Here is a 57167-nt window from a genome sequence, read left to right as displayed (position 1 = left end):
GCCTGATCGTGGTGATTTTCGCGTCGGTTCAGGCCTTGGGGCAGGGCGACAACCTGGCCGGCTATCGATATACCCTGGCGGCGATTGTGTTATCGGGCGTGCTGCAATTTGTATTGGGATACTTCAAGGCTGGACGCTTGGCGGCGTTTTTTCCCGCTTCCGTGGTGCACGGCATGCTGGCGGCAATCGGTATCATAATCATCGTCAAGCAACTGCCGGCGATGTTGGGCATACAGCTTGAAACGCCGGACAATATGTTGCTGGCGATTTGGCAACTTTTGCGGGCACAGGCGTTTTTCGTGCCCAGAATCGGCCTGATTGCTTTATTCGGCCTGTGTATCCTGATGGGCTGGCCGCAACTCAAAAATCCGCTGCCGAAGATCATTCCGGCTCCGCTGTTGGTGATCGTCGTGGGCATGGGGCTGGGTTACCTGTTCAATCTGGCGGAATTCAGCCCGGATGCGCTGTTCAATTTGCCGCCGGACATCGATATCGGCGGCCCGTATCTTGTATCGATTCCAGATAGCCTCGCCGCCGCCATCGTGTTGCCGGACTTTGCAAAACTTACCAGCCCGGTATTTTGGCAAAGCGTGATTTCCATCTGTCTGGTGGGAAGTCTGGAAACGCTGTTGAGTACCGCGGCGGTGGATAAATTGGATCCGCAAAAACGCTATTCCGATCTGAACAAGGATTTGCAAGCCATGGGCATCGGCAACACCCTGTCGGGCATGATAGGCGGTTTGCCGATGATCGCGGAGATCGTGCGTAGTTCCGCCAACATTGACTACGGCGCCAGAAGCGGCTGGTCGAATTTCTACCATGGCGGGTTTTTGTTGCTGTTCGTGATTTTGTTTCCTTGGCTCATTGCCCGCATACCCTTGGCATCCCTGGCGGCCTTGCTGGTTTATATCGGCTATAAACTGGCTTCGCCACGCGCATTTGCCAGGACGCTGGATTTGGGCAAGGAGCAACTTTACATATTTGCCGTTACCATCGTCGGCATATTGATCAGCAATCTGTTGGTCGGAGTAATGTTGGGGATTGTCGCCAAATTGCTGGTACATCTGGTCAGAGGGGTGCCTTTTAGAAACCTGTTGTCCATCTCGTACCGCATGGAACAAGTCGCCACCGATAACTATCGGCTGAAAATCGACGGTTCCGCCATCTTTTCCAATTTCATTGCGTTGAAAAGCCAACTGGCGACCCTGCCGCAAGGCAAAACCATCGTGTTTGATCTGGCGGACGTTTATTTGATCGATCATACCGTGATGGAATTTATCAACGCTTTTCGCCGCGACTACATCCTGCAGGGTGGCGACTGTGAGATTCTGGGCTTGGACGACCACGCGGTCGCCGGTAATCACGATTTGGCCGCCCGTATCAAGCAATAGATCGAGATGGCGGAGGTGTTGGGTTGGGACGCGACCGGATGCCGTTAAAACGGGAAGCGGGCCGTTACGCCCGCTTCCCTTGCGACCGTCAAGCGTTCGTGCCTTTGAGTATGTCCAGCACGGCCTGGGCATGGCCTTCGTGATTGACGCCATAGAGGGCTTCAATCAATTTGCCGTCCTTACCGATAATGAAGGTGGAGCGGACGATTTTCCATTTTTTGACGCCGTCTTTTTCCACTTCTTGCCAGACGCCGTAAGCATCGCAAACATCGCCGGAGGTGTCGGCCAAAAGCTGTACATTCAAGCCGTATTTGCCGATAAAAGCCCTGTGGCTTGCGCAATCGTCCTTGCTGACGCCAATCACCACCGCATCCAGCGCCGCAAACTCATCGGCCATGGCGGTGAAATCGTTGGCCTCTATGGTGCAGCCCGGGGTGTCGTCCTTGGGATAAAAATACAGCACCACGATTTTTTCGTCCCGGTAATCGGACAAATATATTCTTTGATTGTCTTGGTTTGTAGCGCGAAAAAAGGGTGCTTCCTGGTTTTTTTCTAATAATTGCGACATTAATATCTCCTCTTGAATGGGATATAAAACGGTCGGTCGCGACGGTTGAGTCATGAGCCGACAACGGTTGGTGGTCCCGTCGCTTGCCAGCATAATCCGGCTTGCGGCTCAATGCCAGTAATCGATGATGACCGCGCTAAAAAACCGCCGTAAACCCGCAACGGGATAACCCTGAAGAAATCGCAACCTGAAGTGTAGGGTGGATAAGTCCGGCGCATCCACCATGATTGCCGGATGTGCCGCGATTAATACGACCAGCTTTCAAACGCCAACGGCAGCTTATTTAAAATATCCCGCCTTTCCCGCCAATTTGGCATGAATTTGTCCATGTGGGCACGAAAACGTTCGTTATGCTTACGTTCCAGCAAATGCACCAGCTCATGAACCAGGATATATTCCAGGCATTCGGCTGGTTTTTTGGCTAATTCCAAATTTAACCAAATACGTTTGGCGTCGATGTTGCAACTGCCCCATTTGGTTTTCATCTTTTTCACGCTCCAGCCGGCAAGCTCAACTGCCATGCGTTGCCGCCAATAGGGCATGAGCTTTTCGATTTGGGTTTTAAGCTGAGTGCGATAAAACTCGCTCAAGACCAAGGCACGATTTTCAACGGATGTACCTGGATTGACGAATAGATGAATTTTGCCGCCGGATACCTTAACTTCATGCCGACCCACTCGTTCGACAAGATTCAAACGGTGACGTTTTCCCCAAAAATAGTGACATTCGCCGCTGACCATTTCTCGATCCGATTGCCGAGGTTGCGCGGCAAAGTCGCGCTGCTGTTTTTTGATCCAAGGAATACGGCTGACCACCGCCATGCGAATGGCGGTGTCAGTCATCTTTTCCGGGGCGGACACACGAATGCGACCATCGGGCGGCAGTACGCTGATATGCAGGTTTTTAATCGCCTTGCGATTCAATTGCAGCGACAACGAGCCAATCTTAACCTGCGGCATTAGTGATAATCCTTTTGCGCTTTAGCCAACTCCATCACGCGCGGAATATCGATGTCATAGCCTGTTGTTTCTTCCCGAATGGCATTGGCAATTTCTCGCTCTTTAAATCGATCACCCACCCAATCGGCTTTTTTGGTGTAGCGGATCGCGTTATCGATTTTGGTGGCCAGCACCTCGTCGTTGCCAAAGTTGTCGAAGAACGCCCGTTTAGCTTGAGTATCCATGGAAACCGGATAACTTGAATTGGTGTGTTCAGGGTGGATGACCTTGCGGGATAACTCTCGAATGCGTTCCAAGTATTCTTGATAGTCAATGGCTTTTTGCCGACGCTGCTTAATCAACTCATCTAGTAATACCGACATGTGTTCGTAATATTTGGGGTTGACCGGGTTTTCATCGACGATGGTGCGACGGACATTGTTTTCGATGGTTTCCGCCATGGAATCCTGATTTTTGCGGATGCTCTCCGGTAATGATTCCGTGGTTTCTATGCCTTTTTCAACGATAAGTTCAATCAGGCCCAGCTCTTCAAAATCCATCAGTTGTTCACTAGCATCGGCGCGAATATACATATCCAGCAAATGCCGCATAGCCGGTTCAAACCGCTTCATATCGACCAAATCGCCACTAGCCAGCTTGACCTCATCACGGACTTTTTCGTAATGTGCCACTTCCGCCCGAATCTGCTCCGTTTCAAGGACAGAAAATCCCGCCCGCGGCAGTTCATTGGCGATATTGGCATAAGCTCGAATCAGCTTGGCGACGTTTTGATACAACGTTAGACGCAACGCTTCTTTCTCGCTGAGCGTCTGCTGATTAACGCCGGATTCGCCGCAAAAGTAATGGATGTAGTCTTGCGTTACCCGAGGTGCTTTCACGGGTTCGCAGAGTGTACGGACCATTTCCAAGGCATTGTCCAAGTCCAGCCGCGCCTGTTCCAGACGGTCTTTCAGCAGTCCAGCCACATCATCCTTGTCGTAACCTTCGAATGCGCCTTGGGTGTAATCGGTAATCGCCTTGTCCAGCGAACGGAACAAATCCTTGTAATCGACGATGTAACCGTATTCCTTGTCATCACCGTCCAGACGATTGACCCGGCAAATCGCCTGAAACAAATTGTGATCGGCCATTTGCTTGTCGATGTACAAATAGGTGGCGGAAGGCGCATCGAATCCGGTCAGCAACTTATCCACCACAATCAGCAAGCGCATTTGCCCAGGCTCTTCGACAAAGCGCTTTTTAACGGCTTTCTCAAACTCTTCCACCCGGTTGGCCGCAAGATCGGCGGGCTGTTCAAAGTAATCGGCCAGCATCTTGCGATAAATGTCGTATTTGAACAGCTTTTCGGTCAGGCCTTCGCCGGTTTCCTCGCCACGGATACTGGTCGCGGTGGGCTGAAAGCTGGTAACGATCGCCACTTTACCCGCCAAATCCGATTGACTGAACATTTCATAGGCCTTGCAAGCCTGATAAACACTGGCACACACCAGCATCGCATTGCCGTAGCCGTCCATCAGCCGGGGCTTGGTGTCCATATCCAGCAAGATGTCGTTGACTATCTGCTGCAAGCGGGACTTACTGGACAGTACCTTTTGCAAGGTCCCCCATTTTTGCTTGAGTTGGGTTTTGGCAATGTTGGATAAACCGCGGGTTTTGGCCTCGAACCACTCGTCGATTTTCTTTTGCGAGGTGATATGCTGATCGATGTCGCGCGCCTCATAGCGCAAATCCAGCACCACGCCATCGGCCACGGCTTCATCGAATTTGTAGGTGTGGATATACGGCCCAAACACCTCCACCGACTTTTTCTTGTCTTTTTTCAGCAGCGGCGTGCCGGTAAAGCCGATAAACAGGGCAGCGGGCAAAATCGACTTCATCGCCTCGTGCAATTTGCCTGATTGGGTGCGGTGGCACTCGTCGACAAACACGAACAAATCGCCCTTGACCTTGAAATCCTTGGGTAGGGATTTTTTCAGTTCTTCAATAAAGGCATCGGTGGCGCCTTCATCTTCGCCTTCGGATTGCCGGCCAAATTTATGCACCAAAGAACACACTAGCCATGGATTGGGCTGGTTCAAGGTAGCCACCAAATCGGCGCCGCTCTTGGTTCGGTAGATGGTTTCTTCGACGCCGGTGAAGACTTTTTCGATCTGCTCGTCCAACTCGGTACGGTCGGTGACGATGAGAACCCGACTATCCTTGACGTTCTCCCGTATCCACTTGGCCAGCCACACCATGGTCAAACTTTTACCCGAACCTTGCGTGTGCCAGATGATGCCGCCTTCGCGCCGCGCGATATGTTGTTTGGCGGCTTCAATGCCAAAAAACTGGTTATGCCGGCAGGTTTTTTTCACACCGGCATCGAACACCATAAAATCGTGGATGATTTGCAAAAATCGTTGTTTATTGCAGATTCGGCTTAGATGAAAATCCAATTTGTGTGCAAAGTCATGGGCGACATCCTCTTTCCATTCCAGATAATACTTTTCCGGCGTTTCGATGGCGCCGTAACGCAAGCCCTGGGTATCGTTACCGGCCATCACCAGTTGCTGGGTGGTGAAGAAGTTACGGATGAAGTCTTTCTTTTGGTTATCCAGATTCTGCCGAATACCTTCGGCAACCGACACAGATGAGCGCTTCAGCTCCAGGATGCCTAAGGCAATGCCGTTGACGTACAGCACCAGATCGGGACGCTTAAGGTTCTCGCCTTTGATGGAAACCTCTTCGGCAATAGCAAAATCGTTGGCTTGCGGATTGTTCCAGTCGATCAACCAGACGGTTTGATTCTGCTCGCCAGCGCCTTCCTTGTCTTTCACACCATAGCGCAGCAGGCGATACACATCTTTGTTGGCGTAATAGAGTTTTTTACCTTCGCCCAGTGCAGCCGCCGTATCCAGTTGGCGTATGGCTCGGGTGATCAGCGCATCACTGATACCGCGCTTTTGCAGCCAGGCGGTCAGTAGGCCGGTTTCGATGTTTTTGTTGCCTTCGCGATCCTGCCAATCGCCCAGATAGCGATAACCCAGCTCGTTTTGAAAAAAGTCGACAATACGATGTTGTGTGGCGCGTTCCTTTTGACCCACCTTGCTCATTTTATGTACTCCGTTAAACCCAAACTTATTAGCCAACAAACCTAAACTGCTATAATGCCCTAGAACAAAAAAGAGGTTACGCCATGACTGGTCGAAAAGTCGTAAAGAAAGTGAATAAAGACCGTATTTACCGAGCGGTTGCCAGTTCCAGTGCTATCGAGACAGGCGAATCCGTTAAGGTGGTCGAGCAGAAACTCAAATCCAGTGAAAACAAATTTCGCTATTTGGCATTAGCAGATTAACCGCTAATTCTTGAGTATATCGCTGACCAAACGGCCTATGTGCTGGTAATCACCCGCATGCCCTGCTTGTATAGACTTGTAATAAAAATCTTTATGTTCATCCCATAGCGAATAATCCAGGGGCTCATACCCCGCTTGAGTCGCCATCACGTCCATTAGCAATCTGGAAATTCGGCCATTTCCCTCTCGAGAATATTTCATAAATCTACCATTCTGCCCAGATCGTCACTCGATTGCAGCTAACGGTATAAAGTGGTTTTCAGGTAATCATCCGTTACCACAAACTCCGGCTCTTTACCGGTCAGCGCTCGCGTCAACGGCACAATTTTAGTCCTCACGCCCATGCCTCGATAATCGACATAACCGTAATCCCGCAGCACTTCCATGATGAGGGTATTGCGCGGCGAACGCTGACCGGCTTTCATTTTTTCTATCGTCATCGAATTCGGCAGCGCACCGGGGCTGATCACTTCAAAGCGATCGGCATACGAGCCCACTTCGATTTCCACAAAGCGCGTCCAATCCCTGTGCGCCAGGGCATTGATCAAGGCCTCTCTTACGGCTTCCAGGGGATAGAACCACTGGGTTTCCCGCCTTAAGCTCTTGTTTATCTCGCCCGCTTCTTGGGAGATAAAAGGGCTGACTGCATCCATAAACCGTTCGATGATGCCTCGATCAAACAGTCTTTTACCCGCAGAATCGACATCAAAACGACCCACCATCGGTCCATCTAAAATATCATCCAGTTCCGCCTGATATTCTTTGTCTTGCCCTTTAAACGCCATGACACGCAATCCAGACTGTTTTAAATAGCGGCGCGGCGTCTTACCAAACAACATCAAGCCGGCGATGGTGCAACACACGTTGCCAGCCGCTTCGGTGAGAAAACCCAGTCCCAATAACCGAGCCTGCCAAGCTTCGGGTGAGCTTGGCACATCAGAGTCTCTGAGAATATCTTTCAAATAATTGCTTAAACGGGCATCATCCAAACAACTCATATCGGTACGCGGAACGGGCATCACTTCCGTATGCAACATGCCGCCCAGCTCAAACAAACGCATTTGCTGTTCGCGGGTGGCGAGTCGCGACGTGGAGCCGACACGGATGTAGATTTCTTCCTTGCCGCGATTCCTCAACACGTAAGGTTTGGAAATGCCTTGCGGAAAACTAATTACGGCAACCGCCTTACCGTCATCCAGCTTGATTTCTTCATAAAATGGCAACATGAGCGGATGAACTTTGTCCTGCATGACATTCATCACCCATTCTTCCAGGTTTGGACGCTGAATGCCGCTCACCGTGCCGTCATCTTCCACGCCCAATATGACTTTTCCGCCTTGAAAATTAGCCATCGCCACGATTTCCTTGGCTAACTGCTCGGGACGAATATCATCGCGCTTAAATTCGACACCCGAGTTTTCGCCATTGGCGATCAATTCCAAGAGTTCGGCGTTACGCATGTTTGCTTTCCTTCTGTGTCACACGTTCGCGCTGACCCACTTTTAACATTTGCTAGCTCCCGTTACGCTATTTTGCGCCAAATTACCGCTTTAAAAACATTGCCGTCACGATCATCAATAAACTCAATATTCGGATAAGCCTTAATGGCACGCAAAATTCCGCTACCCAAACCTCGATACGGCAAAACGCGAGGCGCAAAAGAGGCCAGAATAGGGTTTCTTACATTGGAATTGCCCAGTTTGATATTTTCGATAGTCAAATTATTCGGCAAATGACCGGGGCTAATAATTTCCACACGATCAGAAAACACCAAAATTCTGACGGGGGCGGAAACAAAATAATCCCGATGAATTAAGGCGTTGGCAATCAGTTCTTCCAAAACAATGCGCGGAATTTCCGGCTGACCCAAGGAATTGACGCTTTGTCCGGCTTGAACATGATGGATATTGCCAAGTATAAAACTCAAGGATTTTCTAAATACATCCGTCAACTTGCCATTAATATCCTGGCTATCAATGTAATTGACATCTGTTATATCGCGGCCAGGAAAAGCAACCGCCTTAACAATGAACATCGGCAAGCGAATCTGCGGCTTTAAGGCAAACAATAAAGCACCGCAGACATTCAATTGCCCCGCTTTCATCAGATTCATATTTTCCAACAGCCGATCCGAAGGCAATTCCTGATCCGCAAATGCTTCACCGATAAATTGGGTAAAAAACTCCTCAAAAAATGGAATATCAATATCAGCAATGGAAGAACCTGGCACGGGCATTTCATCGGCGTGAATAAACGCCGCTGCTTGAAACATCCGCTGCAACTCTTCTCTGGCCGTGACTTTCCGTTTATCGGCACCATTTTTTACCCAAATCAGCCCCTGATTATCCATATAGGGTTTATTGAAGCCTTGCTCAACCATGACCACAATCACCCGGCCTTCGGGTAATTCGAAATTTTGCGTCAACGGGTTAATGGCTGGCCTGATGTTATTGGTTGCCGCATTGGCAATCAGCTGATTGATCTGTCTAATATCGTCGGCAGTAAGGCCGGTAATGCCGCCATCGTCGTTCACACCGATCAATATATAACCGCCGTTCGAATTGCTAAAAGCCGCCATTTCCGCCGCTAATGCATCCGCATGTTTTATCGTGGACTTGAATTGGTGGCGGCTATCTTCGCCATTAGCAATCATGGCTAATAATTCTTCTATTTGCATGAAAATTGAAAATGGATAATTGAAAGTTGAAAATGTATGCTCATTGATTCGCCTTGGATGTTTTGACGATTGAAACCAGGAGTTTCAATAACTCCTGAATATCCGGTTTGATGGATTGATAGCTTTCCGGGGTGATTTCGCCGGATTGATGTAATAACTCAATCCAATAATCGGTTTCGTTTGCTTCTTTAAGGGCAATACTCATTTTGTTGATAAAATCAGCCTTACTTTGCGCATGTTCTGCCTCTCGCACCAAAGCCCCAATCGCCGTGCCACTGCGTAAAACTTGTTTACTTAATACGTATTCTTTTTTATTGCTTTGCAAAAATTTCGACATCTTTACTACGCGCAAGGCGAAGGCAAAGCTTTTTTCGCTAATCGGATTAGGCTTCGCAAATGGAGAATTGACAGTTGATAATTGAGAATGATTTTGCTCGTTCATTATCCATTCTCCATTTTCAATTCTCCATTTACTAACCGGATTCTTCCGGTTAGTAGTTCCTGCATCATGCCTTGTTTGATTTGGCGGGTTTTGCTCAGGCGTTGTTGCAGGGTTTGGATTTCGTTGTCCATGTCGGACAGGATGGTGGCAATGGCGGTTTGTTCTTCAACACAGGGGATTGTTAGAGCAAATTCTTTAATAACCTTCCAATCTGATCTTGGCATGTGAGTTCCATATGCTTCAGAAGCTGCTTCAATAAAACTATCCGTAGTTACTAAATCGTAAACATACCGTGAAATAGCTCGTTCCCCGATTGGTTGTAACACCCATATTTCAGTTGAACAAACACCAGTTCTGTCAGCAAGCCAATATTTTCGTAAATAAGAGCGCAGCTTTCCAAAAAGCACATCACCCTGTGAAAATTTGTTTTTCAAAGATGACTGGATTGAAGTAACAGTACTTCCATTCAAAGTTCCGTCGGCAGAGTTAATATGTTCTAATTCAACGCACCACTCGCCACATCCAGTAACTCTTGGGTTTACTCTATCATTTCTAATGTAGGCAATATCTCCAAATCGAACAGTCTCCCAATCCTCCGGAATATCCCCCAACTCACTCTGCTTATAGCCCTTTAGCGTACCGTCTTCGCGCAGGGCGAATGGTGGCAGGCGGGTGCGGCCTGTGAGGAGTTGCTGCATGGTGGCGGTTTTGATGGCCTGTTTTTTGGCAATCAGTTTTTCCAACTCGTTAATCAGGGCATCGACATCGGACAGGGCGTTGGCAATGGCGGCTTGTTCTTGGGTTGAAGGTAGAGCAATTACCGAGGCTCGAATTATTCCATTATAAAGTCGAGCTATGGTGCTGCCTTCAGATGATGCCCATTTGATTAACTTATAGTAGTGAAATAAGTAATCATTAAGTAATTTGCCTTTGTCAATTTCGAGCCAAACGATATTTGAATCTTGGAAATATGCTGGTTCCCCGTCATAAATAACGGACTTTCCAAGTGTTCCCGCTGCGGATATTAAAATGTCGCCTTTATTAGGAAAGTAATACTTCGCTTTAAATTCATCATAAAGAGAAGTCGGAATAAATGCGTCAGGCTGACTTCCAAACGTTCCTATTTTGAAAAATGGAATTTCCCCAATTTTTCTTGTTTGCCAAGCGAGAATTCGTTTGCACATTCGAACTTCAGAAATTTCTCCTAAAGATGTAGCCTGCCAATCCAACGGAATAACCCCAACTTCCGTTTTCTTATATCCAGCCGGCACAACTTGCCCAGCACCTTCTTCCAAATACTTAACACTCGCTTCGGCTATCTGATTGCTTGTCGTCATAACGACCACCCAGCTTTGTAGGATGGGCTAAGCGATAGCGCAGCCCATGCGGCTTTAACGATGGGCTTCCTGGCGTCAGCCCATCCTACCTTGTTCGCCATCATACCGCCCACTCCAAACCCATCCCCTTCAAGTGTCCAGCGACTTTATCACTCAAGACATCAACCGATTGGGTAATGGCAGGCAATGGCTCTGCATAACGCTCTTCCAGTTCTTTAACCCGGTTCGCCAATTGCTGGGTGACGCGCTCGATTTCGGTTTGAATGTTGGTCTGCAAACTAGCCAGCCATTTGTCTTCGACGATCAGGGTTTTGATCTCTTCTTCGCTCAAGCTGGCGTAATGTTTGAACGCAGCCAAATCCAAAGCTTCCTGATGTTCCTTGAGGGATTTTTTACCTTCCGCTTCGGCGTCGAACAATTTTTGCGCCTGTTTCAGCGCGGCTTTTTCGTCGGTATCGGTGGCGAGTTTTAAACGGGCTTTGACGCTCGCGGCGGTCACTTTGTCTTTGTCGTTGAGGGCCTCGCTGAGCAGACCATCGTCGCCGCTGTGTTCTTCAATATAGCTTTCCAGCTCTTGGCTGGCGGCATCCAGCTCGGCCTGGATTTGGTCGATGCGGGTTTGCTGGGATTGGAAGTAACGCGCCACCAGCAAGGCCGGTGGAATCAGTTCGGCTTTGTATTTGGCTTTATTGATGATGAGATCGGGTGTTTCTTTAAGCTTTTCGCCTTTCTGCGCCACCAGTTCGCGCAAGGTTTTACCGGCTTGCCAGCCGTCTTGTACCAACACATAGACATCGTCTTGCATGACCTCGTCCCAGTAATCCATCAGGATTTGGTAAACGTCGTATTTGTTGAGCAAGGCGCTTTTCGAATAGGCTTGCAACAAGTCTTCGCTGATGCGCTGGATGATGGCTTTTGGGGTTATGTCCATGGATGGACGGTATGCCGACGCGCCAGGAGGCAGCGCGTCGGCGGGGCCGAACGGAATATCTTTCAGCATTGCGCGTTCGCACCACTCTTTAAATGGTTGAATGCTTTGCTCGGCAAAGGCGATGAATTCCGGGTGGTTCAATATGCTGGGTTTGACTTGAGCGGTCGAGATCAATGCCTGGCTGTAGCCGGGTCGAAGTTCCGCAAACAGGCTGTGACGCAGACTAGGGAATACCTGCCAATAATGTTGCAACGCATCGATGTCGCGGTTCGGTATGCCACCTTGCAAATGCCCACTTAAATCGTGCAGGTCTTCGGGTTCGCTACTGTCGATGTAGCGAGGAATATTCAGGTTGTAGTCGTTGGCGGCGATTTCGCTTAACGCCACCATGCGGCTATAGCGCGGTAAAACCAGTTGTTTGGTAAAGGCATCAACGATGAGGTGAATGTCCTGAGTGCGCAGGCGGTTTTTGTTGCCGTCTTTTAGATAGCCTTTGCTGGCATCGATCATGAAGATGCCGGTTCGATGAGCAGCATGTTCTTTATCAATGACAATGATGCAGGCCGCAATGTTGGTGCCATAAAACAGGTTGGCAGGTAAACCGATAATGCCTTTGATATAGCCTTGCTTGAGCAGGTTTTCACGAATCCGCGCTTCGGCTTTGTCACGAAACAAGACGCCATGCGGCAGAATCACCGCGCCTTTGCCGGTGGATTTGAGGCTTTTGATGATGTGCAGCAAAAAGGCATAGTCCCCCCTTTTATCGGGTGGTATGCCCCAGGTGAAACGGTCAAATTCGTCCTTTTGTGGGTTAATGCCGTTGGTCCAGTTTTTGTTGGAAAACGGCGGATTGGCGACCGCGAAATCGAAGGTTTTGAGCTTGCCGTTGGCGTCTTTCCATTGCGGATCGGCAATGGTGTTGCCTTTCCAGATTTTGGCGGTGGCGTTGTTGTGCAGAATCATGTTCATGCGCGCCAACGCGCTGGTGGCGTTGTCCATTTCCTGACCGAAGATGGTCAAACCGCGCGGTGCTTCGTCACTGGCTTTTAACAACAACGAGCCGGAACCGCAGGTGGGGTCGTAAACGCTGGCGTCTTGCGGGGTGTCCTGGCTGATGCCAATGACTTTAGCCAGAATGCGCGAGACTTCCGCCGGGGTATAAAACTGGCCTTTGGACTTGCCTGATTCGGTGGCGAAGTGGCGCATCAGGTATTCGTAGGCATCGCCCAGCAGGTCGTCACCATCTGCGCGGTTGGCGGATAAATCGATGCCTTCAAAAATACCCACCAGCTTGGACAGGCGGTCTATCATGTCCTTGCCTTTGCCGAGTTTGTCTTCGTCGTTGAAGTCGGCGACATCGATCACGCCTTTGAGGTCGTTTTCTTCGGCCAGGGCGCTGATGATTTTGTTGATCTTCTCACCGATTTCTTTGTCGCCTTTCAAGGCCACCATGTCGTCGAAGCTGGCGCCATTGGGTACGACGATCATGCCGTATGGGTCGCCCTTGTACTTGTCGGACACGTACTTCATAAACAGCAGCGTCAGCACATAGTCTTTGTACTGGCTGGCGTCCATGCCGCCGCGCAGTTCGTCGCAACCGGCCCAGAGGGAGGAATAAAGTTCGGTTTTTTTGATGGCCATTGACAGGTAGCTATTCCGTTAAAGCAAATCAGGACTCAGACCAAGGGTTCGCGAGCGCATGAGTTTGACATATCCACACAGACACCCATGCAAAAATGCAGCGTTTCAGTCCGGGGTGTGTTTGATCGGTAAAATTACGTAGTCCAGTGTTGCCGGTTGGATTTACGCTGCCCGGCATATTGCCGACTCGGGGTGACGTTCGCTTGATGAACCGATAAATTAAAATATCAGTTTTCGCGCGAAGGGTGAAAAGTTCGGTGTGTAGCAAACAGATCGGGGCCCCGTTACTTTTATAGGTATCGGTAAGATTGTCGCCGCTTAGGCTGATTTTATTGTTTCGAGGAGAAGCCGACCCGCGCTAATCAGGTCAAGGGGGGGGTATAAAAACAAAAGCCCGCAGTAAATACGGGCTTTTGCTGATTGTTTGGCGGAGAAAGAGGGATTCGAACCCTCGATACGTTGCCGTATACACACTTTCCAGGCGTGCGCCTTCGACCGCTCGGCCATCTCTCCGGATCAATTTTTCAGCCGCGCATTATGAATGAATTGTGTAAGGATTGCAATCTTGTTTACGCATTTGACGCAAAACCACTGGTTCAGGCTCTTGGCTGGTCAAATTCCGGCTGGAAAGAGCGTTTTTGGTTATGCTTGCGAGATTGCTTAAATCGTTTTGGCTTATTGACATAAAAGGAATAGGTATGGACCAAGTGACGAATCCGGCCGAGGCTCGCGCCGGCCTGCTGCCGGAGATTGTGGCCGAGACTGCGGCAATCCAAGAATTTCGCCGCGACATTCACGCGCATCCCGAATTATGTTTTGAGGAATTGCGCACGGCCGAGCGGGTGGCGGAGGCTTTGCAAGCTTGGGGTATTTGCGTGCATCGCGGTTTGGGCAAGACCGGCGTGGTGGGGACGATAAAAGCAGGCAGCTCGCCGAGCGCTATCGGCTTGCGGGCGGATATGGATGCCTTGCCTATTCTGGAACAAAATGGTTTTGCCCATGCGTCGGTCTATCCCGGCAAGATGCACGCCTGCGGGCATGACGGGCATACCGCCATGTTGCTGGCTGCTGCGCGCTATTTGGCCCGGCATAAAAATTTCGACGGCACGGTGCATCTGATTTTTCAACCGGCCGAAGAAGGCGGCGGCGGGGCGGATGCCATGATCAAGGACGGTTTGTTTGAGAGGTTTCCCATGCGGGCTGTTTACGGCATGCACAACTGGCCGGGGATTCCGGTCGGGCAATTCGCGGTCGGAGAGGGGCCGGTGATGGCGGCGTTCGATACCTTCAGGGTCGTGATTCGCGGCAAGGGCTGCCACGCCGCGTTGCCGCATCTGGGCTTGGATCCGGTGCCGGTGTCGGCGCAAATCATCACGGCGTTTCAAACCATACTCACCCGCAGCGCCAATCCGCTGGATAGCGGGGTGTTGTCGGTTACCACGGTGCACGTGGGCGAGGCAAAAAATGTCATAGCCGACAGCTGCGAAATGACTGGGACCTTGCGGACGTTTTCGGCCGATTTGATGAACTTGATTCAGCAACGCATGACGGACATCGTTAAGCATACCTGTCTGGCGCATGGCATGACGGGGGACATCGAATTTACCGAGGGTTATCCGGCCACCGTCAACGATCCGCAACAGGCCGAGCTGTGCCGGCGGGTGATGGCCGGTATCGTGGGCAAGGAAAATGTGTTGCGGCAGCAGCCGGTAATGGGGGCGGAGGATTTCGCCTACATGCTGCAACAATTGCCCGGTTGTTATTGCTTCATCGGTAACGGCCAGGGCGAGCACCGTTTGCCGGCTCACGGGCTCGGCCCCTGCACCTTGCATAATGCCAGTTACGATTTCAACGATGAAATTTTGCCGTTGGGGGCGACTTATTGGGTGAAACTGGTGGAAAGCTGTCTGGCCGTTGCGGAATAAATTCAATTCAGCATGGCGCGCACATGTTCGATCTCGTCCTTGACTTGATCGAGAATGTTGATGCTGAGGTCGGCGTCCAGATTGCCGGCGGCCAACTTTTTATAGGCGGGCAGTTCATCCATTTTCGGCATTTTTTTGATGTCGACCTTGCCGATAAAGCTGTGTAACTGCGAAACCATCACAATGTCGCTATAGGTGGCCCGGGGGCCGCTGTCGCGATACCAGTTTTCCGCGTGGTTCACCACGTCTTCAAAGTCGGTCGGAAAGTCCCATCTGCGGATGATTTGCACGCCGATTTCGCTGCGCAATTCCCGCACGGTTTCCGCCAGATCGGTGGGCGATGCCAATATTTCAGGTTGTCGGTCGGCATAACCCAGGATAGGCACGATGCCGATGTCGTGAACCAGGCCGGCCAGCATGGCCCTGTCCGGGTCGAAGCCGGGGGTTTTGTGCGCCAACACCGCGCTGATCGCGGCGACGTGGCTGCTGTGGGCCCACAGCTCCTGCATTTTGCGGCGTATGATGCCGGTTTTGGCGTTGAATACGGCTTTCAGCGCAAATACGGTAATGATGTCCTGGGCGGCTTTCAAGCCCAGCCGGGTGATGGCTTCCGGGCAGCTTTCTATCTTGCGGCGGCCGCGATACAAGGGGCTGTTGGAGATTTTGATCAGGCGGGCGGTAATGCTGGGGTCTATCTGCACCACGCGGGCGATTTTGCTACTGTTGGCCCTGGGCTCGTTGATGGCGCGGCGAATTTTGACGGACACATCCGGGATCGTCGGCAAAGCCAGTTTCTCGGATTGCATGTATTTGTAACAATCCAGGTATAAACGGTTTTTGGCAAGTTTGCTGGATTTCGGATCGGGGATGGCCTCGGTCATCGGTATTTGCTTTATTCGGACAAGCGGGTCGGGTTTAGTTTAAAATTTGCAGCCTTTTTTACCAGCGGGCAGCCCATGACTATCACTTCGCCGGATGTTATCACAACCCTGAGCAGCATCAGGGACTATATTCGCTGGGGCGCCAGCCGTTTCGCCGAACACAATGTGTTTTTGGGGCACGGTACGGCGACGCCCCTGGACGAAGCGGCGGCCATCGTCTTGCATACCCTGCGGCAACCCTACGATTTGGCGGAAGTTTATCTGAATAGCCTGTTAAGCATGCCGGAGCGTCAGGCGGTGGTGAATATGATCGAACGCCGCATCCGCGAGCGCAAGCCTTCCGCCTATCTGACCAACGAAGCGCTGTTTGCCGGTTTGTCGTTTTATGTCGACGAACGGGTGCTGGTGCCGCGTTCGCCGATCGCCGAGCTGATAGCCGAGCGCTTCGAGCCCTGGGTGGATGAAGATCAGGTGTTCAATATCCTGGATTTATGCACCGGCAGCGCCTGCATCGCCATCGCCTGCGCCTATGCTTTTCCGGATGCGCAAGTCGACGCGGTGGAATTGTCCGACGATGCCTTGGCCGTGGCGCAAATCAATCTCGAAAAACACGATCTGGCCGAGCAGGTGACCTTATACCAATCCGATCTGTTTGCCGGTCTGCCACTCAAACCCTACGACATCATCGTCAGCAATCCGCCCTACGTGGCCATCAGCGAATGGGAAAACCTGCCGGCGGAATTTCACGCGGAACCGGAAATGGGTTTTACCGGCGGCGACAGCGGTCTGGATTTGGTGTTCCGTATACTGGCGGATGCCAGGCAATATCTGGCGGAGCAGGGCATACTGATAGTCGAGGTGGGCAGCAGCGCCGAAACCTTGCAGGAAATGTTCCCCAATGTGCCTTTCCAGTGGCTGGAATTCGAACGCGGCGGCGACGGGGTTTTTCTGCTGACGGCGCAACAAGTCAACGATTATCACTCTCTATTTGCCAACGCGGTATAAAGCATGTCCGGAAACAGCATAGGAAAATTATTTACGGTAACCACCTTTGGCGAAAGTCACGGCCCGGCGTTGGGCGCCATTATCGACGGTTGCCCGCCGGGCATGGAACTATCGGAAGCCGATTTGCAGATAGACCTGGATCGGCGCAAACCCGGCACTTCGCGTCATACCACCCAGCGCCGCGAGGCCGACGCGGTCAAGATACTGTCCGGCGTGTTCGAGGGTAAAACCACCGGTTGCCCCATCGGTTTGTTGATCGAAAATACCGACCAGCGCTCCAAGGATTATTCCAAAATTGCCGAAAGTTTCCGCCCCGGCCACGCCGATTACACCTATCAGCAAAAATACGGCTTTAGGGATTATCGCGGCGGCGGCCGTTCCTCGGCGCGGGAAACCGCCATGCGGGTGGCGGCCGGGGCGATCGCCAAAAAATATTTGTTCGGGCAACACGGCATTCAAGTGCGCGGCTACCTGTCGCAACTGGGGCCGATCAAGATAGCCGGGTTCGATTGGAATGAAATCGGCAACAACCCGTTCTTTTGCCCCGATGTCAACAAAGTGGCCGAAATGGAAACTTACATGGATGCCTTGCGCAAGGAAGGCGAGTCCATAGGCGCCAAGATCGAAGTGATTGCCGGCAACGTGCCGCCCGGCCTGGGCGAGCCGATTTTCGACCGCCTGGATGCCGATCTGGCGCACGCCTTGATGAGCATCAATGCGGTCAAGGGCGTGGAAATAGGCGACGGTTTCGATTGTATAGCTACCAAGGGTACTCAGTTCCGCGACGAAATCACCCCGGACGGTTTCCTGAGTAATCACGCCGGCGGCATACTGGGCGGCATATCCAGCGGCCAGGACATCGTGGTGCGGATTGCCTTGAAACCGACCTCCAGCCTGCGTCTGCCGGGACGCGGCATCAATATCCACGGCGAAGCCATCGACGTGGTCACCGAAGGGCGCCACGATCCCTGCGTCGGCATACGCGCCACGCCGATCGCCGAAGCCATGGTGGCAATCGTCTTGATGGATCATCTGCTGCGCCACCGGGCGCAAAACCTGCATGTCGATAGCGGTCTGCCCATACTGCGTTAAATGAAGCTGCCGTATTGGCGTTTATCCGGCTTTTATTTTTGCTACTTCGCCACCCTGGGGGCATTCCTGCCCTTTTGGAGTTTGTACCTGAAGCAAATCGGTTTTGCCGCCACCGAGATCGGCGAATTGACCGCCCTGCTGGTGGCGACCAAAATCGTCGCGCCGTATTTATGGAGCTGGCTGGCCGATAAATCCGGCCGCTGTTTAGGCCTGATACGCGTCACCTCGCTGTTTTCCGCATTGATATTCGGCGGTTTTTTGCTCGGACACGATTACCCCTGGGTAGCCGGGGTGACCGTGGCCTTCAGCTTTTTCTGGAATGCCACCCTGCCGCAATTCGAGGCAGCCACCTTGCGCCACCTTAAGAGCGAACCGCAACGCTATAGCCGGATCCGGTTGTGGGGGTCGGTCGGCTTCATTGCCTCGGTGCTTGGAATCGGCCGCTTTCTGGACCATTTCAGCGTCGAATATCTGCCCTGGATCATTGCTGCTTTACTATTGAGTAACTGGCTGATGGCACTGATTACGCCGGAGGCTGCCGCCGGCCACCAAGCCGAGGCGGCCGCCAGTCTGCTGCGGATCTTGTTCAAGCCGGAGTTGCTGGCCTTCTTTAGCGTTTATATGTTGCTGCAAGTCGCCCACGGGCCGTATTACGTATTTTATTCGGTGTATCTGCGCCAACACGCTTATTCCGCCAGCTTGACCGGTTTTTTATGGGCCTTGGGCGTGTGCGCGGAAATTCTGGTGTTCATCTGGATGTACGGTTTGTGCAAACGTATCGGCTCGCGCGGCTTGTTGTTGGGTAGTCTGGCCTTGAGCACGCTGCGCTGGTTGATGATCGCCCACGGAGTGGATTCGCTGGCGCTGATAGTGGCGGCCCAACTGCTGCACGCGGCCAGTTTCGGTGTTGCTCACGTGGTGGCCATGCAGTTGTTGCAGGGTTATTTCGGCGAACGGCACCAGAGCAAGGGGCAAGCCCTGTATAGCAGTTTGAGTTTCGGTCTGGGCGGCATGCTGGGCAGTTTTTATAGCGGCTATTGGTGGGATGAACTGGGCGGCGACATGGTATTCGTGCTGGCGGCCCTGGCTTGCGGCGCGGCGTTTTTAATCGCCTTTATCGGCGTGGCCCGGCAAAAGCCGGCCACATTGGGTTAAAATTGCAACAATTTATTCGCGAGGAAACTGCAGGTGTTTGAAATCATTAAAAGCGGCGGCTGGATGATGCTGCCGATCGTTTTATGTTCGATTGCGGCGATGGCCATCATCGGCGAGCGTTTCTGGTCGCTGCAACGCAAACGCATCATACCCGCCGAACTGGTGCCTTATATCTGGCAACTACACCGCGACAACAAGCTGGACGACGCCACCATACGCAGGATCAGAATGAGTTCGCCGCTGGGCCGAGTGTTGGCGGCGGGCTTGTTGAATCGCAAGCACGGCCGGGAAATAATGAAGACCAGCATCGAGGAGGTCGGCCGCCAAGTGGCGTTCGAGTTGGAGCGATATTTGAATGCCCTGGGCAGTCTGGCCACCGTTACGCCGTTATTGGGGCTGCTGGGTACCGTGGGCGGCATCATTCGGGTGTTTTCCGATATTGCGGTCGGCGGCATGGGCGACCCCGGCATTTTAAGCGCCGGCATTTCCGAGGCGCTGATTTGTACTGCTTCCGGCTTGACGGTGGCGATTCCCAGTCTGTTTTTCCACCGCTATTTCGAGCGTCTGGTGGATGGTCATGTGGTGCGGATGGAAGAGGAATCGCTGCGCTTGATCGATATCATGCAGGGTAACAGAGAGGACGTCTGATGGAATTTCGCCGCAAAAAGCGCGCGCCGGTGGAAATCGGCTTGATTCCGATGATAGACGTGCTGTTGGTGCTGCTGTTTTTTTTCATGGTGGCTACCACCTTTCGCCACCACACCGATTTGAAAATCAATCTGCCGGAAGCCGGTGGCGAAGAGGTCGACCAGGCGGCCAACGCGATTAATTTATACATAGACGCCGGTGGCAAATATGCCTTGGCCGGCGCGGACGGCAAGCCGCAAGTCTTGTCCGAGCAAAGCCTGCAGAGTCTGAAAGCCGCGCTGGCCGATATGTCCGGCGAATCCCGGCAGTTACCCTTCATCATCAGCGCGGACGGTAAAACCCCGCATCAGGCCGTGGTCAGTGCCCTGGATGTCGCCAACCAGCTGGGTTTTCGCCACATTACCTTCGCCATCAATCCGCCGGAACAAAAATGAAAGCCAAAATAACCCGCTGGTTCGAGGATGCCTGGTACAAGGAAATGTATATTTCCGCCTGGCTGATGCCGTTGTCGATGTTTTATGTCGATGCGGTGCGCTTGCGGCGTTTTTTGTACCGCACCGGCCTGAAAAAATCGGTCCGCTTGCCGGTGCCGGTGGTCATCGTCGGCAATTTAACCGTGGGCGGCACCGGCAAAACGCCGTTGGTGATTTGGCTGGCGCGGCTGTTAAAACAACACGGCTATAAACCGGGAGTGATCAGCCGTGGTTACGCGGGCGACGAAAATCAACAGCCGCTGGCCGTGACGGCCAACAGCGACCCGCGCCGGGTGGGCGATGAAGCCCTGCTGCTGGCCAAACGTTGCGACTGCCCCGTCGTGGTTGCCGCGGACCGGCCGGCCGCCGGCCGACAATTGTTGGCGGAAAACGCCTGCGACGTGATCATTTCCGATGACGGTTTGCAGCATTTTGCCTTGCGGCGCGACATCGAAATCGTGGTGATAGACGGCCAACGCCGTTTCGGCAACGGTTATTGCCTGCCGGTAGGGCCGTTGCGCGAACCGCCCGAACGGGTCAATAGCGTCGATTTCGTGGTAGTCAACGCACCCAAGGAATTGCTGGAAGGCGAGCTGGCCATGCATTGCCGGGGCGATAAGCTGGTTAATCTGCGCACCGGAGAAACCCAAGCATTGGCCGATTTTAAGAACATTCCCTGCCATGCCGTGGCCGGCATCGGCAATCCGCAACGCTTTTTCGACCAGCTGGCGGCGGCAGGGTTGGAATGCCAAACCCATGCCTTTCCCGATCACCACCCGTTTGTTGCCGACGACTTGCGGTTTAAAGACGACAGGCCGGTGATCATGACCGAAAAAGACGCCGTCAAATGCGCCGGTTTTGCCCAGCCGCAATACTGGTATTTGCCTATCGATGCCGCGTTGCCGGAAACCTTTGCCGAACAATTACTCACACTACTCAAGGATAAAACCCGTGGACAAAAAACTGCTTGATATTCTGGCTTGCCCGCTGTGCAAAAGCCCGCTGCTTTACGATAAGGACAAGCAGGAGCTGATCTGCAAGGCCGACAATCTGGCCTTCCCGATTCGCGACGATATTCCGGTGATGCTGGAAGACGAAGCCCGCCAACTGAGTTTCGAAGAAGCCGAAGCCTTGCGCAAATGAGCGGGTTCAAAGTCGTCATTCCAGCCCGCTACGCCTCCACCCGCTTGCCCGGCAAGCCCTTGCTGGATATTGCCGGCAAGCCGATGATAGTGCATGTCTGCGAACGGGCGCTGGAAGCCGATGCCGGGCAGGTGGTGGTGGCGACCGACGACCGGCGCATCTTCGATACGGTGTCCGCGCAGGGAATACAAGTGGCGATGACCGACCCGAACCATCAATCCGGCACCGAGCGCATCGCCGAAGTGGCGGAAAAACTGGGTTGGAGCGCCGACGATATCGTGGTGAATCTGCAAGGCGACGAGCCCTTGATTCCGCCCGCCTACATTCGCGATGTGGCTGCGGCATTGGCCGGACAAACCCAGGCCGGCATCGCCACGCTGGCCGCCAAAATTCAGGATGCCGACGAAATCTTCAACCCCAACTCGGTGAAAGTGGTGCTGGATAAACACGGTTACGCGCTGTATTTCAGCAGGGCGCCGATACCGTGGAACCGCGCCAGTTTCCCGGAACAGCATGTGATAGGCGACGCCAGCCATCCGCATTACCGCCACATCGGCATGTATGCCTACACGGTCGGTTTTTTGCAACGTTATTGCAGTTGGCCGGCATCGCCGCTGGAAAGCGTGGAATCCCTGGAGCAGCTAAGAATTTTGTGGCATGGCGAAAAAGTGCTGGTGAATATCGTCGAACAAACCCCGGAAGCCGGCGTGGATACAGAGGAAGATTTATGGCGGGTGGCGTTGAGGTTGGGGCAGGTTTGAATTTTTTAGAAGTTTTGCTTGGAAACAGGTCACGTTGCCGCAAGGTTTAGTAAGTTGAGCAATGCAGGGGCAGTTACTGAGCGGTTAGGTGATATTCAAAGTCCGAATCATTGAGATTGGGGTGTGATTAGGTTTACATAAACTCGGAATAATTATGGGAAGCAGCACAGATCGCAAAGAAATATGTTGGAAATCTATTATGAACTTTGTAGCTCGTATTGCATTGCCAGCAGCTATAGCTTTTACCGGCTATATTATTGCCGAGAAAGATCGATCGTTAAAGTACATCGAATTAGCTGCGAGTTTTCTTAACACGGAACAAAATCCTGATGTTCGTGACTGGGCGGTAGATGTTATTAACAATTATTCAGACGTAAAAATGTCTGGAAAGGTAAAACAGGCGATTTCCGGTAAGATAGAGGCCATTGAGACCAGCCAAGATAAAGCACGTATAAGTGGTCATGTTTCGTCTCCACACTTAATTAAGTGATGTTCAAATATAGGCTTTCCCGCTCGGCGGGAGAGGCAGTCGAGTAGGGTGGGCACGCTTTTTGTACCCACGCGGAATCAATGTCTGTATAGCAATGATTCGCTATCGCGAAGCCAGATTTAACGCCGGTTCGCGGACCGGAGGCCGCGATACTTTCGCTACGAAAGCCATCCCTGGCTTTCGCCCTTCGGGCCAGCCTGCCGGCTGTTCAAATTCGCTCCTGGCGAATTTGTGCTTGTGAAGAAAAGTATCCAAAAGAAAAGACACCCGGATGCCGCATTGATCCTGCGCGCCGAAGGCTTTGAACGGGGTTTTTCGAAGGGGCATCCCAGCCCCTGCGAAAAACGCGATGCATCCCTGCATCGCCCCTAGTGGGCCAATCCGTTCAAACCCTCCGGTGCTCGGCGCGGCATAACGGGGTTACCGTGATGGTTACCGGCCGGCTTTACAGATCGAAATGGAGTAATCAGATGAATACAAAACAATTGATCGATGAAGCGGTGTCTCTACCAGTGGAAGCGCGTGTCCTGGTGGTTGACTCTTTGCTTCGTAGCCTTAATCGGCCTGAACCGGAACTTGATAAACCATGGGTGGAAGTAGCCAAGCGGCGGCTGGCTGAAATCAGAAATGGGTCTGTTGTTGCGGTGCCGGGTCAGGACGTCTTTGAGAAGATTAGGAACAGGTTTGAAAAGTGAATTTTTCGTTTCATCCGGACGCGGAAGAAGAATTCAACCAAGCCATCGATTATTATGAAGATATCGATACGGGGCTTGGATATGACTTTGCATTGGAAGTCTATTCCACCATTCAACGGGCAGTCGAATATCCAACGGCTTGGGCAGTTCTTGATGGTGAGGTCAGGCGATGCTTGGTAAGGCGATTTCCTTATGGTGTTTTGTACGCAGCGGAAAAGGCTGAAATATTTGTGGTCGCGGTGATGAATCTTCACCGCCAACCCGGCTATTGGATTGACCGAAAATAGCCGTCTCTGCTTGGCAATCAATCATGCACATCATCAACCTAGCCGCTGAACCCGAACATATTCCAACCCTGGCCGCATGGCATCATCTGGAATGGGCGCATTTGAATCCCGGCGGTACGCTGGAAAAACGCATGGCCCAAATGCAGCGTTATCTGGCTGACGGCTTGCCGCCGAGTACCTTCGTTTGCAAGTACGGCGGCCAATTGGCCGGGTCGGCGGCGTTGGTGGAATGCGATATGGACACCCATCCGGAATTGACCCCGTGGTTGGCCAGCGTGTTCGTGGCGCCGGCATTTCGCCGCCGGGGCTTGGGCGGCGAGTTGGTCAAGCATGCGATGCGGCAAGCCGAATTGGCCGGTATACGAAGTCTCTATTTGTTTACGCCGGATAGGGCGGCGTTTTACCGCAAGTTGGGTTGGCAAACTGTGTCGGAAGAAGATTATCGGGCTTGCGCGGTGACGGTGATGCGGGCCGAACTTGAACGGTCGAATCCTTGAATGGGCGCGATCCGTTCGGTTTTGTCATGCGTTGACAACATGGCAAAAACCGAACGGTTGGGAAAATTGGGCTTATGCCAAGACAGAATCGCGGTCCGAGACTAGAATTGCCGATTATTTTTAAATTTCACCCAGCATTATGAAGCCAATTCTGGCAGGCAAATCCATATTGATCGTCGAGGATTATCCCACCATGCGGAAGGCTATCCGCAATATGCTGTATACCTTGGACGCCGACCTGATTACCGAGGCCGATAATGGTGAGAACGCGTTGTTGGCGATGAGTAAGACCAATTTTGACGTGGTGTTGTGCGATTACAATTTGGGTCCCGGCAAGAACGGGCAACAGGTGTTGGAAGAAGCTCGCCAGCAAAAGCTGATCGGCTACCACTGCGTTTTTATCATTATCGCCTCCGAACAAAGCGCCAGCATGGTGTTGGGCGCCATGGACAGCAAGCCCGACGAATATTTGGCCAAACCCTTCAATGCCCAGCAATTGTTTGTGCGCCTGGAGCGTAATTTGAGCCGAAAGGCCTTGTTGAACACCATAGAAAAAGAGGTCGAGCGCGGCAACCTGGCCCAGGCCATTCAACAATGCGACAAATTGTTGGCCGGCAATCATAAAAAAGTCCGCACGCATTTGTTAAAGATGCGCGCGGAACTGGCCACCTTGGTGGGGGATTTCGATACCGGCCGCCGCATATATACGGAAATTCTGCGCGAACGCGATTTGCCCTGGGCCCGGCTGGGTTTGGGGGTTATCCAGTTTCAGGCCGGCGATTTTGCCGGGGCGGCCGCGTATTTTGAAGAACTGCTGCACGTCCACCCGATGTTTCTGGAAGGTTACGATTGGCTTTCCAAGGTCTATGAAGCGGAAGACAAACTGCATGAGGTGCAGGAAGTGGTCAATCAGGCAGTGGATTTGTCGCCGCAGTCTATATTAAGGCAAAAAAAGCTGGCCGAAACCGCCGATAAAATCGGTAACGTGGAGGTGGCTGAAAAAGCCTATAAAGCCGCCGTTTCCCTGGGAAAGAACTCGATCTATAAGTCCTGCAGTGATTTCACCAATCTGGCCAAATTGTACGCCAGGACTCATGCGGAGGATGATGCCTTGAAAACCCTGGCTCTGATGCGCAAGGAGTTTCGCGAGGATCCGGAAGCCGAATTGCGCGCCACCACCCTGGAAGCGGAATTACACCAAAATAGCGGCAATAGCGAACAGGCCGGTTTGTGTTTGCAAAAAGCCCTGTTGTTGCATCAACAACTGGGTGGCAATACGCCCAAGGATTTGCAGCTGGATATTGCCCGCGGCTGCTTTTTGCAAGATAAGGCCGGGCAGGCGGAAGCGATTTTGGGGGGATTGATCAAAACCCACATCGACGACGATCAGTTTCTGGACGATGTGCGGCGCATGCAATCCAGCGTCGGCATGGCAAATCATTCGGAGGATTTGATTCAAAATACCAAGCGGGCCCTGGTGGCGACCAACAACAAGGGCGTGAGTTTATATAAACAGGGCAAGTTCAAGGAAGCGATGGCTTTATTCGAGCAAGCCATTGCCAGCATGCCGGACAACAAAACCATCATTATCAATATGCTGAAAATTACCCTGCACGATCTGAAGGCCAACGGGATAGACGAGGAAAAGCTGTTGCGCGCGCAGGCATTGTTTAAAAAGGCCAGACAAATACAAATTGACCGGCATAAGCTGGGCAACTTGCAAATGGAGTTTTCCAATCTGCTGCGCCAATATCACGAAGGAGCCAAGATATGATAAGCGGGGAAAAGCAAGACGCGCTGTTTCCGCTGATATTGGGCTCCACCGTGCACGACATCAAAAATTCCCTGGGAATTTTGTTGAGTCTGATTCAGCAAATCAGCGTCAAGCACGCGGCCGAACCGCTCGACGAGATCAGGCAATTGGAGTTCGAAGCCAACCGCATCAATCACAGTCTGATGCAGTTATTGGTGATGTACAAAATCGACAGCAACAAATTCAGTTTGACGGAGGACGAATACGCGGCGCTGGATTTGATCAACGAGGCAAAAGCTCAGCAAGATCCGTTCTCCCGCTTGCAAAACATCGACGTGCGCATCGAATGCGATGAGGATTTATTGTGTTACTGCGATTATCAACAGATCAGCAACGCGCTCGGCACCGTGCTGAATAACGCTCAGCGCTATAGCCACGGCGCGGTGCTGATCTCCGCAAGCGAGGCGGACGGCTATTTGCGCTTTTGCATTGAAGACGACGGTCAAGGTTATCCGCCGCATCTGCTGCGGGCCGATTTGAGCAACCCCGCCGAGGTGGACTGGGTGCGGGGTAATACCGGATTGGGTCTGTATTTTGTAGCGGCGATTGCCGGATTTCATAAAAACCGCGATAAAATCGGCTTTGTCGAAATCGACAATCATAGCCGCCTGGGCGGGGCCAGATTTTGCCTTTATCTGCCGTGAGCCGTCGAAGTTCATGCATCAACCCCCCAAATTAAAACTCCCGTAATCGTTCATCAGCCTGTACTCTATTTGGGAGACAGGCAAACACCATAAGCAGGAATTTATGACTATTTTAGTGACCGGCGGAGCCGGCTTTATCGGCAGTAACTTTGTATTGGACTGGCTAGCCGCATCGGATGAAGCGGTGGTCAATCTCGATAAACTCACCTATGCCGGCAACCCGGAAAATCTGGCATCCCTGCGGGACGATGCCAGGCATGTTTTCGTCAAGGGCGACATCGGCGATTACGCTCTGGTGCTGGATTTGCTGACTCGGCACCGGGTTCGCGCGGTGGTCAATTTTGCCGCCGAGTCGCATGTGGACCGCTCCATCCATGGCCCGGAGGATTTTATCCAAACCAATATTCTGGGCAGTTTTAGATTGCTGGAAGCGGTGCGTTGCTACTGGAATGGCCTGGACGACGCTGAAAAAAACGCCTTCCGCCTGTTGCATGTATCCACCGACGAGGTTTACGGCTCGTTGGCAAAAACCGATCCTCCTTTCGCCGAGTCCAATCAATATCAACCCAACAGCCCTTATTCCGCCAGCAAGGCGGCCAGCGATCATTTGGTGCGGGCTTATCATCACACCTATGGCTTGCCGGTGCTGACCACCAATTGTTCCAACAATTACGGACCTTATCATTTTCCGGAAAAACTGATACCGCTGTGCATTCAAAATGCGCTGAGCGGCAAGCCGCTGCCGATTTACGGCGACGGTCAACAGATCCGCGACTGGTTGTACGTGAAGGACCATTGCAGCGCCATTCGGCGGGTATTGGAAGCCGGGCGGGTGGGCGAGGTGTATAACGTCGGCGGCTGGAATGAAAAAGCCAATTTGGAGGTGGTGCATACCTTGTGCGCCATTCTGGATGAATTGCAGCCGCGCGCCGACGGCAAATCCTATGCCGAACAAATCACCTACGTCACCGACAGACCGGGCCACGACCGGCGCTATGCCATCGATGCCGGCAAGCTGGAAAGGGAGTTGGGCTGGAAGCCGGCCGAAAGCTTCGAAACCGGTATTCGCAAAACCGTACAGTGGTATCTGCGGCATCAGGACTGGGTCAACAACGTGCTATCCGGCGATTATCAATCCTGGTTGGATAAGAATTATGCCAACCGGCATGGCTGAATTAGAGCCGGCATGAAGATTCTGTTATTCGGTAAAAACGGACAGGTGGGTTGGGAGCTACAGCGTAGCCTGGCTCCATTGGGAGAACTGATCGCGCTGGACAGGCATAGCCGGACGCATGGCGGCGATTTGAGCGATTTGGACGCCATTGCCGCCACGGTGCGGTCGGTCAAACCGGATGTGATCGTCAATGCCGCGGCCTATACGGCAGTGGATAGAGCCGAATCGGAAATGGAGCGGGCGGCTTTGATCAACGCTAGGGCGGTTGAGGTATTGGCCCGGTCCGCCCGCGCCGTCGACGCCTGGTTGGTGCATTATTCGACCGATTATGTGTTTGATGGCGGCGGGCAGCGTGCCTGGTTGGAAACCGATACCGTCAATCCGCTCGGCGTGTATGGCCGGACCAAACTGGCGGGAGAGCAGGCCATTCAGGCGTCGGGCTGCCGGCATCTGATCTTTCGCACCAGTTGGGTGTATGCCGCCCGGGGCGGCAATTTCGCCAAAACCATGATTCGACTGGCCGGCGAGCGCGAACAATTGTCGGTGATCGATGATCAGTTCGGCGCTCCAACCGGTGCCGAGTTGTTGGCGGACGTCACCGCTCATGCCCTGCGGACAGCCGGCTGTCGGCCGGAGCTGTCCGGTTTGTATCATCTGGCGGCGGCCGGGGAGACCAACTGGTTCGCTTACGCACGGCATGTGTTGAATTTTTGCCGTGGCCTCGGCGTAAAGTTAAAACTGCCCGAGAATGCCTTGCAAGCGATTCCAAGCAGTCAGTATCCCACTCCGGCGCAAAGGCCGTTAAATTCAAGATTGAACACCGAAAAACTTAAATCCGCCTTCGAGCTGGAACTGCCGGATTGGCGGCTCGGCGTCGAACGCATGCTGATGGAAATTCACGGAAAATAACCATGACAAAACGAAAAGGCATCATTCTCGCCGGCGGCTCGGGCACCCGGCTGTATCCGGTCACCAAGGCAGTCTCCAAGCAACTGCTGCCGATTTACGACAAGCCGATGATTTACTACCCGCTCACTACCTTGCTGTTGGCGGGTATACGGGATATTTTGATCATCTCGACTCCGCAGGATACCCCGCTGTTTCAGCAATTGTTGGGCGACGGCGGCGATTGGGGAATCAATCTGTCCTACGCGGTGCAAGCCAGTCCGGACGGTTTGGCGCAGGCCTTCATTATCGGCAGGGATTTTGTCGGCGCGCATCCCAGTGCCTTGGTATTGGGCGACAATATTTTTTACGGTCACGATTTGCAAGCGCAACTGCAAAAAGCCGATGCCCGGGAAGTCGGCGCCACGGTGTTTGCTTATCACGTCACCGACCCCGAACGCTACGGCGTCGTCAGTTTCGATGCCGCCGGCAACGCTACCTCCCTGGAAGAAAAACCCGTCAAACCGCAAAGTCATTATGCGGTTACCGGCTTGTACTTTTATGACAATCAAGTGGTGGATATTGCCGCCGATTTAAAGCCTTCTCAACGCGGCGAACTGGAAATCACCGATGTCAATAAAACCTATCTTGCCCAACAGCAGTTGAGCGTTGAAATCATGGGGCGCGGTTATGCCTGGCTGGATACCGGCACCCATGCCAGCCTGATCGAAGCCGGCAATTTCATCGAAACCATAGAAACCCGCCAGGGCCTGAAAGTGGCTTGTCCGGAGGAAATCGCCTGGCGCGGCGGCTGGATAGGCGATGAACAAATAGAAAAGTTAGCCAAACCGTTGTTGAAAAACAGTTATGGTCAATATCTGATGAGCCTGCTCGATAAAAAGGTGTTCTAGTGCAAGCGACCCGTTTAGCCATTCCCGACGTCATTCTGTTTACGCCCAAGCTATTTGGGGATGAACGCGGTTTTTTCCTTGAAAGTTTCAATCAGCAGTGCTTCGAACGGTTGAGCGGGCTGCGGCGGAATTTTGTCCAGGACAACCATTCCAAATCGCAAAAAGGCGTTCTGCGCGGCTTGCATTACCAATTGCCGCCCAAGGCGCAAGGCAAATTGGTAAGGGTGGTGCAGGGCGAGGTATTCGATGTGGCGGTGGATATCCGCAAAAGCTCGCCGACATTCGGTCGCTGGGTGGGCGAGATTTTATCGGAGGAGAACAAGCGGCAAATGTGGATACCGGAAGGCTTTGCGCACGGTTTTATCACCTTATCCGACACAGCCGAATTTCTCTACAAAACCACCGACTATTATGCGCCGGACTACGAGCGCTGCATCGCCTGGAACGAACCAAGCATTAACGTACAATGGCCTTGCGCCGAGGCTCCCGTTTTATCCGCTAAAGATCGGCAAGGGCTGGCGCTGAATGCCGCCGAGACTTTCGACTGAGACAATGCTTTGACGATTGCCTTGGTCGAGTCGCGGGGAATTCCCGGCTTGCCCGGATAGGCTTTTTGCGTAAGCTTCATGGCGATCGTCAGCTGTCCGTGTCTTGCATGCAAAACCACGGGGGAATTTGCCTGATCCAGGGCCGGGCGCGTTGTCCGTAATGGTTCATGGCGTGCTTGAATGGTGCTGTATTGTTGGATTGGCGCCAATCGGACGGCCGACGAATAAGCCTTGCATGGCGCACTACGGGCTTGCATGGCTGTTGGAATGCGTATTGCTTGTCTAGTAAGGGCTTAATTTTTAGAGATTACCATGACAATACAAATTTCATCGATGATTCCGGACCGCGCGCTGGATGAGAGCGCCTTATTCAAAGCCATCACAAAAGTCGCCATCGATCTGGCGGGCTTGGCCACGCAAGCGGTACAAAAAAAACTGCCGATACTGAACGTGGTGTTTATGTTGCCGAGCCGGCAAGAAAAAGCCGATTTCGAGGGTTTACGCCTGCATTCGTTCGACCAGTCGGATCAAACCCTCAGGATAGAAGCGGCGGTGCCGGAAAAAATGCTGGACTCCAGACATGCCGAGCGTTACGTGTTGGCCATCCTGGCGGACGCGATCGATGCGGCGGCGGAGTTTTTCAACGAGCAGCGCATCCTGTTCGATGCGCCCGCGCATTTTGCCTTGGTGGAAGTGCTGGCGCCGAAGCAGCAACAAGCCATTCATTAGGGCGCAGACCGTCCAATCAGCCGCCTCGTGTCCGCATTTGCGGGCATGAGCTTCAAGGGCCGCATATGGTACGCGGCCGTTGCCGTTCGGCACTCTCATGGATTTGATGCGTTCAAGTCCCTTTTCAAGCTATATCCGCTTACATCAGCGGCCTCAGGTTTTGTTCTCCTTTTTGGTTTTCAGGTCATGGGAAGTGGCCAGCTTTATCACCGAGATGCCGGCATAGGTTATGGCGATAAACAGCAGTGTCGAAACCACGAATTCCGGTGGGAGAAAGCTGAACAGGCCGCTCAAGGCCAAGATGCCGAGAAACAATTTGCCATAAAGCGCGTTTGATTTTTTCATGTTGCCGCCTGGACTGGATATCAGTCGGTTAGTGAGTGCGCTTCAACTATAAGCTGTTAAATCTTATTTACAATATGGCTGAATATTGATTGTTAATGTCGTTAAAAGAAACAATCCACGGGTTGCTGTGCGCGTATCTTGCTTACTTGCCGTCGGCTCGCTGCCGGTTCGGCCCGCATTCCCAACACGCCGACCAGCCGGATTGCGCCGGTTTGGCGCACCGACAGGGTCCGCATGGGCAGCGCGCTCGGCTTTTGCGTTTATCCTGATTGGCGGCGCCATGCGGCGCTATAGTACAATCGCGTCCGTGGCGATTGCCGAAAACTCCCAATTACACCCTTAGACAAGATAGACAGGTTCAGATGATGAAAACGATGGATGACAGAGACGGTTGGATATGGCTGGATGGACAATGGGTGGCGTGGCGCGACGCCAAAGTCCATGTGCTGACCCATACCCTGCATTATGGCTGCGGCGTCTTCGAAGGCTTGCGCGCCTATAAAACCGACAATGGCACCGCAATTTTCAAACTGGCCGAGCACACCGATAGACTGTTCCGTTCCGCGCACATCATGAACATGAAAATGCCGTATGGTAAAGACGAGATCAACCAGGCTCATCGCGACGCGGTCGCCAAGAACAATCTGGACTCTGCATACATCCGCAGCATGGTGTTCTTCGGTTCGGAAGGCATGGGCTTGCGCGCCGACAATCTGAAAGTGCACGTGATGGTGGCCGCCTGGACCTGGGGCGCTTATCTGGGCGCGGAAAACATGGAGAAGGGCATCCGTATCCGCACCTCGTCCTATACCCGTAACCACGTTAACAGCACCATGTGCAAGGCCAAAGCCAACGGCAATTACATCAATTCAATTTTGGCGTTGCAGGAAGCCTTGTCCACCGGTTACGACGAAGCCCTGTTGCTGGACCATGAAGGTTTCTGCGCCGAAGGCAGCGGCGAGAACCTGTTCATCGTCCGCAACGGTAAAATTTACACCCCGGAAACCACCTCGGCCTTGGAAGGCATCACCCGCGACACCCTGATCACCATCGCCCGCGAACAAGGTTTTGAGGTCATCGAAAAACGCATTACCCGCGACGAAGTTTATGTTGCCGACGAAGCCTTTTTCACCGGTTCCGCCGCCGAAGTCACGCCGATTCGTCAATACGACAACCGCGACATCGGTTCCGGCAGCCGCGGTCCGATTACCGAAAAGCTGCAAGCCCTGTATTTCGATTATGTGCATGGCCGCAAAGCCGAGCACAAGGAATGGCTGAGCCTCGTATCCTAAGTGTCGGAACAGAGTTTTAAAATCCTGGTCGTCGGCCCGTCCTGGGTCGGCGACATGGTGATGGCGCAAAGCCTGTTCATCGCGCTCAAACAACAAAATCCCGGCTGCCTGATCGACGTATTGGCACCCAGCTGGTCCTTGCCGCTATTGCAACGCATGCCGCAAGTCCGGCAAGCCATGGCCATGCCGCTGGGGCACGGCCAATTCGATGTGGCCGTGCGCATCCGTATCGGCCGCGGCTTGCAAGCCGCGCGCTACGATCAAGCGATAGTGTTGCCCAACTCCTGGAAGTCCGCCTTGATACCGTTTTTTGCCGGCATTCCCAAGCGTACCGGTTACATTGGCGAACTACGCTGGGGTTTGTTGAACGATGCCCGTAAGTTGGATAAATCCCGCTTGCGCATGACCGTGCAACGCTTCGTGGCCCTAGCCGCCGTCGCTGATGGCATCCCGGAATATGCCTTTCCGCGCTTGTCGATAGCTTCCGCGCAACAACGGGCTGTTTGCGAAAAGTTCGCCGTCGGTAGCGACAGCAAAATCCTGGCCTTGTGCCCCGGTGCCGAATACGGCCCGGCCAAGCGCTGGCCGGTCGAGCATTTTGCCGAAGTTGCCCGCCGCATGCATGCGCGGGGCTGGCGGGTCTGGTTGATGGGCTCGGATAAAGACAAGGCGGTGACCGAACACATCAATCGGCTGGCCAATCAGGTTTGCCGGGATTTTGCAGGCATGACCAACCTGGCCGAAGCCGTGGATTTGCTGTCGCTGGCCGAGGTGGTGGTCAGCAACGATTCCGGCTTGATGCACGTGGCTGCGGCGCTGGATAAGCAGCTGATAGCACTGTACGGTTCATCCGACCCGGGATTCACGCCGCCGTTGCATGATAAGGCCGTAATCCTCAATTTGAATCTGGATTGCGCGCCGTGTTTCAAACGCGATTGTCCCTTGGGGCACACCCGCTGTTTGACCGGCATAAGCCCGGAAAGCGTGCTGGCTGCCATACACGGCTGAATCATGAAAATCGCCGTCGTCAAACTGTCCGCGCTGGGCGACATCGTGCATGCCATGGTGGCTTTGCAGTTCATCAAAGCCGCCTTGCCGAATGCGCAAATCGACTGGTTGGTGGAGCAGGGCTTTGCCGGCGTATTGGAGGGCAACCCGCATATCGACCGCATACTGCCGGTTAATTTAAAGGCGCTAAAATCCGATAAAAGCCGGTTTTTCCGCGAGTTATCCACGATCAGGCACTATGCGCGCCAGCGCTACGACGTGGTGATAGACGCCCAGGGCTTGCTGAAGTCAGCCATCGTGGCGCGCCTGTTGTCGGCCAATTGCGTGGGTTTCGATCGCGACTCCATCAGGGAGAAGTGGGCGGCCGCCTTGTATGCGCGGGGCGTGGCCTGTCCCTACGATGCCAACACCATAGACAGAAATGTCCGGGTATTGACTCAGCCCTTGGGGATCACGGTGACGCGGCGGCAGATACTGCAAAAACAGCCTTTTCTGTATTTCACGCCCGCCGAAACCAAGCTGGAGGAATTTTTCGTCGGCGACAGGCCCAACATTCTGTTGGTGACCGGCTCGACTTGGCCCAGCCGCAATTACCCGGTCGAGAATTTTTTACAAGTGATGCAAGGCCTGTCCGCCAATTACCTGCTTTGTTGGGGCGGCGAAGCCGAACTGCGCAACGCCCGCTGGCTGGCCGGGCGTAGCGACGCCAGGGTATTGCCGCGCTTGAGTTTGAACGATTTGAAAGCCGCCATTGCCCGCGCCGATTTGCTGATCGGCAACGACACCGGCCCCACCCACATGGCTTGGGGATTGAATCGACCTTCCATAACCCTGTTCGGTCCGACGCCGGTCAGCCGCGTGTATCAGACCGAAATCAATACCGTGCTGAAATCGCCTTCCCTGGTGAACCCGTTCAAACTGAACAAAGACGACTTTTCCATTGCCCAAATCGCGCCCGAGGCCGTGATTGACATGGCGACCGGCTTGCTTGGTCATGCCATGGCCGGCTGAAGGCAGGGAAAATATCCCGCTACCTCCGCTCGTCGGTTTCCATTAAACTTAGCCACGGTTTTCCGAATGAAACAACCGGGCGGCGGGTTTCGGTTGTAGAGCGGCTCGGAAATCGGACAGGCCCGGCATTAGCACACAATCATGGCAAACACTATTCTCATCGTCGAAGACGAACCGGAAATCCGGGACATGTTGAGCGACTTTTTAAGCCGACGCGGTTATCGTCCGCTGCTTGCCGAATCGGCCGAAGCGGCCAGAACACTGCTGAAAACGGAATCGGTCGACTTGGCGCTGCTGGACATCACGCTTCCGGGCGAGGATGGCCTGAGTCTGGCGCGTCATCTGCGGGAAAACCATTCCGTTGCGATTATCATGCTGACGGCGTTGGACAGCGTGGTTGACCGCATCGTCGGCCTGGAGGTGGGAGCGGACGATTATGTCGCCAAACCCTTCGATCCGCGCGAGTTGCTGGCGCGGATCAAAAACGTCTTGCGACGGATGCTACCACCGGCCGCTGCCGTTGCCGAAGGCCATGTCGCCATCGGCGGTTTGCGGCTGGACACCGCGGGGCAAAAACTTTTGGATGCCAAGGGCGACGAAATTCCGTTAACCGGCGGCGAATACGCCTTATTGAAGGTTTTCGTCGATAACCCCGGCCGGGTGCTGACCCGCGACCGCATTCTGGACTTGACCCAACAACGCGAATGGGATCCCTTCGACCGCAGCGTGGATATCCGCGTTACCCGCGTCCGCAAAAAAATCGAGCCGAATCCCGAGAAGCCGGTGTTCATTCGCACCGTGCGGGGCAGCGGATACAAATTCGTTCCGCAAGGGGAATAAAGCGGCGCGGTTACTATTGCCGGTTTTTGTAATGCCGCTAGTTCAAATCGGCGCGAAATGGTTTCCGCGCGTGCTGATTTGGATTGCGAACGGAGTTATAAAAAGGGTAGGCTTGCCGCCTTGTCAACTTTCAGGCGCGAATCAGCGTTTTACCGTGCAGCAGAAAAACCAGCGTAACCACGCAGCCAAATATCAACCCCGATCCTACGATTTCGGCATGGCAACGGTGCTGTTATTCCTGGCGCAGCCTGCCTCGGGCGCGGATGCGCCGTTCAGCGCTCACGCCGGCCTGGTATCGCGCTATGTGGCGCGTGGCATCACCACCACCTATTTCAACGGTCCGCCACTGGGCAACAAAAATGCCGACGCTCCTGAATCGGCCGAGCCGGCGGCGCAATGGGGTTTCGATTACGCGGCGGAGCAAGGCTGGTATGCCGGTTATTGGGCCTCGATGATCAACTATTCCTATCTGCGCCTGGGTCAGGGCTATTCGGACCGCGGCCTGACAGTGTTCGACGACAAAAAATCCATCGAAAACGACGTTTACGCCGGTTACACCTGGCGTTTCGGCGAATTTTCCGCCAGCGCCGGCCTGACAGGCTATTTGTACGTCAACGGCAAGCATGCCGATAACGCCGAAAGCAGACTAACGTTGGGTTACAAAACACTGACCCTGGCCGCGCAAACCTTTTTCCGCGATTCATTGCTCGGCAATGCCGGCGATACCTACTGGAGCTTGAATTACCGGCGCGATCTGCCTTACGGCTTTAGCCTGGACTTGATTCTGGCCTGGAGCAGTTACCGCAGGGAAGGCAAGTTTTACGGCAGCCGCGACACTTATTTACAGATCGATTGCGGCCCCGGCGCGGCGATGAACGTCACCGGCTGTTTTGCCGGCAAGACACCGCGCGGCCAAAACTTCAGCCATCTGACCCTGGGTTTGAATTACCGGCTGCCGACCCTGCCGGCCACGCTGGGAGTCGCCGGCATCATCGGCGGCTACAACCGCTTCGGCGTGGCGCAGGACAACGAAATTATTGGCTCGCTGAGTTTAAATTACTGATGACCGCGCAATACACCAAGTCCCTGCCATCGTTGACCCAGGCCACCCTGCTGCGTATCGCCGTCGGCGTGGCCAGTATCGTTGCCTTGTCCAGCGCGGTCAGTTACTTTCTGCTGTTTCGCGAAATAGAGCAGGCCACGCTCAGACACCTGCAGGAATATGCGGCCCAGCGCACCCGCTATCACGAGGCGCATTTCACGCTGGCGGAGCAATTCCAAGAGGTAATCCGGCGGGAGTTCGTGCGCCGTTTCCGGCCCCCGAATGCCGAGGACGAACGCAGATTCGGGCAATTGATGCGGCGCGAGGCGGACGGCGCAATGCGCAATCGGCCGGAGTTTTCCGACGTACTGCGTTATTCCACCGGCTGGATTCATAAAGACGTAATACCGGATGCCGAATTCAAGCGCACCTGGATGCTGAGTTTCGATCTCTCCGAGCAGTTCGCCCATATCGCCACCACCCGCTTCATGAATTTGTGGTTTGCCGGCAAGCTGCTGGACGCCAACATGGGTTACGATCGCCAGCTCGATCCGAACAACCCCATTTTTTGGGCCGTCAACACTCCGGCGGACTATCCGGCCCACGAATTCGAAGTCTATTACATGGCCGATGAAGCGCACAATCCGCAACGCAAGACGGTTTGGAGCGCACCTATGTTCGAACCCGCCTACCGCAAGTTCGAAGTCGGCATTGCCACGCCGGTGTATGTCAACGACGAACGGGTGGCCATTATCGGTTTATCCATTGACCTGGACGACCTGGAAGCCAGCGTGCGTCAAACCGACATCGCCGGCGTCAGCCACAGTGTTTTCCGTCCGGACGGCATGTTGATCATAGGTGCCCGTTCCTGGTCGCGGGAAGCCGGCGATTCGGGCGGAATATCCATCGCCGAGACCGGCGATCCGGAATTGTTGCCGTTATTGGCCATCACCGAGCGCCGTAAGGACTCCGCCGAACTGGCCGGCTACGAGCAGAGCGGCGATTTTTATTATGCCGTCAGTTTTCTGCCGACGCCGAAATGGTATTTCGCCTCGACCTTGCCCGGCAGCGAAGTGCGCGGACAGGCGCTCAGGGCCGCGCAATGGATAGTCTGGAGCGGCTTGGGGTCCTCCCTGTTGCTTTTGATGGTGATGGCGGCTATTTTGCGCCGCCATATCGTCAATCCGCTGCGCCGTCTGCTGCTGGCCATCCGTAGCGGCGACATGCGGGAAACGATAGGCGAAAAAGCCCGGGTGGCGGAAATCGATATCTTGGGCGAGGCTTTCAACCACATGATGAGGCAGATCAACGAGCGCGATGCGGCGTTGCGGGTGGAAAAGGAACGCTTCCGCGCCCTGATAGAACACGGCGGCGACATCATCAGCGTCATCGATCAGCACGGCAGGGTGGCTTATGTCAGTCCGTCGGTGGAAACATTGCTCGGCTTGCCGCCGGAGAGTTTTGTCGGCCGGCGCATTGACGATCTGGTACATCCGGATGACGCCGCCAAGGTAAACGAAGTTTTTCGCGCCGCGCTACGGGCGCCCGGCGCTCCCATCGCCCCCGTGGAATACCGCTTGCGCCACGCCAATGGCGAATGGCGCAACTTCGAAGCCACCGGCAGCAATCAGTTGCTCAATCCGGCGGTGAACGGCATTGTGGTCAACGGCCGCGATGTCACGGAAGCGCTACGGGCGGACCGGGAAATCGCCCGCCAACGCGAAACGCTGTACCAGCGGGAAAAAATGGCCGCCATGGGCTCGCTGTTGGCCGGCGTGGCCCACGAGCTCAACAACCCCTTATCCATCGTGGTCGGCCGGGCCGTGATGCTGGAAGAGGAGACCTCCGATCCGGACACTCTCTCGTCTGTAAGCAAAATTCGTGCGGCAGCTGAACGTTGCGCCCGCATCGTCAAGACCTTTTTGGCCATGGCCCGCCAACACAAGCCGCGGCGCTCCCAGGTACAAGTCAACCCGGTCGTCGAAGCCTGCCTGGACATGCTGGGCTACAACCTGCGCACCGCCGGCATCGAGATCGAAACCCGCCTGGACGACACATTGCCGGCCATCTTTGCCGACGCCGACCAATTGCATCAAGTGCTGGTCAACCTGCTGATCAACGCGCAACAAGCCTTGCTGGACCGGCCGCCGCCACGCAAAATCTCGATTTCCACCGGTCACCACGACGCCTTGAAGCAGGTCTGGATAGAAGTGGCGGACAACGGTCCCGGCATTCCCGAAGAGTTGCGGGCCCGGGTGTTCGATCCTTATTTCACCACCAAACCCACCGGTGTCGGTACCGGCGTCGGACTGTCGGTTTGTCTCGGCATCGTGGAAAGCCACGGCGGCAGCTTGAGCGTGGATTGTCCGCCCGAAGGCGGGGCGGTTTTCCGCATCGAGTTGCCGCTATGCGCCCGCGCCGAAGGCGGCGACCGGCAAAAACCGCCGGAAAGTCAGGCGCCTGCCCGCATCCGCCGGCCCTGTCTGCTGATCGTCGACGACGAAGCGGAAGTCGCCGCCATGTTGAAGGATATTCTGGGCAAAACCTGCGACTGCATAGACGTGGCCAAAAGCGGCCGCGATGCCCTGCAATTGCTGGACAAGCACGGCGCTTACGACGCCATCCTGTCGGACTTGCGCATGCCGGGCATGGACGGACCCATGCTGTATGCCGAGATCGGCGCCCGCTGGCCGGCCTTGAGCGAACGCATGATTTTCGTCACCGGCGACACGCTCAGTTCGCAGGTGCGGGAACTGGTTGCCGAAACCGGCCGGCCGGTGATCGAAAAACCGTTTCTGCCCGACGAAGTGCGACGCGTCGTCAACGCCGTGCTGAATAATCCGGCGCAGGCGGGAACGCCGAGCGCTTGACCCGGTAACAGGGTCGGAAACCGAATGGCGCGAAAGTGTGTTTCGGCTTGTACCCGCCACCACGGCAAAGCCCTCCCGCCGTACCGATCAAACGCTTGAAATCCCGTGCAGGCGGCGGCGGAATTTTAACTGTGTCTCGTTAACGAACTACCGCGTCACGGAAAATCGCGCGGCGGCAGTCGGAGTACAGTGTGTTCGGGTGTTGTATCGCTAATATTTCGCAAACGCGGAAAATTGTAGCGATTGTTGCAACAGCCGTGGGCCTTATCGGGCAGTGGGCGTCAGAGACAGCCGCAGACCGCGAAAACGCTTGCGGTATTGGGCGGGCGTCAATTTGACCTTGCGCTGGAACAGGCGACTGAAAAAGCCGGCATCTTCGTAACCGACATCGCGGGCTATGCTTTCGATGGCCAAGTCGCCGCTTTCCAGCATCTGCTTGGCTTCCTCCAGTCGCAGGGTATGCACGTAGTCAAGCGGCGACAGGCCGGTGGCGGCCTTGAAACGGCGGTTAAAGCTGCGTTCGCCTAGTCCGCTCAGTCTAGCCATCGCCGCGACCGGCGCCTCGATACGGTAATGCTCGGCGATCCAGGCCTGACAGCGGGCGATGGTGGCGTCCTCTACTTGGCGGGTTTGGGCCAGACGGGCGTAAGGTTGCTGGCCTATCCGGTGCCAGTCGATCAGATTCAGCCTGGCGACCTGCATCGCCGCTTCCACCGAAACCAGCCGGGCGATCAGAAACAGCGCCAGGTCCAGCCAGGAGGTGCCGCCGCCGGCCATGATCAGGCGCTGGCCGTCTCCGGAACAGACCAGGGAGCGCTGACTGTGCACCTTGACTTTGGGAAAACGCTGCCGCATTGCCGGGCAGTACGCCCAATGGGTGGTGGCATCGTGGCCGTCCAGCAGACCGGCCTCGGCCAACAGCATGGCTCCCGAACAGGCGGTGGCCAATATGGCGCCGTCCGCATGACGTTGTTGCAGCCATTCGATTTCCCGTTCGAACAGGCCGCTGATCGGCTCGGCGGGCGGAATGTTGACTTCGGGCACGCAGATCACCGCCGCCGGCGGGCATTCGGCCAGGGTGAAGTCGACGGGTATCGGGATACCGTTGCAGACCGTTACCGGCCCGGCCCGCGCCGACACCAGCAGCGGGCGTATTATTTGCGGCCCGGCCCGGCCGCCGACAATTAACGGCCAGTCCCTGCCCACGGACAGCAGCAAGTCGTACAAGCCGAAAATGACCGATGCGCCGGCCGCCGGAATCACCAGAATTGCCACCGGAATCGGTCCGGTGGCCGATTCGTCCTGTTTCGCGCCGATTTGCCGCTGGCCGGATACGGCGGTCCGGGCTAAGGTATCGCCCATGTTGGACTCAAGCGAGAATGTCGTCATGCCTACTCCTATCGAATTATTGCTGGACCCGGTTTCACTTACCCTGTTTGCCTTGTATGCGCTGTTGATGCTTTGGGAAGCCTTGCGTCCGGCGCGGGCCCTGCCGGTGGTGCGCGGTTGGCGCCGACGCGGTATCGCCGCGTTTATCGGCTATTGGCTATTATCGTCTTATCTGCCCCTGATGTGGAGCGACTGGCTGTCGTCGCGCCAGTTGTTCGATCTGACGCGGTTGGGCGACGCTGGCGGAGCCTTGGCCGGCCTGTTTCTGTATGAATTCGGCGTTTATGCGTGGCATCGGGCCATGCATGGCTCCAGGCCATTGTGGCGCGGCTTTCACCAATGGCATCACAGCGCGGAGAGGCTGGACAGTTACGGAGCCTTCTGGTTCAGCCCGCTCGACATGCTGGGTTGGACGGTACTGGCCAGTCTGATTCTGACCTGGTTGGTCGGCATCACGCCGCTGGCGGCCACCTGGGTGCTGTACGCGACCACGTTTTGCAGTGTGTTTCAACACACCAACGTCAATACCCCGCGTTGGCTGGGCTATTTGCTGCAGCGGCCGGAAAGCCATTCCGTGCACCATCAGCGCGGTGTGCATGCCGGCAATTATGCGGATCTGCCGCTATTCGATATCGTGTTCGGTACCTTTCGCAATCCGGCCGAATTTGCCGGTCAAACCGGCTTTGACCCTGGAGCCTCCGACCGGGTGTGGGATATGTTGATGATGCGCGACGTGTCGCGACTATCCGCGCAAGATGGCGGCGGAGGGAGTCGGTAATTTGAGCTTCGCCATCAAAAAGGTGGGCGAGGGGATATTGAAAAGCCTTCCCGGCCTGCTGGGCCCGTTGGCGAACGGGATTAGGCCGGCTGAATACCTGCCCTAGCTTAGCAACAGCCGCATCGCCAGCATGTCCGAATCGGTAAACCCATGCCGCCGGTAAAAGCGTTGGGCGGCGATATTGCTTCGGTCGGTCAATAGGGTTATGCGTTTGCAGCCGTTTTGATCGGCAAAGCGTTGGGCATGGTTTAGCAAGCGCGAGCCTATGCCGGCATGGCGAAAATCCGGATGCACCACCATGTCTTCCAGAGTCGCCACTCGGCCGCCCAAGGCCGTCGATACGCTGTAAAGCAGGCTGACCATGCCGGCGGTTTCTTCATGGCGCCGAGCTAGGAATATGCCGCCGATGGATGAATCGGCAATGATTTGTGCCAGCGCCTGCTGTTGGGCGGCCTGATCCGGTTGGAATTCCGCTTCCTGGGCAAACAGGATACCGAGCAGTTCGCAGAGCGCCGGAATGTCGCCCAGGGTCGCCGGCGAAATGACAATGGAATCCGGCATGCCCGGCTTACTCGGGTTGGCCCTGAGCGTCGAAGCTCAGCTGAGTCACTTCGCCGTCGGCATCGGTAATTTCGGCTTGCCGCAAGGTGCCGTTGTCGTCGTAAGCATAGACGTGCAGCAATTCGGTTTCACCGTAGACCAGTTTCTCGCAACGTACCAATCGGTCTTCCTCATCGTAATAGCCCTTGAAAAAAGTGTTGCGGTTGTCGAGGCCGCCTGCTTCGATTTCGTTGACCAGTTTTAACGGCAGTTTGACGCCGCTGTAGGAAATAAAAAAGCGGCTGGCTAAGTCTTCTAAATTCATGGCTGTACAGGGAAGTGAATAAAGCCCACATAATGCAAGGTTTATGCCGACGCGCAATGGCCCGCTGCGCACGAGGTGTGGCCGGATGGCGCTGCACACTGTCGCACATTTTGCCCGGCTTGTAGGTTTTGCGACATGGCCGTTTGCCCGAAACCCCGTGAAACAGCGCCGCCGCATTGGCGTCGATTTTGCTTGAGTGCGGTTTTCCATCAGTCAAATGCGTATGAAACTGTTTCTGGATTGGTCGTCTTATGAAAACGCCGGCATGGGAGATGCCTATGCGGATATCCCCAAACACGGCGCCGATTTTGCCAAGGCGGTTGCCGTCTGCATAGGTAGCAGGCAATGTGAACAAAGTGGTAAAGGGGTAATGTGTCCCAGTTACCGGATCAGCGGCAATCCGGTTTTATCGCCGGGCGGTCGGGTCAAGCTGTTAAAAAGCGCCCTGAATGCCGGGGACGAACAGGCCTTTTTGAATCCCGACCCGGAATTGGCGGAGGCGATGGATTTGTGCTTGTCCTGCAAGGGCTGCAAGCGCGAATGCGAAAATGAAGTTGATATGGCCTTGATCAAGGCCGAATTTCTGGCCCAACAGGTGGCGCAACACGGCATGAGTTTACGCCGGCGTTTGTGGAGCGAATTACCCAAAATACTCTGTTGGCCCGTCGCGCGGCCCTTGCTGTTATGGCGTAACGGATCGGCTTGGCTGGCGCGCGCCTTGGAAGTCGCTTTGGGTATCGGCGCCAAAGTCCGCTTGCCTGTTCCCGCCCGCCAGCCCTTTCAATACGGATCGCCGGCCAAGGATACGGTTTCCGTCGGGCCGGTGGATAAGCAAGTCGTATTGTTCGTCGATACCTTCAATCATTATTTCAATCCCGCTGCCGCCGAGGCCGCGCAAAAATTGTTGAAAGCCGGCGGCTATCAGGTGCATATCGCCCGGCCGCGGCCCGACGATGAACCCAGCCGGCCCTTGTGTTGCGGCCGTACTTATTTTTCCAACGGCCGCCCGGACCGGGCCGCGCGGGAAGCCCGGCGCCTGTTGAAAGCATTGGAGCCGCATGTCCGGGCCGGGCGTAGCATTGTCGGCTTGGAACCCTCCTGCATCCTGAATTTGCGCGACGAATACTTAAAGCTGGGCTTGGGAGAAGCGGCGCAAAAGCTGGCGGAAAAAGTGCTGTTGCTGGAGGAATTTATCGTCAGGGAGCAAAGCGCCGGGCGCTGGACGCTGCATTTTCAGGCTCTGCCGGATGTTTCGCGCCTGCTGCTGCACGGTCATTGCCACCAGAAGGCTGTCGGTGCCATCAAGTCCGTGCGCAAATTGCTGAAGCAGGTGCCGGGTCTGGATTTCGAATTGATCGAGGCGTCCTGCTGCGGCATGGCCGGCAATTTCGGCGTCGAGGCCGAACATGTAGAGCATGCCAGGGCCATGGCCGAGCTGGCGCTATTTCCGGCCCTGCGTGCCGAACCCGCGGCCTTGCTGGTCAGCAACGGCTTTTCCTGTCAGCAGCAAATCTCAAACGGCGGCTTTGCCCGGCCGCTGCATCTGTCCCAACTGTTATGCATGGCCCTGCCGGCGTCGGAGTAATGAAATGAAATTACAGATTGAAAAACGTTATCTGGAACCGCTGTTGAGCGAACATCCGCGCTTGCACACCCTTGGCGATCAATTGCGCCTGGGCAACAAGGCACAGGTGGCTTTCGACCTACTCAGCGAAGCGGAGCTTGCCAGTCTGGTCGGCATTTATTCGCGGGCGGGCGAGAGTTTACAGCATCAGGCGGCGCTGCTGAAAGCCCTGCAACAGGCCATGGCGGCCAACAACCAGCGCTATAGCGCCGACCAATTGGAAATGCTGTTGCCGGACATTGCCCGTTATTTGCTGGAAGGGGCGATACGCGGCTGGCTGTTTCATGTCGCACCCTCGGGCAGAACCTTGGCTTATTTGATTACCCGGCTGGATTACACCCCGCCGGGCGAGGAAGAGGCCGGGCGGATTTTGCTGGAACTGAAAGCCAACAGCAGGGGCAAAATCGCCAACGAAACCCTGATCATACGCAGCAAGGATTTGGCCGATAAAACCATACCGGAGATATTTGCCGGCAAGGGCTATTTAAAGGAAACCGCCGATTTGATCGCCGGCTACGACGAAGCCGCCGAGCGTTATTTCGATTGGCGGGCCCGTTACGGCGAGCAGTTTTCCGCTTGGGGCACCGGCGTGTATGCCGAGGACCCCACAGCCAGCCATCGCAGCAGCGACTGGAGCCGCAAGAGTACGGTGGTGTTGTCTTCGTCGGGCGGGGCCTGCCGTCTGGTCAACGACGAAAATGTCATCAGCGAGCGAGCCTTGAGTCTGGATGCTTCCGGCGATATTTTGGGTACCTATCTGCGCAAGGCCGGCAAAAGCATGCGCTACGATAGCAAAACCGAAGCGGCGGTGGAGGCGTTTAAAGGGGAAATTCCAGCGGGTTTGTTCACCGAACTGCCGGTGCACGGCTATATCCTGACCTTTCATTTGGAGCTGCACCATCATGTTTGGGTGCATGTCGACGACATGCAGCCCTATGTCTACCAGCCGGAGTTGAAGCAAAAGCTGATCCTGCCGCCGGAACAGACCGATCTGATCGATATTCTGACCGCCGAAATGGACATGTTGACCGACGATATCGTGGAAGGCAAATCGGGCGGTACCACGGTGCTGTGCGCCGGGCCGGCTGGCGTGGGCAAGACCCTGACCGCCGAAGTGTATTCCGAAATCATCAAGCGGCCGCTGTATCGGGTGCATTCCGGCCAGCTGGGTTTGAATGTGGCCGAGATGGAAAAAACGCTACAGGAGACCTTGATCAGGGCCCAACGTTGGGGGGCGGTGATGCTGATCGACGAAGCCGACGTTTACATTAAAAAGCGCGCGGACAATCTGGCCTCCAATGCGGTGGTGGGGGTGTTTTTGCGGGTGCTGGAATATTTTAACGGCTTGCTGTTCATGACCACCAACCGGGTTGACGATATCGATGAAGCGATCATTTCCCGTTGTATTGCCATGATACGTTATCACGCGCCGGACCATGACGACCGTTGCAAAATCTGGCGGGTGATGACTAAGCAATTTGCCCTGCCGGTAGAGGAAACCCTGATTCCCGAATTGGCCAGCGTGTTTCCCGGCGCTTCGGGGCGCGATATCAAGGGCTTGACCAAATTGGTGGCCAAGTTTTGCCAACAAAAACAACTCGAACCGGATCTGGAGGTGTTCAAGCGTTGTTCGGTGTTTCGTGGCCTGGAGTTGGCGGAAATTTAAGGCGAAGCCGCCGAAACCACTTGGCCGTTCAACCGGTTTGCGCATGTCGGCTGGGCGGGTTAAACCGGCGCGCGGCATTGTCGGGTATGCTACAAAACCATTGTTATTGTCCGGTAATAATCATCCGTATAAGGATGGTGGCTCGGGCAAGTGCATGAAAAATATGCCTGATGAAGGCGTTTAAGCAAATTGGTAACGATTTTGCTATGAAAATGATGGATTTTTTCCATTTGTTTTCCTGACTTATCACGGAGCTATCAATGTCGATCAAAGTAATAAAAGAGTTTTCCGAAAAAGCCAAAGCCGATGCCGATCTGAAGGACAAGCTGAAGGCCTGCCTCAAAATCAAGGAGATGCTCGCTTTGGGTAAGGAATACGGGTTTGAAATTGACGAGGTGGAGCTGTATCCGCCCAACGAACCGCAATTTACCGAAGAGCAGTTGTCGGAAAAATTGGCCAAGGCCTTGTTGAGAGTGTAAGGCTTGCCGCCTGTTTGCTGAGTTAGGCGGATACGGCGGTTTTTTCCACGCTAAGGATTCCGCTCAAAATAACTTCCGCATTCTGTTTCCTCTTCCTCCGGGAGAGTGGCGGGGTGAGGGATATAAATAGGGAAGTTATTAGGAGCGGAATCCGTGGGTTATCGAGTCCAAGGAGCTTGGCGCCAGTTTCGCCTTGCCTTTTGCGGCTGAAAAAACGCAAGCAATACGCTGTTCGTAAGTTGAATCCATCCAAGCCGATTTAGCCTAGATTTGCGACTGCAGATAATTTTGCAGTCCCACGGCCTGTATCAAACCCAACTGTTGTTCCAGCCAATGGGCGTGATCGTGTTCGGTGTCGTCCAGCATTACTCGCAGAATTTCGCGGGTTTGATAATCCCGCGCCGTTTCGCAAAACGCCATCACTTTGCGCAGATGGCTTATCACCGACAATTCCACCGCCAGATCGTTTTGCAGCATTTCCGGCACCGCGCGGCCGACGTTGAGCGGCTGGCGTTTGGATAAATCCGGCGTACCTTCCAGAAACAGAATGCGCTTGATCAAGGCGTCGGCGTGGTTTGTTTCGTCTTGCACCTCGTGGGCTATGCGCTCGTGTAATTTGCTATAGCCCCAGTTTTCATACATGCGGGAATGGATGAAATACTGGTCGATGGCGGTCAGTTCGCCGGCCAGCAAATCGTTTAAATGGGCGATGACTTGCTCGTTACCTTTCATGGCGTGCTCCTTTGATTCATATACTCTGCGTAAGAGGTACTATACCCGCGCAAACCGGCGCGCGCGAATGGAAATGTTGCTTCGTATCGGCATCCCCATTCGTGTAAGCGATGTTCAAACTCTCAATTCTAATGTCTGAAATGCCGCATGCCGGTCAACACCATGGCGATGTTATGTTCGTCGGCGGCGTCTATCACTTCCTGGTCGCGCATCGAGCCGCCGGGATGGATCACGGCGGTGATGCCGGCCGCCGCCGCTGCGTCGATGCCGTCGCGGAACGGGAAGAAGGCGTCGGAGGCCATTACCGAACCCGGCACTTCCAAACCTTCGTCGGCGGCCTTGATGCCGGCGATTTTGGCTGAATACACCCGGCTCATCTGGCCGGCGCCTATGCCTATGGTCTGGCCGTTCTTGCCGTAAACGATGGCGTTGGATTTAACGAATTTCGCCACTTTCCAGACGAACAGCAAATCGGCCAGTTCCTGTTCGGTCGGTGCGCGCTTGCTGACTACTTGCAAGTCCGACGCCGCGATGCGGCCGGTGTCTCTATCCTGCACCAGCAAACCGCCGCCGACGCGTTTGAAGTCCAATGCCGGAATCGGGGTCGTCGCCCAAAAGCCGGTTTCCAATACGCGGACGTTTTTCTTTTTCGCCAAGGCTGCTTTCGCACCTTCCGAGACTAGCGGGGCGATGATGACTTCGACAAATTGGCGTTCGGCGATTTCGCTGGCGGTTTGTTCGTCCAGTTCGCGGTTGAAGGCGATGATGCCGCCGAAGGCCGAGGTCGGGTCGGTGGCGTAGGCCAAGTTGTAAGCGTCGAAAATGTTGTCGGCAATCGCGACGCCACACGGGTTGGCGTGTTTGACGATCACGCAGGCCGGTTGGTCGTCGAAACTCTTGACGCATTCCAGCGCCGCGTCGGCATCGGCGATGTTGTTGTAAGACAATTCCTTGCCTTGCAGTTGTCTGGCGGCGGCGATGCTGCCGGCCGGCGGATTTTTCTCGCCGTAAAAAGCCGCGTTTTGATGCGGATTTTCGCCGTAGCGCATGCTTTGCAGGCGGTGAAACTGCAGGTTGAGGGTGTCGGGGAAATTGTCGGCGGCGACGACCTTGCTCAAATAGGCGGCGATCATGGTGTCGTAACGGGCGGTATGCTCGAAACTTTTCAAGGCCAGTTTGAAACGGGTATCGTGGCCGAGCGCGCCGGCATTGGCCCGCAGTTCGGCCAAAATGCCGGCATAGTCGGCCGGGTCGACCACAATCGCCACGTCGTTATGGTTTTTGGCTGCGCCGCGTATCATGCTGGGTCCGCCGATGTCGATGTTTTCGATGGCGGTTTCCAGGTCGCAATCTGGATTGGCCACGGTTTGTTCGAAGGGATACAGATTCACCACCACCATATCGATGGCCTGGATGCCGCTTGCCGCCATTACGGCATCGTCGATGCCGCGTCGGCCCAAAATGCCGCCATGCACTTTGGGATGCAGGGTTTTTACCCGGCCGTCCATCATTTCCGGAAAGCCGGTGTAATCGGATACTTCGGTAACGGCAATGTTTTGTTCGGCCAGCAACTTGGCGGTGCCGCCGGTGGAGAGTAATTCGATGCCCAGATTGTTCAGGGTCCGGCAAAATTCCAAAACGCCGGTTTTGTCGGAGACGCTGATCAGCGCCCGAGTGACTTTTTTATGGTTGCCCAAAGGGGTATTCATGCAATCCTCAAGAGAAGAAAAGGGAGAAGAAATCAGCCGATGCCGTAAAGTTCCAGCTTCTTACGCAGGGTGCTGCGGCTTAAACCCAGGATTTTGGCGGCTTTACTTTGATTGAAATCGGAATGTTTTAAGGCGGTTTCCAGCAGCGGTTTCTCGACTTCGGTCAAGACCAGTTGGTACAGGCCGGAAGAATCGTGGCCATTAAGGTGGGTGAAATAGTCTTCGACGGATTGGCGCACATGTTCGGATAGGGTTTGGCCGTTACCGTTGCTGATTTTGATTGATTCTGCTTCCATCTAGGCGACTCGGGGAGTAATGAAGGTAAACGAGGCGTTGACCAGTGCCAGTTGTTGCGCCGGTTCTTGGGCCTGATTGAGTATGGTTTTTTGTTCACTGGGCAAACCGCCGAGTTGGTCGAAGTACCAGCCGATATGTTTGCGTGCAATTCTAACACCACTGACTGCCCCGTAAAAACTGTATAAATTGTCCAAGTGTTGGTTGACGACGGTTTTGATCTCGGACAAGGAAAGCGGCGATACCGGGTTACCGGACAGCTTGCCGCTCAATTCTTGAAATATCCACGGCTTGCCTTGCGCGGCTCGGCCGACCATGATGGCGTCGGCGCCGGTATATGCCAGCACCTGGCGGGCTTTTTCGGCGCTGTCGATATCGCCGTTGGCTATGACGGGGATGTTAACGTATCGCTTGACCTGTCTGATGGTGTCGTATTCGGCCCGGCCGTTGAATTTGCAGGCCCGAGTGCGGCCGTGTATGGTCAAGGCCCGGATGCCGCAATTTTCGGCGATTTCGGCAATTTTCAGCGCATTGCGGTTGGCCAAGTCCCAGCCGGTGCGGATTTTCAGGGTGACCGGTACTTCAACCGCCTTGACGACCGCCGTTAATATGCGCTCGACCAGACTTTCGTCTTTCAATAAGGCCGAGCCGGCGGCCACCGAACAGACTTTTTTGGCCGGACAGCCCATGTTGATATCGATTATTTGCGCGCCCCTGTCCCGGTTCAGGCGGGCGGCATCCGCCATTTGGCGGGGTTCGGTGCCCAGAATTTGCACCGAACGCAGGCCGGATTCGCCGCTGTAATCGGTTTTTTGCAACGTGCGCGGATGGTGCTGCAAGCCGCTGTTGGAAATGACCATCTCGGAAACCGTCAAACCGGCGCCGAATTGGCTGCACAGACGCCGGAACGGATTGTCGGTGATGCCGGCCATCGGGGCCAGGATGATATTGTTGGGCAGCTGATGAGGGCCGATCTGCATGGATGCCGGGGCAGTCAAAAAGGCCCGGCATTCTACCTTAAAATGCCGGGGCCGGGTGGCTGACTTTTAGGAATATGCGTTGCGTAAAACCGGTCGGCCGCTACTATTTAAAAAACCTGTAATCCTTGCCGGAATGACGAACTTCCTTGAGTCTCGTAGGCTGGAATAAGCCGAAGGGCGTTTCAGGCGAGTGAAGGTCTGCCGGAAACGTTTCCGCATATTCCGGCTTACAAATCCTGGCTGGCCAGATACTCTTCGTAATTGCCTTGGAAATCGGTAATGCCGTTAGGGCTCAGTTCTATGATGCGGGTGGCCAGCGACGAGACGAATTCGCGGTCGTGGCTGACGAATATCAGCGTGCCGGGGTATTGCTCCAGGGCGCTGTTCAAGGATTCGATGGATTCCATGTCCAAATGGTTGGTGGGTTCGTCCAGCACCATGATGTTGTTTTTTTGCAGCATCAATTTACCGAACAGCATGCGGCCCTGTTCGCCGCCGGACAGCACTTTGACGGATTTGTTGATTTCGTCTTGCGAAAACAGCAAGCGGCCCAGTGTGCCGCGGATGGTTTGGTCGTCGTCCGATTCCTTGCGCCATTGGCCCATCCAGTTAATCAAGGACAACTCTTCGGCAAAATCGTCGGCGTGGTCCTGGGCGTAATAGCCGATGTCGGCGTTTTCCGACCATTTCACTTCGCCGCTGTCCGGGCTCAAATCGCCGACCAGGGTTTTTAGCAAGGTGGATTTGCCGATGCCGTTGGGGCCGATGACCGCCACCCGTTCGCCGACCGGAATCATCAGATTCAAGCCCTTGAATAAGGGTGCTTCGCCATAGCCCTTGCTCAAGTCGGTGACTTCCAGCGCCAGACGGTGCAGCTTTTTGGTTTGATCGAAGCGGATAAACGGATTGACCCGGCTGGATGGTTTGACCTCGTCCAGTTTGATTTTTTCCAGCTGGCGGGCCCGCGAAGTGGCTTGCTTGGCTTTGGAGGCGTTGGCGGAAAAACGGGCCACGAAGGTTTGCAGTTCTGCGATCTGGGCTTTTTTCTTGGCGTTGCCGGCCAGCAGGCTTTCGCGCACCTGGGTCACGGCGGTCATGTAATCGTCGTAATTGCCCGGATATACTCGCAATTCGCCATAATCCAGGTCGGCCATGTGGGTGCAGACGCTATTCAGAAAATGCCGGTCGTGCGAAATGATGATCATGGTGCTTTCGCGCTCGTTCAGCACGTTTTCCAACCAGCGGATAGTGTTGATGTCCAGGTTATTGGTGGGTTCGTCCAGCAGCATGATGTCCGGGTCGGCGAACAGGGCTTGCGCCAGCAGTACCCGCAATTTCCAGCCCGGCGCCACCGCGCTCATCGGGCCGCTGTGTTGTTCCTGCGGAATGTCCAGGCCCAGCAGCAATTCGCCGGCCCGCGACTCGGCGGTATAGCCGCCGAATTCGGCGAACACCGATTCCAGCTCGGCGGCGCGCATGTAATCTTCCTCGCTGGCTTCCAGATTGGCGTAAATCGCGTCGCGCTCCGACATGGCCGCCCACATTTCGGCGTGGCCCATCATTACCACGTCCAGTACCCGATAGTCTTCGTAGGCAAATTGGTCCTGGCGCAAGATGCCCAGACGCTCGTTGGGGGTGACGCTGACGTTGCCGGCGGAAGGCTCCAAATCGCCGCTGAGGATTTTCATCAGCGTGGATTTACCGCAGCCGTTGGCGCCGATCAAGCCGTAGCGGTTGCCGTTGCCGAATTTGACGGAGATGTTTTCAAACAGGGGCTTGGCCCCGAATTGCATGGTGATGTTGGCGGTAGAAATCAAGAGTGTGTCCGAGAGTAGTCTGGCGCGGCGCGCAAAGCGGTCGAGAAAAATTCGCTAGTGCGCCGCATTAAAAAAGCGCTGCATTTTATCAGAGATTGGCCGGCTTATTTGATATAGAAGCATTGCGGCGGCCGCGTTGTTTGCAAGGCGCGCCGACGTCGGGCTTCAATCCCGGCCCGACAAAAATACCGGTGCGCCGTGCCGGGATCGATGCCCGATTTCGATACGGCCTTGGCCGAAGCATTGCGGCGGAAACCGTGGCGCGGTCTGGACAGTGCGGAATGATTATGCAATGGTGTCGATTTTTTTGCTTTCTCCAAGACCCAATATGCAAGTTTTTACCGATATCGGCGGCCTCATCATAGACATGGACGGGGTGCTTTGGCATGGCGATCAGGCCTTACCGGGCTTGGAAGCATTTTTCGCTACCTTGCGGGAATTGCAGCTGCCGTTTGTGTTGGCAACCAATAATGCCAGTATTACCGCCGAGCAGTATGTCGGCAAGTTGTCGGCGATGCGGGTTGAAATCGGCCGGCGTGAAATCCTGACCTCTGGCATGGCCACAGCCTTGTATTTGTCCGAGCGTTACCCGGCATCGCACACCCGGGTTTATGCGATCGGCGGCGCCGGGCTAAGGCAACCCTTGCGGGACAAGGGCTTTGTGTTGCTGGAGGAGCACGACCCCGGGCCGGCCGATTTGGTGGTCAGCGGACTGGATAAAACCTTGAACTGGGATAAATTATGCAACGCGGCCCTGCATATTCAGGCGGGTGCCGGGTTTTACGGCAGCAATGGCGACGTCACGCTGCCCAGCGAGCGCGGTTTTTTGCCCGGCAATGGGGCGACCTTGGCGGCATTGACCGCGGCGACCGGCGTGATGCCGATTACCATCGGCAAGCCGGCCCCCATCATCTATCAACAGGCCTTGGCCTTATTGGGACAGGCGCCCGAACGGGTGATTGCGATTGGCGACAGGTTGGATACCGATATTTTGGGTGCGGTACGGACAGGTATCCGTAGCGTGCTAGTATTGTCGGGAATTTCTCGCGAAGAAGATATCCCTCGGCTTGATTATGCCCCGACCTGGGTGATGCGGGATATTCGGGAACTGACCGAGGCCTTGCGCCGATAACCACAGGAGAGACGGATGAAAAAATTTATCGATAGTCCCGGCACTTTATTGGATACCAGTCTACAGGGCTTCGCCAAGGCGCATGCCGATATCGTGGAAGTGCGCACCCAGCCGAATTTCGTGTTGAGAAAACAGCGCAAGACAGGCAAGGTGGCCTTGATTTCCGGAGGCGGCTCGGGGCACGAACCCCTGCACGCCGGATTTGTCGGTTACGGCATGCTGGACGCGGCCTGTCCGGGGCAGGTTTTCACTTCGCCGACGCCGGATCAGATGCTGGAGGCCGCCGCCGCGGTCGACGGCGGCGCGGGGGTATTGTTTATCGTCAAAAATTACGCCGGCGACGTAATGAATTTTGAAATGGCGGCGGAAATGCTGGACGGCCCCAGTGCCACGGTATTGGTGGATGACGATGTTTCGCTGCCCAAGGATCATCCGATAGGTCGGCGTGGGGTGGCAGGTACCACGATAGTGGAAAAAATCCTCGGCGCCGCCGCTGAACAGGGTTACGACCTGGCAGCCTGCAAGGCTTTGGGAGAGCGGGTGGTGCGCGCTACCGCTTCCATGGGGGTGGCCTTGACCAGTTGTACCGTGCCGGCATTGGGGCATCCGACTTTCGAGCTTGGCGCCGATGAAATCGAGATCGGCGTGGGCATACACGGCGAACGCGGCCGGGAAACCGGCAAGCTGCTTTCGGCCAGCGAGATTGTCGGCCGGATAGCCGGGCATATTCAGCAGGAGTTGAATCCGCCATCCGGACAAGCGGTGTTGCTGCATGTCAACGGATTCGGCGCCACCCCGTTGCTGGAATTGCACTTGGTCTACGAATTGGCATGGCAATATTGGCGGGAACGCGGTTTAAATATTCAACGCTCGTTGGTGGGTAATTTCACCACGTCGCTGGATATGGCCGGATGCTCTTTAACCTTGAGCTTGCTGGATGATGAAATGCTGGGCTTGTGGGATGCTCCGGTCAATACCGCAGCCTTGCGCTGGGGCTGTTAGGCGGGAACGCAGTCAGGCCGCCTGTCGTATGTGCCGGGCGATGGCCGCTATCATCAATTGGGCTGTTTTGGCGCCGGCATCGATATGACCCTTGCTGCGCTCGCCTAAAAACGATGCGCGGCCCTTGGTTGCCAGCATGTCGCGGGTGCTTTCCACGCCGGCGTCCGCCGCGGCGCAAACCTGATCCAAAATGGCGTTTAAGTCCTTGCCCGAGCTTGCGGCCCGCGCCAAGGTTTCCGCCGCCGGCACCCAAACATCCAGCATGGTTTTTTCGCCCACGTCCGCCTTGCCGCGTTGCTTGACGGCCGCAACAGCCGCTTGCAGCGCTTCGGCAAAAGTCCGCATGTCGGTCGGCTTGTCCTTGCCGTGCTTGGATAAGCCGATGAACAAGGTGGCATATAAGGAGCCCGATGCACCGCCGATGGCGGCCATAACCGTCATGCCGATTTTCTGCCAGGCCGCCGGCCAATCCAGAGCGGCTATTTCCGCGGCGTGACTTTGCAAGGCTTCCAGGCCGCGTTGTAAATTGAATAGATGATCGCCATCGCCTATGGCTTGGTCCAATTCGGTAATCTCATCCGCATGCTGGTTTATAGCGGCGGAGATGGCATTGATGAATTCGGGTATTTGGGCGGGTGTAAGCGGCATGCGGACTCCGGCGCGTAGGGTTGAATCTCGCCTAGAGCATAGCGCTTGCCCATGCGGCTGTCCAGGCCGACTGCGTCAACTTGCCGCATGCCGTTGGCGGCATTTAGGCTAAATCCGCCCATGCCGGGCCGGCAAATCAGTTAAAATTCGGCGGGCAGTAACCCTACTCCAATAACCCGTAAGCAAATGGAATCGAGATGTACATGACAAGTAAAAAGACTATTCTGAGAAATCTAGGCATTGCTGTATTGAGTACCGGGCTGGTGGCCTGCGACGGCGCCGACGAGCGTAAAGCCAAATACATGGAAGAAGGCAGCCAACTATACCAAGCCGGCGATTATGAAAAAGCTCAGCTGGCTTACAAAAACGTGTTGCAGATCGACCCCAAAAATTGGGAAAGCCGTTTTCAAATGGCCGAAACCCTCAGTAAGCAAGGCAAAATAGAAAATGCCTTCAAGGAATACAACACGGTAGTGGCCAATGACGAAAATCACGTAATGGCGCGGGTGAGGGTGGGGCAGTTGTTATTGTTGAATCGGGCCATCGACGACGCTGAAAAAATGGCCAACGAAGCCTTGGCCAAGGAACCGGACAATGTCGAAGCCCTGGTACTGCATGCCGGCATACAAATGGCCAAAAATAATAGCGATGCGGCGATTGCGGCAGTCGATAAGGCTCTGCAAAAAAATCCCGACGACGCTTCGGCAATCTTGATGTCCGCTTCCATCAAGGTCAAAAATAATCAAGTAGACGATGCCGTTACGCAATTGAAACAAGCGATCGAGAAAAAATCCGATAGCGTGCCGCTACGCACCATGCTGGTGGGTATTTACGCCCGCACCAAACAATTGCCGGAAGCCGAGTCCTTGCTGGAATCCATCGTCAAAATTCAGCCGGAAGAGGTTCAGCACTACAAAAATCTGGCTTTGTTTCAGGCGGGCACCAATCAACCGGATAAGGCGGAAGCCACCTTGCGCGCCGCCATCCAAAAGCTGCCCGACAACGACAGCGCCAAGACCAATCTGATCGATTTTCTGGTTGAAAAGCGCGGCATGGAAGTGGCGATTGCCGAACTGCTGCCCTTGGTCGAGCAAAAACCCGCCGATTATGTGCTGAAATTTAAATTGGCCTCGTTGCAATTGGCCAGCAAACAAGCGGATAAAGCGGAAGAAACACTGAAAAACATCATAGCAAGCGACAAGCTAGGCCCCAACGGCATATCCGCGCGCGATAAACTGGCCGCTCTTTACGCCGCCACCAAGCGTGTCGACGAAGCCAAGGCGCTAAACAAGGAAGTGTTGGAAGCCAATCCCAGAGACGGCGAAGCATTGACCTTGCGCGGTCAGTTTGCCCTGGCCGAAAACAAAATCGACGACGCGATCGGCGATTTTCGCTCGGTGCTGGTCGATCAGCCCAATAACGTCAACGTGTTAAAACTGCTGGCGGCAGCGCATCTGCGAAACAAGGAACCCGAACTGGCCAAGGATAATATGGAAAAAGTGGTGGCGCTGGCGCCGGCCGACGAAACAGCCCGCCTGGATCTGGCCAGTCTGCATTTGCAGGGTGGTAAGGAAGAACTGGCCAGACAGCAAATCGCCGAGCTGTTGAAAGTCAATCCCAAAAGCCATAAAGGCTTGGAAAGTCTGTTCAAGCTGGAAGTCGCCAAAAAGCAATGGGATAAGGCTCAACAGGTTGCCAAGCAGGTTCAGGAAACCTTTCCGGAAGACGCGGCCGGTTTTTATATGTCCGCGTTGGGTTATCAGGCCGAAGGCAAGCTGGATTCGGCCATCGATGCCTTTAAACGGGCCTTGGCCATCAAACCGGATGCCATAGAACCCTTGACGGAGCTGGTCAAAACCTACATGGCGCAAAAACAGCCGGCCAAAGCGCTTGCCGAGTTGCAGCAAGTGGTTAAAACCCATGCCGATCACTTCGTCGCCTACAATCTGTTGGGCGGAATATATCTTAGCGAGCAAAAATTCGCCGATGCCAAAACCGCTTTCAACAAGGCCATGCAAATCAAGCCGGAGTGGTTCAGCCCCTACCGGAATCTGGCACTGTCCGAACTGATGCAAAAAAACAAAGACGAGGCCATTAAAATCTATATCAAGGGTATCGAGCAATCCAAGGGTGCCATGGAACTGGTGGAGGATTTGGCCCGGCTGTATCACGCCGGCGGCGAACACGACAAGGCCCTGGCAATATATGAAGAGTCTTACAAGCGCTATCCGCAATCCGCGCTGGCGGTCAACAATCTGGCCAGCTATTTGTCCGATTACGCCGATAGTCCGGAAAATCTGGAGCGGGCGGCGCAAATGGCCGAGCCCTTGGCCAAATCCAATAACGCTAACTTTCTGGACACGGTAGGATGGATTGCTTATAAGCAAAACAAGCTGGAACTGGCGGCGGAGTTTTTATCCAAGGCCTTGCAAGCGGCGCCCGATGCGGCAATTACCAATTTCCATATCGGCATGCTGTATTTCAAACAAAACGACAAACTTAAAGCCGAGCAACATTTGCAAAAAGCCCTGGATTCCAATACCAAATTCGATGGTATAGAACAGGCGAAAAAGACGCTGGAAACCCTGAAACAGGGCGGTTGATATTC

At 54.6% G+C, this 57167-nt stretch carries 55 protein-coding genes and 1 tRNA gene (1 of these 56 running past the window's edge); 35 read left to right on the top strand and 21 right to left on the bottom strand.

The genetic code is table 11. The features are described from left to right. Nucleotides 1-1391 carry the 3' portion of a SulP family inorganic anion transporter gene (locus tag NP590_RS14430; RefSeq protein WP_256603247.1) on the top strand. It extends 241 nt beyond the left edge of the window, so only the last 1391 of its 1632 coding nucleotides appear in the window; its start codon lies off the left edge, out of view; the stop codon is at nt 1389-1391. Between the two features lie 88 nt (nt 1392-1479). Here NP590_RS14430 and NP590_RS14425 read toward each other — a convergent pair whose 3' ends face one another. From NP590_RS14425 to NP590_RS14415, 3 genes are all read right to left on the bottom strand, one after another. Beyond that, nucleotides 1480-1959, bottom strand: coding sequence for a peroxiredoxin (locus tag NP590_RS14425; RefSeq protein WP_256603246.1), 480 nt, complete (start codon nt 1957-1959; stop codon nt 1480-1482). Nucleotides 1960-2204: 245 nt separating this feature from the next. Continuing rightward, complete coding sequence (locus NP590_RS14420; protein WP_256603244.1) at nt 2205-2918, bottom strand: M48 family metallopeptidase; 714 nt, start codon at nt 2916-2918, stop codon at nt 2205-2207. Continuing rightward, on the bottom strand, nt 2918-6010 hold the full coding sequence (locus NP590_RS14415; RefSeq protein WP_256603243.1) for a type I restriction endonuclease subunit R: 3093 nt from the start codon (nt 6008-6010) through the stop codon (nt 2918-2920). Before NP590_RS14415 ends, NP590_RS14420 begins: the two co-directional genes overlap by 1 nt. A gap of 83 nt (nt 6011-6093) precedes the next feature. Between NP590_RS14415 and NP590_RS14410 the strand changes: the two genes are divergently transcribed. Then, entirely contained in the window at nt 6094-6252 is a 159-nt protein-coding gene (locus tag NP590_RS14410; RefSeq protein WP_256603242.1) for a hypothetical protein, read from the top strand. Nucleotides 6253-6255: 3 nt separating this feature from the next. On the opposite strand, the gene NP590_RS14405 is transcribed toward NP590_RS14410, so the two are convergent. The 7 genes from NP590_RS14405 to NP590_RS14375 all read right to left on the bottom strand — a co-directional run bounded on the left by NP590_RS14405 (nt 6256) and on the right by NP590_RS14375 (nt 13793). Further along, nucleotides 6256-6453 carry a hypothetical protein gene (locus NP590_RS14405; RefSeq protein ID WP_256603241.1) on the bottom strand — a complete coding sequence of 66 codons (198 nt, stop codon included), beginning with the start codon at nt 6451-6453 and terminating at the stop codon, nt 6256-6258. Nucleotides 6454-6491: 38 nt separating this feature from the next. Continuing rightward, complete coding sequence (locus NP590_RS14400) at nt 6492-7712, bottom strand: RNA-binding domain-containing protein (RefSeq protein WP_256603240.1); 1221 nt, start codon at nt 7710-7712, stop codon at nt 6492-6494. 62 nt (nt 7713-7774) lie between these two features. Next, nucleotides 7775-8929 carry an RNA/DNA-binding domain-containing protein gene (locus NP590_RS14395; protein WP_256603237.1) on the bottom strand — a complete coding sequence of 385 codons (1155 nt, stop codon included), beginning with the start codon at nt 8927-8929 and terminating at the stop codon, nt 7775-7777. 40 nt (nt 8930-8969) lie between these two features. Beyond that, complete coding sequence (locus tag NP590_RS14390) at nt 8970-9371, bottom strand: four helix bundle protein (RefSeq protein ID WP_256603236.1); 402 nt, start codon at nt 9369-9371, stop codon at nt 8970-8972. Next, nucleotides 9371-10708, bottom strand: coding sequence for a restriction endonuclease subunit S (locus NP590_RS14385; RefSeq protein WP_256603235.1), 1338 nt, complete (start codon nt 10706-10708; stop codon nt 9371-9373). The genes NP590_RS14390 and NP590_RS14385 overlap by 1 nt, the downstream gene beginning before the upstream one ends. 100 nt (nt 10709-10808) lie before the next feature. Then, nucleotides 10809-13280, bottom strand: a complete 2472-nt coding sequence (locus tag NP590_RS14380; protein ID WP_256603234.1) for a type I restriction-modification system subunit M — start codon at nt 13278-13280, stop codon at nt 10809-10811. Nucleotides 13281-13705: 425 nt separating this feature from the next. Continuing rightward, nucleotides 13706-13793, bottom strand: a tRNA-Ser gene (locus NP590_RS14375). Nucleotides 13794-13978: 185 nt separating this feature from the next. Between NP590_RS14375 and NP590_RS14370 the strand changes: the two genes are divergently transcribed. Beyond that, the gene (locus NP590_RS14370; RefSeq protein ID WP_256603233.1) at nt 13979-15205 is read left to right on the top strand and encodes a M20 aminoacylase family protein; all 1227 of its coding nucleotides are present in this window, start codon (nt 13979-13981) and stop codon (nt 15203-15205) included. A 2-nt stretch (nt 15206-15207) separates the two neighbouring features. Here NP590_RS14370 and NP590_RS14365 read toward each other — a convergent pair whose 3' ends face one another. Continuing rightward, on the bottom strand, nt 15208-16086 hold the full coding sequence (locus tag NP590_RS14365; protein WP_256603232.1) for an HDOD domain-containing protein: 879 nt from the start codon (nt 16084-16086) through the stop codon (nt 15208-15210). Nucleotides 16087-16161: 75 nt separating this feature from the next. Between NP590_RS14365 and prmB the strand changes: the two genes are divergently transcribed. The 19 genes from prmB to NP590_RS14270 all read left to right on the top strand — a co-directional run bounded on the left by prmB (nt 16162) and on the right by NP590_RS14270 (nt 31036). Then, a complete protein-coding gene (gene prmB / locus NP590_RS14360) occupies nt 16162-17091 on the top strand; it encodes a 50S ribosomal protein L3 N(5)-glutamine methyltransferase (protein WP_256603231.1) in 930 nt (309 codons plus the stop codon). Nucleotides 17092-17094: 3 nt separating this feature from the next. Further along, nucleotides 17095-18183 carry a chorismate synthase gene (aroC, locus tag NP590_RS14355; protein ID WP_256603230.1) on the top strand — a complete coding sequence of 363 codons (1089 nt, stop codon included), beginning with the start codon at nt 17095-17097 and terminating at the stop codon, nt 18181-18183. Then, nucleotides 18184-19338, top strand: a complete 1155-nt coding sequence (locus tag NP590_RS14350) for an MFS transporter (RefSeq protein WP_256603229.1) — start codon at nt 18184-18186, stop codon at nt 19336-19338. 33 nt (nt 19339-19371) lie between these two features. Continuing rightward, nucleotides 19372-19986: a MotA/TolQ/ExbB proton channel family protein gene (locus NP590_RS14345; protein WP_256603228.1), complete on the top strand. Its 615-nt coding sequence runs from the start codon at nt 19372-19374 to the stop codon at nt 19984-19986. Then, a complete protein-coding gene (locus NP590_RS14340; protein WP_256603227.1) occupies nt 19986-20420 on the top strand; it encodes an ExbD/TolR family protein in 435 nt (144 codons plus the stop codon). Before NP590_RS14345 ends, NP590_RS14340 begins: the two co-directional genes overlap by 1 nt. Then, entirely contained in the window at nt 20417-21430 is a 1014-nt protein-coding gene (lpxK, locus tag NP590_RS14335; protein WP_256603226.1) for a tetraacyldisaccharide 4'-kinase, read from the top strand. Before NP590_RS14340 ends, lpxK begins: the two co-directional genes overlap by 4 nt. After that, nucleotides 21411-21602 (top strand): Trm112 family protein, encoded by a 192-nt coding sequence (locus NP590_RS14330; protein WP_256603225.1) that lies wholly within the window; start codon nt 21411-21413, stop codon nt 21600-21602. The genes lpxK and NP590_RS14330 overlap by 20 nt, the downstream gene beginning before the upstream one ends. Continuing rightward, on the top strand, nt 21599-22363 hold the full coding sequence (gene kdsB / locus NP590_RS14325) for a 3-deoxy-manno-octulosonate cytidylyltransferase (protein WP_256603223.1): 765 nt from the start codon (nt 21599-21601) through the stop codon (nt 22361-22363). The genes NP590_RS14330 and kdsB overlap by 4 nt, the downstream gene beginning before the upstream one ends. 199 nt (nt 22364-22562) lie before the next feature. Next, the gene (locus NP590_RS14320) at nt 22563-22853 is read left to right on the top strand and encodes a hypothetical protein (RefSeq protein ID WP_256603221.1); all 291 of its coding nucleotides are present in this window, start codon (nt 22563-22565) and stop codon (nt 22851-22853) included. Nucleotides 22854-23323: 470 nt separating this feature from the next. Beyond that, nucleotides 23324-23548, top strand: coding sequence for an addiction module protein (locus NP590_RS14315; RefSeq protein WP_256603219.1), 225 nt, complete (start codon nt 23324-23326; stop codon nt 23546-23548). Next, nucleotides 23545-23835, top strand: coding sequence for a type II toxin-antitoxin system RelE/ParE family toxin (locus tag NP590_RS14310; protein ID WP_256603218.1), 291 nt, complete (start codon nt 23545-23547; stop codon nt 23833-23835). The genes NP590_RS14315 and NP590_RS14310 overlap by 4 nt, the downstream gene beginning before the upstream one ends. Before the next feature lie 23 nt (nt 23836-23858). Continuing rightward, nucleotides 23859-24332: a GNAT family N-acetyltransferase gene (locus NP590_RS14305; RefSeq protein ID WP_256603217.1), complete on the top strand. Its 474-nt coding sequence runs from the start codon at nt 23859-23861 to the stop codon at nt 24330-24332. Between the two features lie 139 nt (nt 24333-24471). After that, entirely contained in the window at nt 24472-26106 is a 1635-nt protein-coding gene (locus NP590_RS14300) for a tetratricopeptide repeat-containing response regulator (RefSeq protein WP_256603216.1), read from the top strand. Then, nucleotides 26103-26789 carry a sensor histidine kinase gene (locus NP590_RS14295; RefSeq protein ID WP_256603215.1) on the top strand — a complete coding sequence of 229 codons (687 nt, stop codon included), beginning with the start codon at nt 26103-26105 and terminating at the stop codon, nt 26787-26789. The genes NP590_RS14300 and NP590_RS14295 overlap by 4 nt, the downstream gene beginning before the upstream one ends. Nucleotides 26790-26892: 103 nt before the next feature. After that, nucleotides 26893-27963: a dTDP-glucose 4,6-dehydratase gene (gene rfbB, locus NP590_RS14290; protein ID WP_256603214.1), complete on the top strand. Its 1071-nt coding sequence runs from the start codon at nt 26893-26895 to the stop codon at nt 27961-27963. Nucleotides 27964-27975: 12 nt separating this feature from the next. After that, nucleotides 27976-28872, top strand: coding sequence for a dTDP-4-dehydrorhamnose reductase (rfbD, locus tag NP590_RS14285; RefSeq protein WP_256603213.1), 897 nt, complete (start codon nt 27976-27978; stop codon nt 28870-28872). A 2-nt stretch (nt 28873-28874) separates the two neighbouring features. Next, nucleotides 28875-29759: a glucose-1-phosphate thymidylyltransferase RfbA gene (gene rfbA / locus NP590_RS14280; protein WP_256603212.1), complete on the top strand. Its 885-nt coding sequence runs from the start codon at nt 28875-28877 to the stop codon at nt 29757-29759. Continuing rightward, on the top strand, nt 29759-30307 hold the full coding sequence (rfbC, locus tag NP590_RS14275) for a dTDP-4-dehydrorhamnose 3,5-epimerase (protein ID WP_256603211.1): 549 nt from the start codon (nt 29759-29761) through the stop codon (nt 30305-30307). Before rfbA ends, rfbC begins: the two co-directional genes overlap by 1 nt. Before the next feature lie 312 nt (nt 30308-30619). Further along, the gene (locus NP590_RS14270) at nt 30620-31036 is read left to right on the top strand and encodes a hypothetical protein (RefSeq protein ID WP_256603210.1); all 417 of its coding nucleotides are present in this window, start codon (nt 30620-30622) and stop codon (nt 31034-31036) included. Between the two features lie 153 nt (nt 31037-31189). On the opposite strand, the gene NP590_RS14265 is transcribed toward NP590_RS14270, so the two are convergent. Next, nucleotides 31190-31381, bottom strand: a complete 192-nt coding sequence (locus tag NP590_RS14265) for a hypothetical protein (RefSeq protein ID WP_256603209.1) — start codon at nt 31379-31381, stop codon at nt 31190-31192. A 365-nt stretch (nt 31382-31746) separates the two neighbouring features. On the opposite strand from NP590_RS14265, the gene NP590_RS14260 reads away from it, so the two are divergent. The 6 genes from NP590_RS14260 (at nt 31747) to NP590_RS14235 (ending at nt 39444) form a co-directional block, all read left to right on the top strand. Continuing rightward, a complete protein-coding gene (locus NP590_RS14260; RefSeq protein ID WP_256603207.1) occupies nt 31747-32673 on the top strand; it encodes a branched-chain amino acid transaminase in 927 nt (308 codons plus the stop codon). 54 nt (nt 32674-32727) lie between these two features. Then, nucleotides 32728-33681 carry a lipopolysaccharide heptosyltransferase II gene (gene waaF, locus NP590_RS14255; RefSeq protein WP_371927310.1) on the top strand — a complete coding sequence of 318 codons (954 nt, stop codon included), beginning with the start codon at nt 32728-32730 and terminating at the stop codon, nt 33679-33681. 3 nt (nt 33682-33684) lie between these two features. Next, a complete protein-coding gene (waaC, locus tag NP590_RS14250) occupies nt 33685-34692 on the top strand; it encodes a lipopolysaccharide heptosyltransferase I (RefSeq protein WP_256603203.1) in 1008 nt (335 codons plus the stop codon). Between the two features lie 141 nt (nt 34693-34833). Beyond that, nucleotides 34834-35532 carry a response regulator gene (locus tag NP590_RS14245; RefSeq protein WP_256603202.1) on the top strand — a complete coding sequence of 233 codons (699 nt, stop codon included), beginning with the start codon at nt 34834-34836 and terminating at the stop codon, nt 35530-35532. Nucleotides 35533-35686: 154 nt separating this feature from the next. Continuing rightward, nucleotides 35687-36595 carry a TorF family putative porin gene (locus NP590_RS14240; protein ID WP_256603201.1) on the top strand — a complete coding sequence of 303 codons (909 nt, stop codon included), beginning with the start codon at nt 35687-35689 and terminating at the stop codon, nt 36593-36595. Next, nucleotides 36595-39444: an ATP-binding protein gene (locus NP590_RS14235; RefSeq protein ID WP_256603200.1), complete on the top strand. Its 2850-nt coding sequence runs from the start codon at nt 36595-36597 to the stop codon at nt 39442-39444. Before NP590_RS14240 ends, NP590_RS14235 begins: the two co-directional genes overlap by 1 nt. A 264-nt stretch (nt 39445-39708) precedes the next feature. Here NP590_RS14235 and NP590_RS14230 read toward each other — a convergent pair whose 3' ends face one another. Beyond that, the gene (locus NP590_RS14230) at nt 39709-40833 is read right to left on the bottom strand and encodes a GlxA family transcriptional regulator (RefSeq protein WP_256603199.1); all 1125 of its coding nucleotides are present in this window, start codon (nt 40831-40833) and stop codon (nt 39709-39711) included. Here NP590_RS14230 and NP590_RS14225 point away from each other — a divergent pair. Further along, complete coding sequence (locus tag NP590_RS14225; RefSeq protein ID WP_256603198.1) at nt 40832-41611, top strand: sterol desaturase family protein; 780 nt, start codon at nt 40832-40834, stop codon at nt 41609-41611. The genes NP590_RS14230 and NP590_RS14225 overlap by 2 nt on opposite strands. Nucleotides 41612-41713: 102 nt before the next feature. Here NP590_RS14225 and NP590_RS14220 read toward each other — a convergent pair whose 3' ends face one another. Beyond that, the gene (locus tag NP590_RS14220) at nt 41714-42172 is read right to left on the bottom strand and encodes a GNAT family N-acetyltransferase (RefSeq protein WP_256603197.1); all 459 of its coding nucleotides are present in this window, start codon (nt 42170-42172) and stop codon (nt 41714-41716) included. A 7-nt stretch (nt 42173-42179) separates the two neighbouring features. After that, complete coding sequence (locus NP590_RS14215; RefSeq protein WP_256603196.1) at nt 42180-42476, bottom strand: DUF6156 family protein; 297 nt, start codon at nt 42474-42476, stop codon at nt 42180-42182. Nucleotides 42477-42699: 223 nt separating this feature from the next. Here NP590_RS14215 and NP590_RS14210 point away from each other — a divergent pair, with 223 nt between their 5' ends. The 3 genes from NP590_RS14210 to NP590_RS14200 all read left to right on the top strand — a co-directional run bounded on the left by NP590_RS14210 (nt 42700) and on the right by NP590_RS14200 (nt 46245). After that, nucleotides 42700-44061 (top strand): (Fe-S)-binding protein, encoded by a 1362-nt coding sequence (locus NP590_RS14210; protein ID WP_256603195.1) that lies wholly within the window; start codon nt 42700-42702, stop codon nt 44059-44061. A 4-nt stretch (nt 44062-44065) separates the two neighbouring features. Next, entirely contained in the window at nt 44066-45766 is a 1701-nt protein-coding gene (locus NP590_RS14205) for an AAA family ATPase (RefSeq protein ID WP_256603194.1), read from the top strand. Nucleotides 45767-46026: 260 nt separating this feature from the next. After that, nucleotides 46027-46245 carry a Nif11-like leader peptide family natural product precursor gene (locus tag NP590_RS14200; protein WP_256603193.1) on the top strand — a complete coding sequence of 73 codons (219 nt, stop codon included), beginning with the start codon at nt 46027-46029 and terminating at the stop codon, nt 46243-46245. 264 nt (nt 46246-46509) lie between these two features. Here the strand turns inward: NP590_RS14200 and bfr are convergent, their stop codons facing one another. The 5 genes from bfr to NP590_RS14175 form a co-directional block, all read right to left on the bottom strand. Next, the gene (gene bfr, locus NP590_RS14195) at nt 46510-46977 is read right to left on the bottom strand and encodes a bacterioferritin (protein WP_256603192.1); all 468 of its coding nucleotides are present in this window, start codon (nt 46975-46977) and stop codon (nt 46510-46512) included. Between the two features lie 128 nt (nt 46978-47105). Further along, a complete protein-coding gene (purH, locus tag NP590_RS14190) occupies nt 47106-48686 on the bottom strand; it encodes a bifunctional phosphoribosylaminoimidazolecarboxamide formyltransferase/IMP cyclohydrolase (RefSeq protein ID WP_256603191.1) in 1581 nt (526 codons plus the stop codon). A 32-nt stretch (nt 48687-48718) separates the two neighbouring features. After that, nucleotides 48719-48982: a helix-turn-helix domain-containing protein gene (locus NP590_RS14185; RefSeq protein WP_256603190.1), complete on the bottom strand. Its 264-nt coding sequence runs from the start codon at nt 48980-48982 to the stop codon at nt 48719-48721. After that, complete coding sequence (dusB, locus tag NP590_RS14180) at nt 48983-49960, bottom strand: tRNA dihydrouridine synthase DusB (RefSeq protein WP_256603189.1); 978 nt, start codon at nt 49958-49960, stop codon at nt 48983-48985. It abuts the gene before it with no gap. Between the two features lie 227 nt (nt 49961-50187). Further along, nucleotides 50188-51777 carry an ABC-F family ATPase gene (locus NP590_RS14175; RefSeq protein WP_256603188.1) on the bottom strand — a complete coding sequence of 530 codons (1590 nt, stop codon included), beginning with the start codon at nt 51775-51777 and terminating at the stop codon, nt 50188-50190. Nucleotides 51778-52105: 328 nt separating this feature from the next. On the opposite strand from NP590_RS14175, the gene NP590_RS14170 reads away from it, so the two are divergent. Beyond that, entirely contained in the window at nt 52106-52909 is an 804-nt protein-coding gene (locus tag NP590_RS14170; protein ID WP_256603187.1) for an HAD-IIA family hydrolase, read from the top strand. Nucleotides 52910-52924: 15 nt separating this feature from the next. Then, nucleotides 52925-53911: a dihydroxyacetone kinase subunit DhaK gene (gene dhaK, locus NP590_RS14165; RefSeq protein ID WP_256603186.1), complete on the top strand. Its 987-nt coding sequence runs from the start codon at nt 52925-52927 to the stop codon at nt 53909-53911. Nucleotides 53912-53923: 12 nt separating this feature from the next. On the opposite strand, the gene dhaL is transcribed toward dhaK, so the two are convergent. Further along, nucleotides 53924-54559, bottom strand: a complete 636-nt coding sequence (dhaL, locus tag NP590_RS14160; protein WP_256603185.1) for a dihydroxyacetone kinase subunit DhaL — start codon at nt 54557-54559, stop codon at nt 53924-53926. A 203-nt stretch (nt 54560-54762) separates the two neighbouring features. On the opposite strand from dhaL, the gene NP590_RS14155 reads away from it, so the two are divergent. Then, complete coding sequence (locus NP590_RS14155; RefSeq protein ID WP_256603182.1) at nt 54763-57162, top strand: tetratricopeptide repeat protein; 2400 nt, start codon at nt 54763-54765, stop codon at nt 57160-57162. Nucleotides 57163-57167 lie beyond the last annotated feature (5 nt).

Origin of the sequence: Methylomonas subterranea (assembly GCF_024505185.1) — a bacterium.
In the GTDB taxonomy this organism is placed as follows: domain Bacteria; phylum Pseudomonadota; class Gammaproteobacteria; order Methylococcales; family Methylomonadaceae; genus Methylomonas; species Methylomonas subterranea.
Note: the sequence above shows the minus strand (reverse complement) of the source record. Positions and strands in the feature narration are given on the sequence as shown.

What these genes read in the sequence shown, in the direction of transcription:
- NP590_RS14425 (WP_256603246.1), bottom strand. Translation starts at nt 1,959, where the DNA reads ATGTCGCAATTATTAGAAAAAAACCAGGAAGCACCCTTTTTTCGCGCT.
- NP590_RS14420 (WP_256603244.1), bottom strand. Translation starts at nt 2,918, where the DNA reads ATGCCGCAGGTTAAGATTGGCTCGTTGTCGCTGCAATTGAATCGCAAG.
- NP590_RS14415 (WP_256603243.1), bottom strand. Translation starts at nt 6,010, where the DNA reads ATGAGCAAGGTGGGTCAAAAGGAACGCGCCACACAACATCGTATTGTC.
- NP590_RS14410 (WP_256603242.1), top strand. Translation starts at nt 6,094, where the DNA reads ATGACTGGTCGAAAAGTCGTAAAGAAAGTGAATAAAGACCGTATTTAC.
- NP590_RS14405 (WP_256603241.1), bottom strand. Translation starts at nt 6,453, where the DNA reads ATGAAATATTCTCGAGAGGGAAATGGCCGAATTTCCAGATTGCTAATG.
- NP590_RS14400 (WP_256603240.1), bottom strand. Translation starts at nt 7,712, where the DNA reads ATGCGTAACGCCGAACTCTTGGAATTGATCGCCAATGGCGAAAACTCG.
- NP590_RS14395 (WP_256603237.1), bottom strand. Translation starts at nt 8,929, where the DNA reads ATGCAAATAGAAGAATTATTAGCCATGATTGCTAATGGCGAAGATAGC.
- NP590_RS14390 (WP_256603236.1), bottom strand. Translation starts at nt 9,371, where the DNA reads ATGAACGAGCAAAATCATTCTCAATTATCAACTGTCAATTCTCCATTT.
- NP590_RS14385 (WP_256603235.1), bottom strand. Translation starts at nt 10,708, where the DNA reads ATGACGACAAGCAATCAGATAGCCGAAGCGAGTGTTAAGTATTTGGAA.
- NP590_RS14380 (WP_256603234.1), bottom strand. Translation starts at nt 13,280, where the DNA reads ATGGCCATCAAAAAAACCGAACTTTATTCCTCCCTCTGGGCCGGTTGC.
- NP590_RS14370 (WP_256603233.1), top strand. Translation starts at nt 13,979, where the DNA reads ATGGACCAAGTGACGAATCCGGCCGAGGCTCGCGCCGGCCTGCTGCCG.
- NP590_RS14365 (WP_256603232.1), bottom strand. Translation starts at nt 16,086, where the DNA reads ATGACCGAGGCCATCCCCGATCCGAAATCCAGCAAACTTGCCAAAAAC.
- prmB (WP_256603231.1), top strand. Translation starts at nt 16,162, where the DNA reads ATGACTATCACTTCGCCGGATGTTATCACAACCCTGAGCAGCATCAGG.
- aroC (WP_256603230.1), top strand. Translation starts at nt 17,095, where the DNA reads ATGTCCGGAAACAGCATAGGAAAATTATTTACGGTAACCACCTTTGGC.
- NP590_RS14350 (WP_256603229.1), top strand. Translation starts at nt 18,184, where the DNA reads ATGAAGCTGCCGTATTGGCGTTTATCCGGCTTTTATTTTTGCTACTTC.
- NP590_RS14340 (WP_256603227.1), top strand. Translation starts at nt 19,986, where the DNA reads ATGGAATTTCGCCGCAAAAAGCGCGCGCCGGTGGAAATCGGCTTGATT.
- lpxK (WP_256603226.1), top strand. Translation starts at nt 20,417, where the DNA reads ATGAAAGCCAAAATAACCCGCTGGTTCGAGGATGCCTGGTACAAGGAA.
- kdsB (WP_256603223.1), top strand. Translation starts at nt 21,599, where the DNA reads ATGAGCGGGTTCAAAGTCGTCATTCCAGCCCGCTACGCCTCCACCCGC.
- NP590_RS14320 (WP_256603221.1), top strand. Translation starts at nt 22,563, where the DNA reads ATGAACTTTGTAGCTCGTATTGCATTGCCAGCAGCTATAGCTTTTACC.
- NP590_RS14315 (WP_256603219.1), top strand. Translation starts at nt 23,324, where the DNA reads ATGAATACAAAACAATTGATCGATGAAGCGGTGTCTCTACCAGTGGAA.
- NP590_RS14305 (WP_256603217.1), top strand. Translation starts at nt 23,859, where the DNA reads ATGCACATCATCAACCTAGCCGCTGAACCCGAACATATTCCAACCCTG.
- NP590_RS14300 (WP_256603216.1), top strand. Translation starts at nt 24,472, where the DNA reads ATGAAGCCAATTCTGGCAGGCAAATCCATATTGATCGTCGAGGATTAT.
- NP590_RS14295 (WP_256603215.1), top strand. Translation starts at nt 26,103, where the DNA reads ATGATAAGCGGGGAAAAGCAAGACGCGCTGTTTCCGCTGATATTGGGC.
- rfbB (WP_256603214.1), top strand. Translation starts at nt 26,893, where the DNA reads ATGACTATTTTAGTGACCGGCGGAGCCGGCTTTATCGGCAGTAACTTT.
- rfbD (WP_256603213.1), top strand. Translation starts at nt 27,976, where the DNA reads ATGAAGATTCTGTTATTCGGTAAAAACGGACAGGTGGGTTGGGAGCTA.
- rfbA (WP_256603212.1), top strand. Translation starts at nt 28,875, where the DNA reads ATGACAAAACGAAAAGGCATCATTCTCGCCGGCGGCTCGGGCACCCGG.
- NP590_RS14270 (WP_256603210.1), top strand. Translation starts at nt 30,620, where the DNA reads ATGACAATACAAATTTCATCGATGATTCCGGACCGCGCGCTGGATGAG.
- NP590_RS14265 (WP_256603209.1), bottom strand. Translation starts at nt 31,381, where the DNA reads ATGAAAAAATCAAACGCGCTTTATGGCAAATTGTTTCTCGGCATCTTG.
- NP590_RS14260 (WP_256603207.1), top strand. Translation starts at nt 31,747, where the DNA reads ATGAAAACGATGGATGACAGAGACGGTTGGATATGGCTGGATGGACAA.
- waaF (WP_371927310.1), top strand. Translation starts at nt 32,728, where the DNA reads ATGGTGATGGCGCAAAGCCTGTTCATCGCGCTCAAACAACAAAATCCC.
- waaC (WP_256603203.1), top strand. Translation starts at nt 33,685, where the DNA reads ATGAAAATCGCCGTCGTCAAACTGTCCGCGCTGGGCGACATCGTGCAT.
- NP590_RS14245 (WP_256603202.1), top strand. Translation starts at nt 34,834, where the DNA reads ATGGCAAACACTATTCTCATCGTCGAAGACGAACCGGAAATCCGGGAC.
- NP590_RS14235 (WP_256603200.1), top strand. Translation starts at nt 36,595, where the DNA reads ATGACCGCGCAATACACCAAGTCCCTGCCATCGTTGACCCAGGCCACC.
- NP590_RS14225 (WP_256603198.1), top strand. Translation starts at nt 40,832, where the DNA reads ATGCCTACTCCTATCGAATTATTGCTGGACCCGGTTTCACTTACCCTG.
- NP590_RS14230 (WP_256603199.1), bottom strand. Translation starts at nt 40,833, where the DNA reads ATGACGACATTCTCGCTTGAGTCCAACATGGGCGATACCTTAGCCCGG.
- NP590_RS14220 (WP_256603197.1), bottom strand. Translation starts at nt 42,172, where the DNA reads ATGCCGGATTCCATTGTCATTTCGCCGGCGACCCTGGGCGACATTCCG.
- NP590_RS14215 (WP_256603196.1), bottom strand. Translation starts at nt 42,476, where the DNA reads ATGAATTTAGAAGACTTAGCCAGCCGCTTTTTTATTTCCTACAGCGGC.
- NP590_RS14210 (WP_256603195.1), top strand. Translation starts at nt 42,700, where the DNA reads ATGAAACTGTTTCTGGATTGGTCGTCTTATGAAAACGCCGGCATGGGA.
- NP590_RS14205 (WP_256603194.1), top strand. Translation starts at nt 44,066, where the DNA reads ATGAAATTACAGATTGAAAAACGTTATCTGGAACCGCTGTTGAGCGAA.
- NP590_RS14200 (WP_256603193.1), top strand. Translation starts at nt 46,027, where the DNA reads ATGTCGATCAAAGTAATAAAAGAGTTTTCCGAAAAAGCCAAAGCCGAT.
- bfr (WP_256603192.1), bottom strand. Translation starts at nt 46,977, where the DNA reads ATGAAAGGTAACGAGCAAGTCATCGCCCATTTAAACGATTTGCTGGCC.
- purH (WP_256603191.1), bottom strand. Translation starts at nt 48,686, where the DNA reads ATGAATACCCCTTTGGGCAACCATAAAAAAGTCACTCGGGCGCTGATC.
- NP590_RS14185 (WP_256603190.1), bottom strand. Translation starts at nt 48,982, where the DNA reads ATGGAAGCAGAATCAATCAAAATCAGCAACGGTAACGGCCAAACCCTA.
- dusB (WP_256603189.1), bottom strand. Translation starts at nt 49,960, where the DNA reads ATGCAGATCGGCCCTCATCAGCTGCCCAACAATATCATCCTGGCCCCG.
- NP590_RS14170 (WP_256603187.1), top strand. Translation starts at nt 52,106, where the DNA reads ATGCAAGTTTTTACCGATATCGGCGGCCTCATCATAGACATGGACGGG.
- dhaK (WP_256603186.1), top strand. Translation starts at nt 52,925, where the DNA reads ATGAAAAAATTTATCGATAGTCCCGGCACTTTATTGGATACCAGTCTA.
- dhaL (WP_256603185.1), bottom strand. Translation starts at nt 54,559, where the DNA reads ATGCCGCTTACACCCGCCCAAATACCCGAATTCATCAATGCCATCTCC.
- NP590_RS14155 (WP_256603182.1), top strand. Translation starts at nt 54,763, where the DNA reads ATGACAAGTAAAAAGACTATTCTGAGAAATCTAGGCATTGCTGTATTG.